Genomic DNA, 56012 nt, shown 5'->3' on the forward strand with positions numbered 1-56012 from the left:
TGACACCTCGATGAAACGGCAGACGATTTAGCAGAAGCTAGCCAAATTGCGGAGCGGTAGTTCAGTTGGTTAGAATACCGGCCTGTCACGCCGGGGGTCGCGGGTTCGAGTCCCGTCCGCTCCGCCACTAATTTGAAAGGCCTTCCCGATTGGGAAGGCCTTTTTGCTGTGCATATTCAATATCTGAGTCCAAGAAGCCCAATCTGTCGATTGGGCTTCTTTCGTTGTGCTTTGTCATTGTGCCAAGGGACTCCCCTAGTAGTAGATGCAGAGCCAGACTGTGGTCTCGGTAGGATGAGTCCACTCCACCCTGTGCTGAAGGTGCGCCGGGATGTTGATGTAGTCCCCGGGTCCAAGGTGAACGCGCTCCTGGAGCCCGGTATCCGGTGTGATGAAGACCAGAATGGCTTCGCCTTGTATCAGCGCTACCCACTCGTGTTCATCCTGATCGAACCATTCCCCCGTGGGGGTCTGTTGTCCCTGGGAGAGGATACGCTCGATGCGAAAGTGATTGGTGCTGACCAGGTCGGTGAACACCTCATTGGGCAGGGGGGAGGGGATCTGGCCAAGCAGGTTGCCTGTGTGCATGGGCTTGTCTCCGGCTGATGGGGGCTAGCTAAGAGTGTAGAAGCTGAAGGGGAGCTTCCCATGGGGAAGTTGAGGCCTCCAATGAGGCTTTAAATGGAAAAGTTCGGGAAAATGGTGGCTGATCCGCTGCAATCTCGCCAAATTCTTGCTATTTTGCGCGCCATTACGCAAACGATTTCCTTCACACATTCAGGATGAGTTATGGCAACGCAAGAAATGACGGCCCGCACCGGCAATAGCGGGTTTCTGGACTCCTATTTCTCTATCACCCAGCGCGGCAGCAGCGTGCGCCAGGAACTGTTGGCCGGGCTGACCACCTTCCTGGCCATGGTGTACAGCGTCATAGTGGTGCCCAACATGCTGGGTGTCGCGGGGTTTGAGCAGGGGCCGGTGTTCGTGGCGACCTGTTTGATCGCCGCCTTCGGATCCTTGCTGATGGGGCTCTGGGCCAAGCTGCCGATGGCCATAGGCTGCGCCATCTCACTCACCGCCTTCACCGCCTTCAGCCTGGTGCTGGGGCAGGGACTGAGCATCCCGGTGGCCCTCGGCGCCATCTTTCTGATGGGGGTGCTGTTCACCCTGATCAGCGTGACCGGCGTGCGCCAGTGGATCCTGGACAACCTCCCCTCCGGCATCGCTCACGGCACCGGTATCGGCATCGGCCTGTTCCTGCTGCTGATCGCCACCAACGGCGTCGGCATGGTGATCAAGAACGAAGGGGCCGGCCTGCCGGTTCAGCTAGGTGAGGTTACCTCTTTCCCCGTCATCATGACGGTGCTGGGTCTGGCTGCCATCTTCGGTCTGGAGCGCCGCAAGGTACCGGGCGGCATCCTGATGGTGATCATCGCCATTTCCGCACTGGGGCTGGCCTTCGATCCCAAGGTGACCTGGCAGGGCTTCTTCGCCATGCCGAGCCTGACCGGCGAGAAGGGCTCTCTGGTTGGCAGCATGGATCTGCTGGGCGCCCTCAATCCGGTGGTCATTCCGACCGTACTGGCGCTGGTGATGACCGCCGTATTTGACGCCACCGGCACCATCCGTGCCGTGGCCGGTCAGGCTGGCCTCATCAACGAGCGTGGTCACATCATCAGCGGCGGCAAGGCCCTGACTGCCGACTCCGTCAGCAGCATGGTCGCTGGCGTGGTGGGTGGTGCTCCGGCTGCCGTCTACATCGAATCCGCCGCCGGTACTGCCGCGGGTGGCAAGACCGGCTTGACTGCGGCCCTGGTCGGCGTGCTGTTCCTGCTGATGATCTTCCTCTCGCCGCTGAGCTATCTGGTGCCGGCCTACGCCACAGCTCCGGCGCTGATGTACGTCGGCCTGCTGATGCTGGGCAACGTCACCAAGCTGGACTTCAGCGATTCGGTCGATGCCCTGGCCGGCATGCTGTGCGCCGTCTTCATCGTGCTCACCTGCAACATCGTCACCGGCATCATGCTGGGCTTCGTGGCGCTGGTCGTGGGTCGCCTGTTTGCCGCCGAGTGGAAGAAACTCAACGTCGGCACCGTCATCATCGCCCTGGCACTGGTGATCTTCTATGCCGGTGGCTGGGCCATCTAACCCATCCAGATCGAGAGAAGGGCCCTGCGGGGCCCTTTTTCATGGCTGTGAGGTGGCTGGCAATTTTCCCCATGCTTGCCTCATGGGGTTTCAGATTGAAACGCCGGGCCCGTTTTTGCTGTTTCAGATCCGAACCGGAGCGACCGTCATTTTTATCCCGCGTTATCCCGTTAGACTGGCTTCATCAACCATCTGCCTACCCGTGCGGTGGCAAGCCAAGGAGTGAGCCATGAAGAAGCTGATCAATGCCGTCGATGCCGTGGTCCGTGAACAACTGATGGGGATGGCTGCCGCCCACCCCGAGCTCAAGGTACGTATCGAACCCCACTACATCACCCGCGCCGACTCCCCCGTGATGGGCAAGGTGGCGCTGGTCTCCGGCGGTGGCAGCGGCCACGAGCCGATGCACGGCGGTCTGGTGGGCAAAGGGATGCTGGATGGTGCCTGCCCCGGCGAGATCTTTACCTCCCCGACCCCGGATCAGATGTACGAGTGCGGTCAGGCCGTTGATGGTGGCGCGGGCGTGCTGTTTCTGGTGAAGAACTACACCGGCGACGTGCTCAACTTCGAGACCGCGGTCGAGCTGCTGCACGGCGACGGGGTCAAGGTGGGCTTCTCGCTGATCGATGACGATGTGGCGGTGAAAGACAGCCTCTATACCGCCGGTCGCCGTGGCGTTGCCACCACGGTGCTGTGTGAAAAACTGGTGGGGGCCGCCGCCGAGGCGGGCTATGACCTGGCGCACTGCGAGGCGCTGGCTCGCCGCATCAACAACCAGAGCCGCACCATAGGGATAGCCCTGCACGCCTGCACAGTGCCTGCGGCCGGCAAACCCTCCTTCACCCTGGCGGACAACGAGATGGAGTTCGGGGTCGGCATCCACGGCGAGCCGGGTATCGAGCGCCGCCCCTTCACCGATCTCGATACCCTGGTGGACGACATGTTCGGCGAGCTGGCGGACAACAGCCCCTATGGCCGTACTCTGCGCCACTGGGACAGAGCCTCCGGCAGCTGGCAGGAAGAGCACAGCTTCATCGAGCCGCTCAACAGAGGCGATCGCGTCATCGCCCTGGTCAACAGCCTCGGCGGCACCCCCATCTCAGAGCTCTATGGCGTCTATGGCCGGCTCGCCGTTCTGTGCGAGGAGGCGGGCATCCATCTGGTGCGCAACCTGATCGGCCCCTACTGCACCGCCCTCGACATGACCGGCATCTCCATCACCCTGCTCAAGGTGGATGACGAGTTGATGACCCTGTGGGATGCTCCCGTCAATACCCCCGCCCTGCGTCGCGGCTGCTAAGGAGCCTTTATTCTCATGCTAAGCAAACATCAGATCGTCAACTGGCTGCTCGACTGCGAGCACATCTTTGCCGAACAGCGTGACTACCTCACGGCGCTGGATACCGACATCGGTGATGGCGACCACGGCCTCAACATGCAGCGCGGCTTCACCAAGGTGGCCGAGAAGCTGCCCGCTGTGGCGGACAAAGACATAGGTCAGGTGCTGAAAACTACCGGCATGACCTTGCTCTCCTCGGTCGGCGGCGCCAGCGGCCCGCTCTACGGCACCTTCTTTATCCGGGCGGCGGCCAGTACCGACGCCTGTCAGAGCCTCAGCCTCAGCCAGCTTGGCAAGATGCTGAGTGACGGGGTCGAGGGGATAGTCTCCCGCGGCCGCGCCGAACCGGGTGACAAGACAATGTGCGACGCCTGGTGGCCGGCTCTGGCCGCCCTGCAACAGGCACAGCAGCAAGATCTCTCCCTCAACGATGCGCTGGACAAGGCCGTGGCCGCCGCTGCGGCCGGTACCGAGGCCACTATACAGATGCAGGCCCGCAAGGGGCGAGCCAGCTATCTTGGCGAGCGCAGCATAGGCCATCAGGATGCCGGGGCCACCTCGACCCTGCTGCTGCTGACCGCCCTGCGTGACAGAGCGAGGTTGTGACATGATAGGAATCGTCGTTGTCTCTCACTGCGCCATGCTGGCGGCCGGCTTGAAAGCACTGGCCGACCAGCTCGGCAGCCCGGCCAGATTGCTGCTGGCGGCCGGGGTCGATGACCCCGACCACCCCATAGGCACGGATGCCATCGCCGTGATGAGTGCGATCGAAGAAGCGGACGACGGCAGCGGTGTGCTGGTGCTGATGGACTTGGGCAGTGCCCTGCTCAGCGCCGAGACCGCCCTCGAACTGCTGCCTCCTGAGCTGAGCGCGAGGGTACGACTCTGCCCCGCCCCGCTGGTCGAGGGCACCCTGGCCGCCGTGGTGGCGGCCGGTTCCGGCATGACGCTGGATGAGGTGGCCGCCGAGGCGCTCGGTGCCCTGGGCCCGAAACAGGCGATGCTGCCCGCCAGCGTGGCGCAGACCGCCACAGAGACCGCCCCCGTTACTGACGACGGCTGGCTGCGCTGCGAGGTGGTGGTGGATAACCCCCACGGCCTGCATGTGCGCCCCGCCGCCCGACTGGTGGCCGCCCTCAAGCCCTTTGCCGCTGAACTCAAGCTGCAAAAGGGGGACAAAGAGGCCAATCCCCGCAGCCTGACCCGGCTCGCCATGCTCAATGTGCGTCAAGGCGACAGACTCACCCTGCTGGCGCGCGGGGAGGATGCCGATGCGGCTTTGAGCTGCTTCCAGCAGCTGGCAGCGGAACGCTTCGGCGACTGAGGCTCATATTGCTGTATCAAGGCCCCGCCAGTGCGGGGCCTTGTCGTTTTTTCCGCAAGGGCGTTTCTGTGCGTGACAGCTATCCGTGGTAGTCGGCGGGATCCATGCCGAGCAGTTTGAGCCGCCGCCACAGGGTGGTGCGGCTGATGCCCAGTTGCCGGGCCATCAGGCTGACCTGTCCCTTGCAGGCGTGGGCGCTGCGCAAGATGGCCTGGCGCTCCAACTCCGCCAACGTGAGCAGCGGTTGCCCCACCACCTCATTCGCCACCAGCTGATGGCCGTGACGAATGGCGGCGGGCAGCGCCTCGGGCGGGATCTGCCCCTGACTTGCGTGGAGCAGGGCATGCTCGACGGCGCTGCGCAGCTCCCCCAGATTGCCGGGCCAGGGGTAGGCGAGCAGACAATCGAGGGCCGCCGGGCTGAACTGGCGCACCGGCTCGCGCCCCTGCGCCCCTAGCTGCTGACTGATAAGGCCGGGCAGATCGGCACTGCGCTCCCGCAGCCCCGGCAGCCAGAGCTCGCACGCCTGCAGCGCATAGAGCAGCTGGCGACCGAACTGCCCCTCCTGCACCTTTTGCTCCAGCGGGGCGCTGCTGGTTGCTATGATCCGCACCTTGAGCGGCAGCACGCGGGCCGAATCGAAGCGCTGGATGCGGCCTGTCTTGAGCAGTTGCAGCAGCGCCGCCTGCATGGGGGCAGAGAGGCACTCCACCTGCTCCAGCACCAGGGTGCCGCCGTGGGCCAGCTCGAACTTGCCCGCCCGCTCCTGCCCCGCCTCGTCGGAGCCCATCAGCTCAAGCGCCATCCGCTCGCTCGGCAGCGCCTGACAGTTGAGGGTAATGAGGGGCCCGGCGGCCCGTTCACTGCCAAAGTGGATGGCCTCCGCCAGCTGGGCCTTGCCTACCTCCTCTTCGCCGCGCAGCAGGATCGGCCCCTGACTCTGGGCCGCCTGTCTGGCGTGGCGCAGCAGCTTGCGCATGGCGCTCGATTCCCCCACCAGCGCCGACAGCTCGGGCACCGTCTGGCGCAGCTGGTGAATGGCCCTCAGCCGGTCGACCGGATGGAGCAGGGCGATAAAGCTGACCCCCTCCGGCCCCGGTAGCGGCTTGAGGCTTATCAGGGCATTGATGAACTCCCCGGAATGCACCCCGAGCCGCTCCAGGGTCACCTCCACATGACTCAGTGGAGTCTGCCCCTTGATGGCCAGCTGCAAACGCTGGGGCAGCAGCAGGTGCTGCTCCAGGGGCTGGCCGAGACAGATCGCCGGATCGAGCCGCAGTCGGTTGGCCGCCAGCGCGTTGAGGTAGCGCAGCCGGCCCTGGGGATCCCAGGCCAGCACGCCGTCATCCATGCCGTCGAGCAGGGCGTAAAGCTCGCTCAGATGGTGCTGGGACTCCTGCATCAGGGTTTCCATCTGCAGCAGGTGGGCCAGCTCGCGACCGGCGCTGACGGTGAGCGCCAGATCCCCGACCGTTGCCTCCTCCACCCGGCAGACCAGGGCCATGATGGCGACCTGACGGCCATTGCTGTTGTAGACCGGGCTGGCGCAGCTGTGCCAGGGGTGCAGGGTCTGGTTGAAATGCTGGGGGCCGCTGACGCAGAGCGGCACTCCCTCCAGCGCCGCCAGATTGATGGCATTGGTGCCGATGCGCCCCTCGCTAAAAAAAGCGCCGGGGCCAAAGCCCAGCGCTTCGAGTTCTGCCAGCGTCTCGCGATGGCCGGTGCGGGCCAGCAAACAGCCGCTCTCGTCGGTGAGCAGCAGGGCGCAGGGGCGCCCCTCCATGAATTCGTAGAGATCCTCGAGGGCCATCTCGCCTGTGGTGAGCAAGTCCCGCTTGCGCTGGCGCAGGCTCTGCAAGGTCTGCCCCTTGGCACTGTGGGGCGGATGCCAGAGGGTGGCGCTGGTCTGGTGGGCGCAGCGCAGCCAGGAGGCCTGCAGATAGTCAGGGCAGGGCTGGGGTGGCAGACGGTCAGATGGCAGGGTCACGGCAGTATCCGATAAGCGCGCAGCCAGAAGGCATACCCATAGTCAGGCAAGGGTTGGAGCGGCAGGCGGTCAGATGGCAGGGTCACATGCAATATCCGGCATAGAGAGAGGCCGACCATTTAACCATGCCCGTTCGCCAGATTCAGTGACCTGCCTCAGAGGGCGGCAATGGCATCCTCATTCCCGCCCGCCGCCCCCTCGGTAAATTGCTGGCCGAGCCAGTGGCAGAAGGCGCGGCACTCCGGCATCCCTTCGCTCTCCTGGTGGATAAGCAAGCTCCACTGGGGCCCCTTGACCCTGCAAGCGGAGAGCGGCAGCAACTGCCCCTGCTCCCTGGCCGGTTGGGAGAGCCGTTCGCTCACCAGCGCCACACCGAGTCCGGCGCTGGCCGCCTCCAGCAGCAGGCCGGGGTCGGAGAAGTTGAGCCCCCGGGTCTGCAGTTGCAGATCCTCCCCCCCTTTGAGCGTCCAGTGGTGCCAGTCCAGCTCTCGCTCCCCATGGAGGGTAGTGCGCTGTGCCGCCGGTTGAGCCAGCACGGCAGGCGCGGCCACCGGCAGCAACCTGTCCGCCAGCAGCGGCTGATGGCGACACTCGGCCTGTGGCGCGAGATCCCAGCGCAGGGCGAGATCTATGGTCTGTTCGGCCAGATCGGGCACCTCGTCGCTGGTGAAGAGCCAGAGATCGATGTCGGGGTGCTGGCAATGAAACGTCCCCAGTCGGGGCAGCAGCCAGTGGCGGGCGATGGCGGTGCTGGTGTTGAGCACCAGCTGGTTCGGCTTGCGGTACTGCTCGAGGCGCTGGATCCCCACTGCCAGTTGCAGCAGCACGCTCTGGGTGGTCTCCAGCAGATCCTGCCCCGCATCGGTCAGGGCGACCGAGCGCCCCTGCCGGTGAAACAGCGGTTGGCCGAGCAGCTCCTCCAGGGAGCGGATCTGCTGGCTGATGGCGGACTGGGTGAGGTGCAGCTCCTGCGCCGCCTGATGAAAACTGCCGAGGCGAGCTGCCGCCTCGAAGCCCCGCAGCACGTTGAGCGGGGGCCAGTGTCTGAACATCATTGATTAGCTCCACTTATCACTTGTACTGAAAATCGATCGTTTGTTCGCCGTGTTATGTGGGAATAGTCTATTCCCATCGTCAGCAACCTTAATAGTATCTAATCAGAGAGGGAATATGCGGGAACAGGGAATAGTGGCAAAGGGCTGGTTCATGCCCGCCGAATGGTGCCAGCACGCCGCGACCTGGATGGTCTGGCCCCACAACAAGGCGCTGTGGGAATCCGGCTGGGGCGTCACCCTGGCCGAGGTGCAGCAGGACTTCGCCCGGGTGGTCAACGCCATTGTCCGGTTCGAACCGGTCAGGCTGGTGGTCGACCCTTCCGCGCTGGCCGAGGCGCGCGCCCTCTGTGACGGCAGGGTGACCCTGATCCCCCTCCCGATGGATGACAGCTGGTGCCGCGACTCCGGCCCCACCTTTATCTGCCACCCCGAACTGGGCAGTGCCGGGGTGAGCTGGCGCTTCAACGCCTGGGGCGGAAAGTCGGTCCATCAGCTGGACGAGGGGCTGGCTCGCCGCATCCTCAACAGCCTGGAGCTGGAGTGTATCGGCAGCTTTCTGGCCAACGAGGGGGGCGCCATCCATGTGGACGGCGAAGGCACCCTGATAACCACTGAATCCGTGCTGCTCAACAGCAACCGCAACCCGGGGATCAGCAAGGGTGAGATCGAACAGATCTTCGGTCGCCTGCTCGGTATCGAGAAGACCATCTGGCTGCCGGGGGATCCCGACCACGTCACCGGCGACATGACGGACGGCCATGTGGACGGGGTCTGCGCCTTCAGTCGCCCCGGCCAGCTGCTGGTGGATGCGACCCGGGATGCCGCCTCGACCTACGGCCTTGTGGTGCGGGAGAACCGCCGCGCCCTGACGCTGGCCACCGATGCCAGGGGGCGCGCCTTCGAGCTGAAGGATCTGTACGACGCGAGCGAGGCCATAGACAGGGAGGCCGAGGTGTTCTGCGCCTCCTACACCAACTTTTATCTCGCCAACGGCGCCGTCATCATGCCCGCCTACGGGGTGGCGAGCGACCGGGAGGCGGCGGCTGTGCTGCAAGGCGCCTTCCCGCAAAGGGCTGTGGTGCCGGTCTCGATCAACCGGCTGGCCCACGGCGGCGGCGGCATCCACTGCATCACCCAGCAGCAGCCCGCCTGGCCGCTGTTGGGCTGAGCGTTGCACGGCGGCGGCCAATCACAGGGGAGTAACCACATCATGATCAGGAAGACACTCGGGTGGATGGGCTGCCTGGCCCTGCTGCTGAGTCTTGCGGCCGAGGCCGGGGAGGCCGATGCAGCAACAGGGGAGGAGAAGGTGCTGCGGCTCTACAACTGGGCCGACTACTTCGCCCCCGATACCCTCAGCGCCTTTACCAGAGAGACAGGGATCCGGGTCATCTATGACGTCATGGACAGTAGCGAGACCCTGGAGGCCAAGCTGATGGCCGGTCGCAGCGGTTATGACCTCATCTTTCCCGGCGATACGGTGGCGGAGCGGCTGATGCGGGCGGGCAGCCTGCAACCGCTGGATCAGGGCAAGCTAGAGCACCTGGCGGAGATAGAGCCCGGCTTGCGGCGGCTGCAGCAAGCCTATCCCCATTCACGGGATGCGGTGGTGCCCTACACCTGGGGCACCATAGGGCTCACCTATAACGCAGCCATGATCCGGCAGCGGATGCCGGATGCCCCGGTGGGCAGTCTCGACCTGCTGTTCAAGCCCGAACTGGCGGCAAAATTTGCCGACTGCGGCATCTCCATCATCGACTCCCCCGACGAGGTGCTGGCTGTGGTGTTGCACTATCTGGGGCGGGATCCCCACAGCGGCAAGGCCGAGGATCTGGATGCCGCGCTGGCGCTGCTCAAGGGGATCAAGCCCCATATCCGCAAGTTCCAGTCCCAGCCGGTGACCCAGCTGGTCAACGGCGACCTCTGCCTGTCGCTGGGTTACAGCGGCGACATGACACAAGCCAGGCACGCCGCCGCCGAGGCGGGCAAGCGCAGCGACTTTGAATACCGGCTGCCGAAGGAGGGGAGCAGCATCTGGATGGATACCATGGCGATCCCGGTGGATGCGCCCCATCCTGACTATGCCTACGCCTTCATCAATTTTGTGATGCGCCCAGCCAACATGGCCGCCATCACCAACAGCACCGGCTATCCGACCGCCAGTGCCAAGGCGAGATCCATGGTGGATGCCACCATGACAGCCAACCCGGATATCTACCTGGATGAGGCCAGCTACGGGCGCCTCATTCCGGGCCAGGACATTGCACAATCCCAGATGCGTGCCCGCATGCGAGCCTGGACTCGCTTCAAGAGCAGCCTCTGAACCTCAGGAGTAGAAAGATGTTTTCCCGACGCCACGTATTGAAACAGCTGGTCGCCATGGGGGCGCTAGCCGGACTGAGCGCCCTGCCGAGGGCCCAGGCCGCCACCCCGGAGGCCAAGGCGAGGGCCGTCGGCCGCTACCATATGCCGGACGAGGCCGGGCCCCAGGCCAGGGTCTGGGTGGCCTTCGGTGCCAGCCGTGACATCTGGGGTCGCGATTACCAGGAGGTGCAGGCCACCATAGGTCGGCTGGTCAAGGCCATGGCGCCCCATACCGAGGTGAACGTGCTCTGCCGCGAAGAGGAAGAGGATCTGGCGCGTCAGCTGTGCGGCGAGCACAACACCCGCTTCATCCACGCCGAGCTGGACGACATCTGGCTGCGGGATACCGGCGGCGTCTTCGTGCGAGATGAGCAGGGTGCGCTTGGGCTGGTGGACTTCAACTTCAACGGTTGGGGCGACAAGCAGGAGCACAGCTATGACGCCAGGATCGCCGCCCTGATGGGCCGGCAGACGGATGCCCACTATTTGCAGAGCGAGCTCATCGGCGAGGGGGGTGGCATAGAGGTGGACGGCAAGGGCACCGCCATCATGACAGAGAGCAGCTGGATCAACGGCAACCGCAATCCGGGCCTCACCAAGGCGCGAGTGGAGGCGGAGCTCAAGGCCAACCTGGGGCTGCGCAAGATCATCTGGTTGCCGGGGATCAAGGGCCGTGACATCACCGATGCCCACGTGGACTTCTACGCCCGCTTCGTGCGCCCCGGGGTGGTGGTGATCAACATGGATAACGACCCCGACTCCTACGACCACAAGGTGACCCGCCAGCACCTGGCCATCTTGCAGCAGGCGACGGACGCCGATGGCAACAAGCTGGAGCTGCATCAGCTGCCGCCCCCGCTGGGTGGGCGAGACAATAAATTCAGCCGCAGCCCGGACTTTGCCGCCGGTTACATCAACTACCTGCCCATCAATGGCGCCGTCATCGCCCCCCAGTTCGGCGATGCCAAGGCCGACCGTCATTGCCGGGATCTGCTGGCCCGCCTCTATCCGGGTCGCAAGGTAGTGCAGCTAGACATAGATCCTGTGGCCGCCGGGGGCGGTGGCATTCACTGCATCACCCTGCATCAACCTGCCTGATATTTCGCCATAGTTGGCAATGACAGCGTGAAATACTGCATGGGGCGCTTCGGCGCCCCATGTCATTGCTGTCGTCAGATGGATAGCCTTGGTCAGATCCCCGTCATGCCGATCTCGTCGAGCTGGACGTGGGCGGGTTGGCGCAGGGTGTAGAGCACGGCCTCGGCCAGATCTTCGACCTGCAACCAGCCGGGCTTGCGATCACCGGCGCAGGCCGGGGGCGGCACCTGCACCAGGCCGGGGCAGAGGGTATGCACCCGTATGCCCTGATGCTGCACCTCTTCACGCAGCGCCTTGGCGAAGCCCAGCACGGCAAACTTGGCGGCGCAGTAGACATTGGCTCTGGCATAGCCGTGCTTGGCGGCCTGAGAGGCGATGTTGATGATGGTGCCATGACGCCGGGCAAGCATGTCCGGCAGGCAGGCCTGAGTCAGCAGGAAGGTCCCCTTGGCGCAGGTATCCATGACCCTGTCCCACTCGGATTCCGGCAGATCCTGCACCAGATAGTCGCTGCCGACCCCGCTGTTGTTGATCAGCAGATCGATGGGACCGAGCAGGGCGCTGGCCTGGGCGTGTTGGGCCCGCACCTGGGCGCCGTCGCACACATCCAGCACCAGGGGCAGCACTCTCACCCCGTATTGAGCGCGAAGGCGATCGGCCTCTTGCTCCAGCAGGGACTGGCGGCGGGAGGCCAGGACCAGCTCCACTCCCTGACTGGCCAGTGCCTCGGCGATGGCCAGCCCTATGCCGCTGGCGCCACCGGTGATCAGGGCGCGGGTTGCTCTCAGTTCGTTCATCTTGTGTTCCTCCTGAATGATGGAGGCATTGTGGCGGGGGGCGACCGGGGAGGGTAGAGGGGAGGCGGCGTTGGCTCGAACCCTGGTTCGGATTTGGGCCAAGGAGTTCGAACTTTGGTTCTAGGACGGCGTTGAACCCTTCAGGCTCGGGGCATCAAGCTGGGGTAGAAAACGAGACGCCGCCCAGGGGCGGCGTCTTGCATCAGGGTATCGGTTTGTCCTGAGGCGGGGCGAGCGTCGGCTCGGTAGCCGGGTGTTCGTCCTCCTTGATCCAGGCCTCCAGCAGGGTGTAAGCCACCGCCAGCACCACCGGGCCGATGAAGAGACCTATGATGCCCATGGCCAGCAGGCCGCCGATGACCCCGACCAGGATCAGGATCAGCGGCAGATCGGCCCCGCGCTTGATAAGGAAGGGGCGCAGGAAGTTGTCCATGGTGCCTGCCAGCATGGACCACACCAGCAGGAAGGTGCCCCAGGTGGTGTCGCCGCTCCAGTAGAGATAGCCGACGCTGGCCAGCAGCACCGGGAAGGGGCCTATCTGGGCGACGATCAGCAGGAACATCAGCACCACCAGAATCATGGTGTAGGGAATGCCGGCAATGAGCAGACCCAACCCGGCCACCGAGGATTGCACTAGCGCCGTGACCACCACCCCCATGGCGACGGCCCGGATGGCCTGGGAGGCCAGCACGACGGCGTTGTCACCGCGCTGGCCCGCCAGCCGGTGGGCGAAGCGACGAATGCCGTCGGCCGCCTTCTCCCCGGAGTGGTAGAGCAGGCCGCAGATGGCCACCGTCAGCAGGAAGTGGACCAGCAACAGGCCGAGATTGCCGGCCTGGGAGGCGAGCCAGCGTGCGGTCTGGCCGAAATAGGGGGTCAGCTTGGTGAACAGCACCTGACCGCCGCTCGCCAGGATCTGTTGCCAGAACTCATACAGCTTGCCGCCGACCAGCGGGAACTGTTGCAACCAGAGCAGCGCGGGGGGTGGGGAATGGCTGATGCGGGTGCCCAGCTCGATCAGCATGGGGGCCTTCTCCGCCACGTTGGCCAGCGCCATGAACAGCGGGATAACGAACATCAGCAACAGTATGCCGCTCATCAGCAGGGCGGCCAGGGCCCGTTTGCCCCACAGCAGGCGCTGGGCCATCTGCATCAGCGGCCAGGTGGCGATGGTGATCATGGTGGCCCACACCAGGGCGGGCAGGAAGGGGCGCAGCACCATGAAGCACGAGATGATGAGCAGACTGAGGAACAGCACCCCCAGGGTTATCTTGGCCAAATCCACTTTTTTCATAGGTATTGCATTCCCTTTAACGAGGGGTTGGGCCCCGGTGTGCGGAGCCGGGGTTGATGAGATCAAGGGACCACCAGAGGCCGGCGCTCAGCCAGAGCCCCAGGCTGCCGACCAGCAATCCCTGCCCCGCCAGGATCAGCAGGGAGCTGCTGGTGAGCAGCGGCAGGGCGAGCAGCAAGCCGCCGATACCCAGGCTGACCGCCAGGGCCAGCAGGGCACAACGGATGGCGGGCACAGGGTGTCGTTCGAGTGGGAACAGAGTACCCGATACCAGCCCCAGGGTGAACATGGCCAGCGCCCCCAGGGCGCTGGATTGGGTGAATCCGGCCCCCAGCAGGCTGGCGAGGATCAGGCCCCACCAGGCGAGCCGGCTGTTCGCCAGGGTGCAGAGCGGCGAGCGCAGGGTCAGCAAGAGGGCGCCGAGGCCCAGGCCAACCACTACATCCGAGATGAAGTGCACCCCGAGCCAGACCCGGGCCAGGCCGGCCAGGGCCGCCAGCAACAGGGCGAGCAGGATGCCTTGCCAGGCCCTGAGCCCCGGCAGCCAGCCCAGCAGCAGGCCCCAGAACAGCAGGGTGGAGGCGGTGTGGCCGCTCGGCATGCCGAAGCCCTGAGCGCTTCGCTGCGCCAGCGCAGGATCCAGGTGGAATGGCCTGGGCCAGCCGATCCCCTCCTTGAGCAGCTGCACCAGCAGGGTGAGCAGCACCATGGCAAACAGCAGCCGGTAGAACCTCGGCCAACCGAGCAGGGGCAAGAGCAGCAGGGCCAGCCCAAGCTGGACCGGGGCGCTGCCGAGCAGGTTGCCGGCCAGGGGCCAGCGGGCGTGCGGGCCAAGCCAGCCTTGCAGGCGCTGGATCAGCGGCAGCTCGGCCCGGTGCAGGGCGCTGCTGGCTCCGGCGTCGGTGGCGCTGAAGTCGGCCTGCCACTGCACCGGACTCTCGGGCACCTCTGCGAGCCTGGGGCCGAGCCAGTCGAGCTGCGCCGGGAAGCGACGCTGGTTGTCTGGCAGCCGGGCCGGTTCGATCTGCCTGGCATTCTGGATCTCGCCGCCGAGGTTGGGGGCCTGCAGTATTGAGACGAAGCCCGTGCCGATCTGAGCCTGGATGGGATCCTGGGTCTGGCAGGCGAACAGTTGGGCCCGCTGCCAGCGCCCGAGATCGGCGGTGATGCGGCCGTGCAGCCCTGTCTCCTCGAACAATTCCCGCAGGGCCGCCTGCTCGGGGGTCTCCCCAGCATCTATATAGCCGCCGCTCAGGCTGTAGCGCCCGGAGATCCTGTCTTGCACCAGCAACAACTGTTGCTGGTGGCGGATCACGCAGGCGGCCGCACTGGGGGCCGTTTGGGCGGCCTGGACGGCGAGCAGCGGCGACAGCAGCAACAGCAGCAACAGGAAAAAAAAGGCGCGGATCATGGCGGGTCCATGGGGTTGACGACTGGGGCAAGGGTCACAGAAATCAGATACTTGGGCAATGAATTCCTGATGAAATCCCGGCCGAAGCGGCGCAGTTCGGGCCCAAATCGAGCCACAAGGATTGCCGTCGGCCGAGGCAGTCCCTACTATTGGCGGCTATTGTTCTTCTCATTCAACACTGCTTGGGGCCTTCCATGCGACAGATTGGTTTTTTCTTGGGGATAGGCATTGGCGTCATCCTGATACTCTTTGGCAGCATCGTCATCTTTCAGGCCTTGCCCGCCGCACTGGACGTGCTGGAGATGCCGAGCCGCATCCCCTTCGTGCGTGAGGTTTACACCTGGCTGATGACCAGCGCCAGCGGCCTCACCAACCAGCTCGAGCAGAATTTCCTGGAGGCATTCCAGACGGTGCTCAAGCTGATACTGCTGATCACCTTCCTGTGGGTCTGCGTCAAGCTGGTCAACATGGGGGTGTTGATCATCCGGGCCGGCGTCGACCTCATTCGCACCGCCATCGAGCACAGCGAAGGGGCCGAGACCAAGCAGGTCGAGCAGGATCGCCATCTTTAAGGATCCACTGCCTATACGCAGATAAACAACAGGCCACCCCAGGGTGGCCTGTTTTCATGGTGGGATATTCCACCAGAAATCAGTTCAGCAGTTTCTCGAGCTCTGCCTCGGCGTCTGCCCTGGCCTGGTCGCCCGGCTCTGCGGCCTTGACGGTATCGGCCAGGGCCTTGCTGGCTTGCTGCTGCACGGTGGCGGTAGCGTTGCTGACCGCCTGCTTGGCAGTGTCGGCGACGGCCTTGCTGGCCTGCTGCTGCACGGTAGCGGTGGCGTTGCCGACCGCCTGCTTGGCGGTGTCAGCCACGGCCTTGCTGGCCTGCTGCTGCGCCGTGGTGGTGGCATTGTCGGCCGCCTGCTTGGCGGGTTCGGTCACGGCCTTGCCGGCCTGTTGCTGCGCAGTGGAGGTAGCGTTGCTGACCGCCTGCTTGGCGGGTTCGGCCGCGGCCTTGCTGGCTTGTTGCTGCACCGTGGTGGTGGCGTTGTCGACCGCCTGCCTGGCGGTGTCTGCCGCGGCCTTGCTGTCCTGCTGCTGCACAGTGGTGGTGGCATTGTCGGCCGCCTGCTTGGCGGTGTCTGCCGCGGCCTTGCTGGCCTGTTGCTGCGCCGTGGCGGTGGTGTCGCTGGCGGCCGGTTTGGCGGTGTCTGCCGCGGCCTTGCTGGCTTGTTGCTGCACCGTGGTGGTGGCGGTGTCGGCCACTGTCTTGGTCGCTTGCTGTTGGGTACTGGCAACGGCACTGCTCACCGCCAGCTTGGCGGAATCCGTCACGGCCTGGTTGGCCTGCTGCAGGGTGCCGGTGGCGCTCTTGCTCACTTGCTGCTGCACCGCGCCGGTGGCGCTGCCGACCGCTTGCCTGGCGGAGCCCGTTATCGCCTGGGCTGTGCTCTGCTGCAGGTTACCCATCATGTTGCCGAGCAGGGAACCTCCGGATCCTGTCATGGCCTGGCCGACGCCGTTGAGGGCGGTGGCCGTGGTGCCACTCTGGCTCTGCCAATCCTGCATGGCGCTCGGCCAGCTCGGGGTGGCCGCCGTCAGGTTCTCACCAAACACCTGGGTGGCGCCATCCTTCTTCTGCAGCATGACGGAGAGCTGGTTGGTCTCGGCGTTCCACACCATGCCCGCCTGCTTGGCGGCATCCGGCACCGGGGCGTAGCGAGAGACCACGTAGAACAGTGGCCCCTCCTGCTGCAACTCGTTGGCGGTCTTGAGCAGCTGCATGGTGCTGTCGTAATTGGGCCCCAGCATGGCGGTCATCCGATCCTTGATGATCGGCTGCTCGAACAGGTTGGCTTCGTTCGGATCGAAACCGACCAGGGGCTTGAGCAGTGCCCACATCAGCTGGCTGGTGGGGCTCATCATCAGCAGGGGGGCAACGCAGGCGGACAACATCAGGCTCAGGCAGGCAGCCTTGAGCAACGGCATGATACGCATCGACGACATATCCAAGTAACTATTTGATTAATATGGGGTTATGCTGTCATATCCCGACAACATCACCTGAACTGGGCCGCCCCTTCCACCATGGAAGCGACGGGCGCAGGCAGGCTACCATATTGCTTCCGGAATGCCAGACGGGCCGACATTTATTGGTCAAGTCGGCGACCCGGATGGTCGCCTTGGGAGACCCGGCTTCCGTTGTCACAGGTGTTTTCCCATGATCCGATCCTTGTTCTGTCTGCTTGCCCTGAGTGCTCTAACCCCCGCCCTTGCCGCCCCCAATACCCTGACCCAGTCGGTGGGCACGGATCTGGTGCTGCCCCTCGGCTCACTGCCCGAGCGGGTCTGCTGGTATCAGGATCAGAAATACTTCCAGGGCGCCCGCATCCAGCAGGGGGATGTCTGGCTGGAGTGTGGTCCCCAGCACGTGCTGGAGAGCAAGGGCCCCCTGGCCTGGCACGAGCCTCAGCTGCGCCGGCCCGCCGCCGAAGAGAGTGGCAACCGGGAGACGATCAGGGTGGGTCAGTGAGCCTTTTCTTGATCCAGCTACAGACATGGGCGTGACCTCTGTCGCATAATGCGGCTCTTTCTTCTCTTGGGTGGGATCTAAGCAATGGCTCGTCGCTCTTCCAATATGCAACGTCGTCGTAGTAGCTGGTGGTACAAACGCCTATTGGTACGTGAGCGGGCAGAGCGCGAAGCGCGTTCCGTTCGGGATTAATGATTAATTGGAAAACGGGGCCTTAGGGTCCCGTTTTTATATCTTGTCCGTGGGTGGCAGGAGTTCGTCGCTCTTCCACTCCTTGTTGATATCCAACGTCGTCGCAGTGCTGGTGGTACAAACGCCTATTGGTACGGGAGCGGGCAGAGCGCGAAGGCGCTGCGTTCGGGATTGATGATTAATTGGAAAACGGGGCCTTAGGGTCCCGTTTTTATATCTTGTCCGTGGGTGGCAGGAGTTCGTCGCTCTTCCACTCCTTGTTGATATCCAACGTCGTCGCAGTGCTGGTGGTATAAACGCCTGGTGGTACGGGAGCGGGCAGAGCGCGAGGGCGCTGTGTTCGGGATTGATGATTAATTGGAAAACGGGGCCTTAGGGGCCCGATTTTATATTTCGTTTAGAGCGTAAAAAGGAGGCCGATTGGCCTCCTTTTTTATTGTATGTCAGAGGGTTAGCGCTGCAAGGCGGCCAGTGCCAGCGCAACCCGCTTGGCGTATTCCGGATCCGCCTGCTCGAAGTGCTTGAGCTGGGCCTGGACGATGGCGTCGTCCTCCACATGGATGAGGGAGCGCGCCAGGTTGGCGGCGAGCCGCGAGCGCTGCCCCTCGTCCATGATACGGAACAGGTTGCCCGGCTGGCTGTAGTAGTCGTCATCGTAGTCACGAAAATCGTAGTGCAGGGCGGCTCCCTCCAGACTCAGGGCCGGCTCCTGCTGCCCGCTCGGTTGCTGGGTGCCGAAGCGGTTCGGCTGGTAGTTGGGGCTGGCGCCACCGTTGCCGTCGGAGCGCATGGCGCCATCGCGGTGGGCGCCGCTGAATGGGCAGCGGGGGGCGTTGACCGGCAGCAGGCCGTGGTTGACCCCGAGACGGTAGCGCTGGGTGTCGCCGTAGGAGAACAGTCGGCCCTGCAGCATGCGATCCGGCGAGAAGCCGATGCCGGGCACCACGTTGGCCGGGGTGAAGGCCGCCTGCTCCACGTGGGCGAAGTAGTTGTCCGGGTTCTGGTTGAGCTCGAGCACCCCGACCGGGATCAGCGGGTAATCCTTGTGCGGCCATACCTTGGTGAGATCGAAGGGGTGGATCTCGTAGCTTTGGGCCTCGGCCTCCGGCATCACCTGCACATAGACCTTCCAGCGCGGGAAGTCGCCCCGCTCGATGGCGTTGAACAGATCCGCCTGACTGCTCTCCCGATCCTGGCCGACCACGTTGGCGGCCTCCTCATCGGTGTAGAAGCTGTGGCCCTGCTCGGTCTTGAAGTGGAACTTGACCCAGAAGCGCTCATTCGCGTCGTTGATGAAGCTGAAGGTGTGGCTGCCGTAGCCGTTCATCTCCCGCAGGCTCTTGGGGATGCCGCGATCGCTGAACAGGGTGGTGATCTGGTGCAGGGATTCCGGGTGGCGTGACCAGAAGTCCCAGGCGGCGGTGGCGCTGCGCAGGTTGGTGCGGGGATCCCGCTTCTGGGTGTGGATGAAGTCCGGGAATTTCAGGGGATCGCGAATGAAGAACACCGGGGTGTTGTTGCCCACCAGATCCCAGTTGCCCTGCTCGGTGTAGAACTTCAGGGCGAAGCCGCGCACATCGCGCTCCGCATCGGCGGCGCCCTTCTCACCGGCGACCGTGGAGAAGCGCAGGAACACCGGGGTCTGCTTGCCGACGCTGTTGAACAGATCGGCCTTGCTGAACTGGCTGATGTCGTGGGTCAGGGTAAAGGTGCCGTAGGCGCCGGAGCCTTTAGCGTGAACCACTCGCTCGGGAATACGCTCACGGTCGAAGTGGGCCAGTTTTTCCATCAACCAGATGTCTTGCATCAGCACCGGGCCGCGGGGGCCGGCGGTGAGGCTGTTGTTGTTGTCGACGACGGGGGCACCGTTGGCGCTGTGCAGGGTCTTGTCAGTCATGGGGCATCTCCTTGTGATGATGGGGGTACGATACGGCAAGGGGCGCGAGCGGGGCCAATCGGTCAGCTCTAAGTGTTTGATAGGTGGCCTGAATGGAGTTGGCTACGGACACAAAGGGCGCTATTTTGGACGGACGTTCACGCATCAGGGAGGAGAGGGGATGATTGATATCAGGATTCGTCAGGCGGAGGCCGGAGATGCCCAGGGGTTGCGGGATCTCTATGCCATGCCAAAGGCTCAGGCAGGCACCCTGCAGATGCCCTATCCGACCCTGGCCATGTGGCAGCAGCGCCTCGCCGAGTACAGCGGTCATGGTCTGGTGGCGCTCGTGGACGGCCTGCTGGTGGGTAATCTCGGGCTCTCGATCGAGCCGAATCCACGTCGTCGCCATGTGGCTGGCATCGGCATGGGGGTACGGGATGACTGGGCCGGCCGCGGGGTGGGCTCGGCCCTGCTGGGGGCGGCGGTGGATCTGGCGGACAACTGGCTCAACCTGCAGCGGCTCGAGCTGACGGTCTACAGCGACAACGCGGCCGCCATCGCGCTCTACCGCAAGTTCGGCTTCGAGCAGGAAGGTTGCTCACCCGCCTATGCGTTTCGTGAAGGGCGTTTCGTCGATGCTTTGCATATGGGGCGGGTCCGCTTGCCGTGAGAGCCAGTGAGAGTGCTATGAGAGTGAAGCAGCCATGATTGACTGTCGTGCCTGTCAGAGATGCTCCCGCCATCAAGGGTCATATCACCAGTTCTACTGCGTCGATGCGCTAGAGAGTGGGACTGATCTGATTGCCATAAGAGTGAAACAGCCATGATCGATTATCGCGCCCGCCTGCGGCCCGCCATCCGGGCGCTGGAGCAGGATCCCGAGCTCTCCATCGAGGCACTGGCGGCGCTGGCCTGCCTCTCCCTCTTCCACTTCCACCGGGTATTCACCGCCGTGGTGGGGGAGGCGCCGGGGGAGATGTGCCGGCGTCTGCGCATGCAGCGGGCAGCCTGGCAGCTGTGCTACACGGATGCCAGCGTCACGGCCATTGCACTGGGGGCGGGGCTCGCCAGTTCCCAGGCCTTCGCCAAGGCATTTCGCCGCCACTACGGCTGCGCTCCTGGCGAGTTTCGCCGTGACAAGCGCAAGAATGGACACCAGGAGAGCAAGGATGGACACGCCTGGGACGGGCTGCTCCCTTATGCTGAAGGCCACTCATCAGCAAGGAGCAACAACATGAAAACCGTCGAGATGGATGCCCGCACCCTGGCCTATATCCGGGTGACAGGCCCCTATGGGGAGGGCTATGACGCGGTCTGTGGCCGCCTGCATCAATGGGCTGCCGCGCGCGGACTCGAGGGCGGGGAGTGGATCTTCATCTACCACGACAACCCCGAGGTGACGCCGCCGGCCCAGTGCCGCACCGACATCGGCATCACGGTGCCGCCCCAGACCCGGGGCGAGGGGGAGGTGGAGGCTCAGCTCATTCCCGCCGGTCGCTACGCCCAGTCCCGCTATCTCATCACGGACAGAAGCCAGTACGGACCGCGCTGGCAGGAGCACATCAATGACATCGTCGCCGCCGGGCTGGAATTTGGCAGTGGACCCTGCTTCGAGCTCTATCACAGCGTGAGCAACGATCCCCTGCGCGACGACGTCAGCTTCTGCTCCAGCGTTAAGGTCTGATAGTCAGGGCGACTGCCTCAAGATAAAAAAGCAGTGGATATACGAGATAAAACCAAGAGGAGCCAGTGATGGCTCCTCTTTGCATTTGGGCTCGCGATCCCGCTTCGGCATGGTCGGCTATCACACCTCATCCATTAGGGAGCCTGTGGGGTAGCGTGGGGTCAGGACTGGCTGGGTACCTTGTCCCGGCGGGATTTCCACCACCAGCGCAGCCGGATCTGGGAGATCAGCATACCCGCCAGCATCAGGCTGCAGCCGACGATAGCCCGTTCATCCAGGGTTTCGCCCAGCAGCAGCACGCCACCGATGGCGGCAAACACCGTCTCCAGGCTGAGGATGATGGCGGCATGGGCCGGGTGGGCGCCACGCTGGCCCACCACCTGCAGGGTGTAGCCGATGCCGACCGACACCAGCCCGGCATAGAGCAGCGCCTGCCAGCCCGCCACGGCGCCGCCGAGGGTCGGGGTCTCGATGACGAAGGCGGTGGCGAGGCTCAGCAGCCCGCATACCACGAACTGCACGCCGGCGAGGCGGATGGGCGCGACCCGGTTCGAGTAGTGATCCAGCAGCAACAGGTGAATGGCCCAGAACAGGGCGCCGACCACCTGCAGCAGATCCCCGTAGCCGATGGTGAAGTCATCGGTCACGCTGAGGTAGTAGAGGCCGGCCATGGCGATGAGGGCGCCGACCCAGGTGTTGGCCCCGGTTTTGTGGCGCAGCAACAGGCCGATGACGGGCACCAGAATGATGTAGAGGCCGGTGATGAAACCCGCCTTGGCGGCCGTGGTGTAGAGCAGCCCCACCTGTTGCAGGGAGGCGGCGCTGAACAGCACGGTACCGGCGATGAGGCCGCCGGTCAGCAGCAGCCGGCGTTCGCCGGACGATGACCCGGATGGCGCGCTGGGCTGGCGCGACTTGAGCCACCACAACAGCGGCAGCAGCGAGAGGGCGCCGAGCAGGAAGCGCAGGCCGTTGAAGGTGAAGGGCCCCATGTGATCCATGCCCAGGCGCTGGGCCACGAAGCCCAGTCCCCAGATGGCGGCGGCCATCAATAACATCATGTTCGAACGCATACGGATTCATCCCTGAAAAACAGTCATAGCGGCACTCCACGGCCTCTGTCAGTACGATACCCGTCCGCGGGGGGAGTTGTCGCCAGCCATTTTCACTCTTTGATCTGCGGGTGGGGTGGCGCGTCAGGGGTTTTCAGCCATTGGCGAGCTTGGCCAGCAGGGGGATCAGGGCGAGCAAGAGCAGGTTGCCACGCAGGATCCAGACCACCCAGAATTGCTGCTGGATGGAGACCATGGGGGCGCGCCCCTGACGCAGGGAGTGGCGCCAGCGCTGGAACAGCCGGCTGGGGTAGCCAAAACTGATGACCATGCAGAAGAACAGCAGCAGCTTGATGCGATAGCCGGGATTGGCGAGCAGGACGCTCGGTGTCAGATCGTGGTTGAACACCTGCAACACGCCGGTGATGAAGATGAGCAACAGGGCCAGCGCCACCAGGCTGTCCGCGATCAGCAGCTTGCGCACCTGTTCGATGGACATGCCGCGGCGAAACAGAAAATATTCCGACGTCACGGCGCCGGTCAGGGTGATCACGGCACAATAATGGAGCGCCGTCAGCAGGTCCTGGTTCAACATCTGGGCAAATTCCTTCTCGTCCGGCACACCACAAGCTTCCTCTTGGACGCCATTAGGCGGGGCTGATATTCTCACACTACATCGCATCTGACGATAGCCGAGGGTCTGGATTGGCCAAGCACGACACGCGGGTTGATATCACTCAACACTGGTCTCTGGTTGCCAGGATGCGACTGGGGCTGGCATTGCTTTTCCTGCCGGTGCTGATGCTGGGCAGTATCTACTACCTGCACATGGAGCGCAGCCTCCAAATCGATCTGCAGCAGCGCCTGCTCGCCACCAACAAGCAGTTGCAGCATACCTTCATCGAGCCCTACCTCAACGAGCTGGAACGCCAGTTCAATCTGATCTACGACCGGACGCTGGTCGAGGACTTCAGTGGCGGCGGGCTGCGGCACGGGGAGCGCTATCTGCAGGAGTGGGCGCTCTACAAGGGGGTCATGGCCGATCTCGACTCCGCCTATGTCGGCACCGCCAAGGGCGATTTCCTCATCTACCCCAGACCCGAGGTACCCGCCGACTACGATCCCAGAACGCGCCCCTGGTATCGGCTGGCCAGCCAGCAGGCGGGCAAGCTGGTGTGGACGGACCCCTATCAGGGCTACGGTGAGCTGCACGACCAGCTGATGATCTCCCTGGCACGGACCCTGTCCGATCGGGAGGGCAAGATACAGGCCGTGGTGGCCATCGATGTGGTACTGGCCCCCTTCTCGGCCCAGCTGAACAAGCAGCCGGAGGCGGGCTACCAGATGATCATCAACCAGTCCGGCAAGGTGCTGGCCTATCCGGACCCCGCCTGGCTGCTCAAGTCCATGCCCAGCCCCCACTGGCTCTCGCGTTTCGACAGCACAGAGGGCATCTTCCTCGACACCGAAACCCAGCAGTTTGTGGCCTATCGCCGGCTGCCCCACTGGAACTGGGTGCTGATCAGCGTGCAACCGGCGGCCAGCTTCCAGGCCGTGGTGGCGCGCGCCTCCTTCAACGTGCTGGGAGTGTTGGTGCTGGCCTGCGTGCTCTATGCGCTGCTGGCGCTGTTCTGGGCCCGTTACTTCAGGCGCATGCTGGACGAGATCTCCACCATGATCCGCGCCAGCCGTCTGCAACCCGATGATGTGCCCCAGGGCGGCATGCGCGAGCTCAGGCATGTCTATGCGGAGCTGGCGGAGGTGAGCAAGGACTATCACGAGGTGCGCCAGCAGGCCAACCTGGACAAGCTGACCGGCCTCTACAACCGGCGCTTCTTCGATGAGCGGCTGCATCATCTGTTGGTGGAGCAGCAGCCCTTCTGCCTGGCCATGCTGGATCTGGACAACTTCAAACGGGTCAATGACACCTATGGCCACCAGACCGGGGACGTGGTGCTCAAGCGGGTGGCTGCGCTCGGCAACCGGCTGCTGGGGGATCACGGCTGGGTCTTCCGCTACGGCGGTGAGGAGCTGACGGTGCTGCTGATCAACCCGGACATCCACTTCTGCCACCTGCTGCTGGAGCAGTTCCGAGTCGGGGTTGCTTCTCTGGACTGGCGCGAACCCGGCCTCGCCATCACCTTCAGCGGCGGGCTGGTGGCCAGTGCGCCGGGTCTGGATGCCAAGGCCTTGCTGGAGCTGGCGGATGCCGAGGTGTATCGCGCCAAACATGACGGCAAGAACCGTATCTACTTCGGCCAACCGCCGGGATCGGCGGGGGCGTCAGCGCTCAGGATCGCCACACTGAGCAACGAAGGGACCTGAGGGTCCCTTCTGCGTTCAGGCCGTCAGCTGCCAGGCCAGGATCGGCCAGCGCAGCGCCTCGGCCACCTGGCGCAGGCCGGGGGCGGGGTTGACCGCATAGGGATGAGTCACCGCCCGCAGCAGCGGCAGATCGTTGTGGGAGTCGCTGTAGCCGTGACTCTCCTGCCAGATCCCGGACTGTCCGGCGAACAGCTGGTTGATGCGGGCCACCTTGCCCTCGCGAAAGCTGAGAGTGCCCCTGGTCTGGCCGGTCAGCATGCCGGCCTCCTCGTCCAGCAGGATGGCGACGCAGTGATCCATCCCCAGCATGCGGGCCATGGGGGCCACCAGGTGCTCGCCGGAGGCGGAGATCAGCACCAGCACATCGCCGCGCTCCCGGTGCCACTCGATGCGGGCCAGCCCTTCCGGGTAGAGCCGCTCCCGCAGCACTCCCTCGGCAAAGTGTTGGCACTGTTGCTCGAGCCAGGCCTGTGACTTGCCCACCAGGGGTTGCAGGGTGAAGGCCATGTACTGGTGCATGTCCATCTTGCCCTGATGGTAGAGGGACATCATGGCCTGCTCCTCGGCCACCATGGTCGCCGGGGCCAGCTCCTCGGCCACCATGTACTCCAGCCAGAGGCTGGCACAGTCTCCGGCGATCAGGGTCTCGTCCAAATCAAACAGTGCCAGTGCCATGTGGGCTCCTTGCTATCAAAACGGGGGATGATGAGGGGCCGCGCTCTGGCCGCGCAACCGCTGAAAAGAGAATGCAAACCATGGGCTTATGCTACCTCACACAGCTGATCCCGGGCCACCGCCAGGGTGACCCTGGTGCCCACCGCCAGCAGATCCCTGGCCGAGCGGTTGAGCACGTCCACCGTCAGCAGCCCGGCCTCGCATTCGACCTGGTAGCGGATGACGTTGCCGAGCAACTGCTGTTGGCGAATGATGCCGGGCAGGCTGTGTTCATGGCCCTCGGTGCCCGCCGGCAGCAGGCTGATGGACTCGGGGCGCAGGGCCAGCCGGCTATGTGTTCGCGGGCCGAGCAGTGACTTGGCCTGCTCGGGATCCAGCAGGTTGTAGTGGCCGATGAAGCTCGCCACGAAGGCGTTGGCGGGCTGGGTGTAGATCTGCTCCGGGCTGCCGCTCTGCACTATGCGCCCCCTGTCCATCAGGAACACCCGATCCGACATGGTCAGTGCCTCCTCCTGATCGTGGGTGACGAACAGGGTGGTCAGCTCGAGCCGTTGCTGGATCTCGCGGATCTGCTGGCGCAGGCTACGGCGGATGCGGGCATCCAGCGCCGACAATGGCTCGTCCAGCAGCAGTATGCGCGGCCGCACCACCAAAGCGCGGGCCAGGGCCACCCGCTGGCGCTGGCCGCCGGAGAGCTCGCTCGGGTAGCGCTTCGCCAGCTCTTCGAGCTCCACCAGTGCGAGCACCTCCCGCACGCTGGCGGCCAGCTCCCGCCCCGGCTGGGGCTTCATGCGCAGGCCGAAGGCCACGTTGTCCCACACCGTCATGTTCGGGAACAGGGCATAGCTCTGGAACACCATGCCGATGCCGCGCTGCTGGGGGGCCTGCCAGGTGATGTCTTCACCGGCGACCCGGATCTGGCCGCCGTCGACCGGGGTCAGCCCGGCCAGGGCCCGCAGCAGGGTGGACTTGCCGCAGCCGGAGGGGCCGAGCAGGGTGACCAGCTCCCCCTTGCGGATGCCGAATTCGATCCCCTCGAACACCCGGGTCTCGCCGTAGGACTTGTGTAACTGATTGACTTCTAGATGAAACATCTTGGATCACCGATGGAATCTGTTCGCCGCCCAGGTGAGCAGCAGGGTCAGCAGGAAGTAGCTCATCACCAGGGCGCTGGTGAAGTGCCCCGAGGTGGCGCGCATGTTGTAGAGATAGACCTGCAGGGTCTCGTAGCGGGTGCCCACCAGCATGTTGGCGAACACAAATTCCCCGAGCAGGAAGGAGAGGGACAGGAACAGTGCCGCCAGCAAGCCCTTGCGCAGGCAGGGCAGTACCACCAGCGCGAAGGCGCGGGCGCTGCCGGCACCGAGCAGGTGGGCGGCGTCCATCAGATCCTTGAGGGGTATCCCTTGCAGGTTGTTGGCGAGCGCCCGGTACATGAAGGGCAGCACTATGGTGAACCAGGTGCCCACCAGGATCCACGGCGTGCCGATGAGGGGCAGGGGGCCGTCGGCGTAGATCTGCAGCAGGCCCACCGAGGAGACCACCGGCGGCACCGCGAAGGGCAGCAGGATCAGCAGATTCATCCAGGGATCCAGCTTGGGGAAGTAATAAGCCACTACCAGCACGGTCGGCACCAGCACGAGCGTCCCCAGCAGCAGGGTCGCGAAGCAGACCAGCAGGCTGCGGCCGAAGGCGGCCAGGAAGCGGGGATCTCCCCACAGCTTGAGATACCAGTCGAGGGTGAAGCCATCCGGCAGCAGGGTGGCGCCCCAGCGGGTGGAGATGGAGTAGATAAAGGTGGCCAGCAGGGGCAGCAGCAGGGTCGCCACCAGGGCGCCAAGCACCCACTTTGGCCAGCGGGGGTTGAGATCACGCATGCTGGTTCCCCTTGTTCACATAGCTTCTTTTCAGCAGCCACTGGTTGGCGGCTGTGACGACCCCCAGCAGCACCATCAGGATCACCGCCAGCGCCGCCGCCAGGTTCGGTTCGAGGAAGATGTCGCCGGAGACCAGGCTGGCCACCCGGATGGTCACCAGGTTGAAGTTGCCGGTGGTGAGGGCATAGGCGGAGGCGTAGGCGCCCACCGCATTGGCAAACAGGATGATCAGGGTGCCGAGCAGGGCGGGGGTGAGCACCGGCAGCGCCACGTGCCACACATACTGCCGCTTGCTGGCGCCGAGCAGGGCGGCGGCCTGGGGCCAATCATCCTGCAGGGTATCGAAGGCCGGGTAGAGCAGCAGCAGGGCGAGGGGTATCTGGAAGTAGGTGTAGATGAGGATGAGGCCGCTGCCCGAGTAGAGGTTGAAGCCGTCGATCCAGCCCCAGGACTTGAGCAGCAGGGTGATGGCGCCGTTGATGCCGAGCACGATGATGAAGGCGAAGGCCAGCGGCACGCCGCTGAAGTTGCTGGTCATGGTGACAAACGCCAGCAGCAGGCGCTTGATCCCCTCGCCGCTGTGACGCAGGGCCGCCGCCCCCAGGGTGCCGATGGCGAGCCCCGCCAGGCTGGCGATGCCGGCGATGCGAAACGAGTTGCCAAAGGATTGCAGGTAGAAGGGGGAGCTCAGGATCTCCCGGTAATGGGCCAGCCCCCAGCCGTCCGGCGTCTGGAAGCTGCCCACCAGCACCCACACCATGGGGGCGAGCTGGAACAGGATCATCAGCAGGGCGAAGGGCAGCAGCACTAGGGCGGGCAGCCAGTGGCGGCGGGTGCGGCCCTGGCGTGCGTCTTGTGTTGTCAGGGTGTCAGTGGCGGCGGGCATCATCAGTGCACCTCCCGCTGGTGGCTCGCCTTGAGCAGCTGGGGGCCGCTCGGCTTGTCGTGGGCAATCCCGAGCAGATCCGCCATCAGGGCGCAGAGCTGGGTCTGTTGCAGTGCGGGGCCGGCTGGCCACTGGGTCACGAAGGCCTCTCCAAACAGCCAGAGCGGCACGCCGCGCTCTTCGGGCAGGGTGCCGCCGTGGCTGAGATCCTCGTTCATGCCGTGATCCGCGGTGATCAGCACCTGATAGCCTTCTGCCAGCCACTGGGGCAGCAGATCGGCCAGCAGGCTGTCCATGCGCCGTGCCTGATTGCGGTACTGGCGGGAATCCAGCCCGAAGCGATGGCCCGCGTCGTCCACCCCCATGGGATGGATCAGCAGGAAGTCGGGGTCATACTGGGTGCGCAGCCATTCACCGTCCAGCAGCAGGTGGCTGTCGGGGTAGCCGTCGTCCCAGTAGAAGCAGCCGTGCTGGATCGGCAACTGTTCGTTATGGGTGAAGCGATCCCGCAGCGGCTGCCAGGGGCTGCGATTGTAGAGCTCGCTCACCCAGTGATAGGCCGCGGCCGCCGTGCCTTTGCCGCCGGCGCGGGCGAGATGGAAGATGGAGTCGTGTTGACTGAGGCGGCTGACACCGTTGTGGGTGATGCCGCTCGCCACGGGCGGCACGCCGGTCAGGATGCACTCGTAGAGCGGCCGGGAGAGGGAGGGCAGGGCGCACGTCAGGGTCGTGTAGAGCCCGCGCTCTGCCTCTACCATGCCTGTGAGGTAGCCCATGGTGTGGGCTACCTCGGCAGACAGGCCATCCACAAGTACCACTATCACCTTGTGTTGCACAGGCTGTCCTTACTGCATGTTGATCATGACGGTTTCCTGCCACTGGCGCGGCAGGGCCTTGGAGCTCTGCTCCCAGGCGGCGTGATCCTGCACCGGCTTGGCGTTGGCGTATTGCTCCGCCGGCAGCAGCTTGGCCTTGACGTCATCCGGCAGCACCACGTTGTCGCGGATGGGGCGGGCATAGCCACGAGCCAGGTTGATTTGCCCTGCGTCCGAGAGGATGTACTCCCGCGCCAGCTTGGCGGCGTTGGGGTTCTTGGCCCACTTGTTGATGATGGTGGTGTAGCCGGCGATGACGGAGCCGTCGCTCGGGATCACCACATCAAACTTCTTGGGATCGATCTGGTCGCGGTAGTTGAGGGCGTTGAAGTCCCACAGCACCCCCACCTCCACCTCGCCCTTCTCGATGTTGGCGATGGTCGGGTCGTTCAGCGACAGGCGGCCCTGCTTGGCCAGCTGGCCGAACAGCTCCAGCGCGGGCTTGAGATCCTTTTCGCTGCCGCCGGTGGCATAGGCCGCCGCCAGCACGCCGTTGTTGGCCTGGGAAGCGACGCCCACATCACCCAGGGTCACCTTGTAGTCACCGCCGAGCAGGGACTGCCAGCTGGTGGGGGCAGCCTTGACCAGATCCTTGTTGATCAGGAAGGCGATGGTGCCGGTATAGGCCAGCATCCAGTGGCCGTCCGCGTCCTTGGCCCAGTTCGGGATGTCCGCCCAGGTGGAGGGTTTGTAGGGCTGGGTGACCCCCTGCTTGACCGCGACCGGGCCGAAGGCGCCACCCACGTCGCCGATGTCGGCGGTGGCATTGCTCTTCTCGGCGGCAAACTTGGCGATCTCCTGGGCCGAGCTCATGTCGGTGTCCTGGTGCTTGATGCCATAGACACTGCCGATCTGCTGCCAGGTGTCCTTCCAGTTGGCCCAGCTGTCGGGCATGCCGATGCTGTTGAGCTGGCCTTCACCGCGGGCGGCTTTTTCCAGATCCGCGATATTGTCGGCGGCAAACAGCGGTTGACTGATGGCCGCCAGGGCCAGTGCACTTGCGATCACGCTTTTCATCATCCCATCCCTCTGGACTAGGTCAGTTAAGGTTCGAGAGGGATGCTAGAGGGGAAATATGACGGTGGCGGGGCATTTGAATGGCAGTTTGATGACAAATGAGACCCGCGGCCTCTCGAAGGGCAGAGCTGCTTCAAGGTGTGGATAGGGTGGTGGCGGGCGTGTGTGTAGATAGCCGCTTGAAGACTGATGAGCCTGTCACCTGGCTGTCATCCTGCCAGGGTACAACTCTGGGCCAACAGCGGCTGGTCTACTCCAGCCGAATGACTAACAGGGATGTGACAGTGAGAGAGCCGCGACTGAGCGAGCAGGTGGTGGCCGATGGCCGAACCCCCTCCAAGAGTGAACAGATCTGCCAGACCCTGCGCCGCTATATCGGCAGCGGCCAGCTGGGGGCGGGGCAGCAGTTGCCCGCCGAGCGCGCCCTGAGCGAGCGTTTCGCCACCACCCGCATCACCGTCAAGGAGGCGTTGTCGAGCCTCGAAGCGGACGGTCTCATCTACAGAGCCGAGCGGCGCGGCTGGTTCGTGGCGCCCCCAAGGCTCACCTATGATCCCGCCATCCACACCCACTTCCACCAGTGGATCGGCGAGCAGCAGCGCGTAGCCGAGACCCGGGTGCTGGCCCACGGCGGCGCCCTGGCCAGCAGCGAGCTGTGCCGCTGGATGGGGCTGGCTCCCTTTACCCCGCTCTACGAGATCCGCCGTCAGCGGCTGATCGACGGCCGCCCCGTGCTCCACGTCAGCCACCACCTGCTGGCGAGCCGCTTCCCCGACATCGCCAGCGCCCCCCTGGCGGGCTCACTCACCGAGCTCTACGCGCAGCGCTATGGCATAGGCCAGGGCGGCGCCAGTCTGGAGATCACCCCCTCGGCGGCGCGGGGCCCCATCGCCCGCGCCCTCAATCTGGCACCGGGGAGCGCGGTGCTGCGACTGGTGCGGGTCAACTATGACGAGGCGGGCGCGCTGGTGGATTGCGACATCGAGCACTGGCGACCGGATGCGATCCGCATCTGCCTGGACACCCGGGCGCTCTTGCCCCCGTTGGGGACGAGAGCGGGAACGCAAACGGAGAGTCAGGGGAAGATCCGAGCATGAGGAAGGGGATCCTGTCCTGATGGAGGCAAGGATCCTGTACAGAGAGAGGATCCTCGCGCCCGGCCAGGGGATCAGTTGTCGATATTGGGGATCAGATCGTCGAAGCTCTGGTAGCCGCAGTCCGCCAGTTGCAGGGACATGGTGTAGGTCTTGGTGTGCTCCCGCTGGCCGATGGCGGGGCGGTTCAGCTTGAGCTCCTGATGCCAGTACTCCTTCATCCGATCGATCAGCGCCATGGCCTCGGTCTCGTCCAGATGGAGCTGACAGAGCGCCATGTAGTTGTTGGACTTGTGCATGTTCTCCACCAGATAGTCCCCCAGCACCGCCATGGCCTGGCGCGCCTGCTGGCGGGCGAAGCGGCTGTGCTGCTCGAAGCTGATGCGCTCGCTGATGAGAAAGTGGTAGCTGTTGTCGAGGCCGAGCTGCAGTATGCCGAGCCGCTCCAGCTTGCGCAGGTAGAGGTAGCAGGACGCATCGGTCAGGCCGTACTCCCGCTTCAGATCCACCAGGGCCTTGTCGCGCCAGAAGATGTTGGCGAGGAAGGCGTAGAGGCCAGGCTCCTTGTGGAATGCCTCGTCCTGCTCCTGGGTGAAGACGGCGCGCCGGCTCTGGGCATCCTGGGTGCGGTCCAGCAGCTCCTCGAACGACAGCCCCACCAAGTGACAGAGCTCCAGCAGGGTATCGAACGGCAGGGAGGGCTTGTTCATCATCCGCTTGATGGTGGCGATGGAGACGCCCATGGCCTCCGCCAGGGTCTGGTAGCGGATCCCCTTGTCGGTCAGGGCCTTCTTCAGGGTGTCGAGAATCTGGTTGGCCAGGGTCTGGCTGTAGGTCATGCAACTAATCCTTTATCTGCATCTTGTGTCGTGTCAGAGAGTGAGTTCTTTTTTTGTTTTGGGCTCAAGTTTTGACACCTGTCTAGCTTGAGCAAGATAAACCCGCCGGCAGAGACCGGCGTGGCCCGACCAGGAAGGAGGCCGGTGGCAGATAATGACACCTTGCGGTGCATATCCTTCAACCTTTCAACATTTTGCTGGTGATGCACGGCACATCGCACATAATCCGAACCGGATCGGATTCACGGCCCCAGCGGCCTGGAAAACGATTGTTTGCTTCCAAATTAAGGGTTTTTAAACCGCAAGGTTTTTTTTCTTTCCTGGCATTGAGCGGAACTCGCGAGAGATCCGCTTTTTCTTTTCTCCAAATCTGAGCCCGCCGTCAAGGCTGAGGCGCATCTTTCGATACTTCTCGCTGTCGGCCCTCAGTCGGCGGCCTCATTCCCCCTTGCAGGGGAACAGCTTGGGGATCTCCCGCACCAGCCAGCTCTTGGCCTTGCCCATGGTATCCCGTCGCCAGGCCAGCGCGACCTGGATCTGGTGTCGATACTCGGGCCCTATCACCTTGAGGCGTCCCGCCTTGATGTCCTCCTCGATCCAGCTCTGCGGCATGGTGCCGACGCCGATGCCCGCCAGCAGGGCATCACGCTTCTCGCTCATGGTGCTGACGGTGAGGCGCGGCTGCTTGTCCAGCAGGCGGTAGGTGAGCACCGGCTTGCGCAGGGCGGTGTCGGCGATGGCGATGGCGCGGTAGCGGCGCAGGGTATCGTCCGCCAGGGGCTCGGCCTCCTGATGCAGCGGGTGATCCGGGTGGGCGACGTAGAGCATCACCTCCTCCTGCAACAGCTGATGCTTGATACCGGTCAGCGTCAGATCGGGGTTGAGGGAGGAGATGAGCAGGTCGGCGCGGCCATCCTCCAGACACTCCCAGCTGCCCGCCAGCACCTCGGCGCGAAACCGCAGACGGGTGTCGGTGAGCTCGGCCAGCCGCTCCACCAGCGGGTAGAGCGCCTGCACCGGCACCAGGGCATCGACGGCCACCGTGATGTCGGTCTCCCAACCGCGGGCCAGCGCCCGGGTCTCGCCCACCAGATGCTCGGCAGCCTCCAGCAGCACCCGGCCCTGCTCCAGCAGCATGCGCCCGGCCGGGGTGAACTTGGTGCGATGGCCGCTGCGATCGAACAGCATGGCGTCCAGCTCGTCCTCCAGCTTCTGCACCGTGTAGCTCAGCGCCGAGGGCACCTTGCCGAGTTCATCGGCGGCGGCCGCGAAGCTGCCACGACGGTCGATGGCATCCAGCACCCGGATGGCTTCCAGGGTCAGCGCCCGTTCCTTGTTGGTCTCCTTGGCCATATTTACCCTTCAATTTTTTTGAACATGTTTGCCAGATTATCTCGCTAACAACTTAGGGCAAGTGACCTTAATATTCAACCAACGCTTCGGCAGGAAGGCCGAGCGGCCAAATAAGCGATAGTTCAGGACTGTGACACCCAAGATGAGATGTCTGATGTCAGTAAAAGAACAACACTATATTTGAATAACCTCTTGCATGGATGCATTGATTCGGGCCGACCCGGCCTTGGCAATGACATATAAAACAAGAGAGTGAAACATGAAAAACGTAATCAAGATGCTGGCCGTTGCAGGCCTGATGACCGCCGGTGTAGCTCAGGCTGCCGTTCCCGCCAACTTCAGCGCCGCCCCTGGTGTGCTGGTGGTCAACTGGCAGGCGGACGCCGCCATCGACGGCAAGGCCAACCCCATGCTGGAGGTGCGTGACGAGTCCGGTGATGTGCTGGCATCCGTCCATGCGAACCTGACGGGCACCCAGCTGGTACAGATCCCGAGCCGCACCCAGGGCAACCTGACGGTCAGCCTGGGCAACGAGAACAGCAGCTACCGCATCCCGTACGGGGTGGGTGGCGGTCGCCAGCGTTAATCAACCGTATCGATATTTGAGGAGCACACCATGATGAAATTGAGAGCCGCAGAAGCGCGAGGCAAGGCCAACTTTGGCTGGCTGGATGCACGTCACAGCTTCTCGTTCGGTCATTACTATGACCCGGACTGGATGGGACACTCTGTCCTGCGGGTCATCAACCAGGATCTGGTGTCGCCGGGTGGCGGTTTTGCCACCCACCCTCACGCCAACATGGAGATCCTGACCTGCGTGCTGAAAGGCACCATAGAGCACAGGGACAGCCTCGGCCATGCCGAGCAGATCCCGGCGGGGGATTTCCAGCTGATGAGCGCAGGGTCCGGTATCCGGCACAGCGAGTACAACCCCTCGCAGACCGAGCCGCTCTCCCTGTTGCAGATCTGGATCGAGCCGAACGAAGTCGGCACGACACCGGGCTATCAGCAGAAGAAGATTGAAAACCAGCCCGGACTGACGCTGGTGGCGTCACCGGATGGTGAGGGGGGATCCTTCAGGATCCGCCAGCAGGCGAAGGTGTGGCGGTTGCAGCTCGCCGAGGGGGAGACCCTCGAATGGGCATTGCAAGGACGGCACGGATACCTGCAAATGATTTCAGGGGAGCTGACTGGCAACGGTCTGGCTGCCCGACCCGGCGATGGCCTGCTCAGTCGTGACGAGCAGCGCTGGTCGCTCAGGGCCTCCCAAGGGAGTGAGGCTCTGCTGTTTGATCTGCCCTGATAAATAAATCTCGGCAAAATGAATGAGTTAACAATTCGGTCTTACACTATTAACGAGTTACTGGTAATCAAAGGAATCTGAAAATGGAAAAGATGAAAGACGTGGCACTGCTGGTGGGTCGTGTATTGCTGGCGCTGATGTTCGTGATTGCAGGCTGGGGCAAGATCAGCGGCTATGCCGGTACCCAGGGTTACATGGAAGCCATGGGGGTGCCCGGCGCCATACTGCCGCTGGTGATCCTGCTGGAGCTGGGGGGTGGCCTCGCCATCATGCTGGGCCTGTTTACCCGTAGCATCGCCGTGTTGATGGGTGGTTTCACCCTGATGGCCGCCTTTATTTTCCACTATCAGCCTGCCGAGCAGATGCAGATGCTGATGTTCATGAAGAACCTCTCCATTGCCGGTGGCTTCCTGGCCCTGGCGGCGGCCGGTGCCGGTGCCTTCAGCCTGGACGCCCGTCTCGGCAAGAACTGGTAAGTCTCTGCAAGTTTAAGTTTTCCAACGCCTTTTGGCCGGTGCAGCTGCACCGGCCTTTTTATTGGCTGCCTTTTGCCGCCCTCAGGCTCCGTCCTTGATGAGGCTGTGATCCCCGCCGACAAGCGCCTTTTGCATCTTCCCCCCCGATCCCTGACAATCCCATTTCGTGCGACGTGACGGCGGTCATTGCTGTTTGCCCCCTCACCTCATCCCTTGCATCGTTGAATTGGCGGGACTTGCCCATGTTTACCCTCTGCCACCCCATCTTTTGAATCGGCGGGAGTTGATTATGTTTACCCTCTACCACTCCAATCAGCTGGATCTGCTCAAAGAGTTGCTGGTGGATCGCATCCGGCAGGCGCCGCTTGCCCACCCCTTCGAGCGGGAACAGATCCTGGTGCAGAGCCCGGGCATGGCCCAGTGGCTCAAGCTGGAGCTGGCCAAGGCATTCGGCATCGCCGCCAACATCGACTTTCCCCTGCCCGCCAGCTTCATTTGGGAGATGTTTACCCAGGTGCTGGCGGATGTGCCTTGCATAAGCCCCTACAACAAGGGGGCCATGAGCTGGCAGCTGATGACCATATTGCCGGCCCTGCTGGACAGACCTGCCTTCGCACCCCTGGCCGCCTATCTGGGGGGCGCCGATCGGCGAGCAGAAGATCAGCCGTCCGAACCGGACCAGGTGCGGCTCTGGCAGCTGTGCCAGAAGGTCGCGGATCTGTTCGACCAGTATCTGGTCTACCGGCCGGACTGGATCGCCCGTTGGGAAGAGGGAGAGGGTCTGGTCGGCACCGGCCGCCAGGAGCTGGCGGAGGTGAGCGGCCAGGACTGGCAGCCGGAGCTGTGGCGCGAGCTGGTGGCCCGCACCCTGGCGCTCGCGCCCAGCGGCTATCACAGAGCCAATCTCTACGAGGAATTTATCCACGAGCTGGCGCGCACCCGGGATCTGCCGGGCAAGCTGCCCCGGCGGGTGTTCGTGTTCGGCATCTCGGCGCTGCCGCCGCGCTACGTGGAGGCACTGCTGGCCCTCGGCAGTCGGGACGAGGTGGAGGTGCACCTGTTCGTCACCAACCCCTGCCGCTACTACTGGGGGGATCTGCTCGATCGCAAGACGCTGGCGCGACTCGCCAACAAACTCAAGCCCGGCACCGACATAGAGGCGTTGCAGGGCCCGGCCAACCCGCTGCTCGCCTCCATGGGCAAGCTGGGGCGGGACTATCTGCACCAGCTGATGGAGCTGGAGGTGCCGCAGATAGAGGCCTTCGTCGATATCGACGAAACCAGCTTGCTGCATTGCATCCAGAAGGACGTGCTGGAGCTGGGATCCCGAGGGGAGGGTCAGTTCGAACTGGACAGCAGCCATCACAAGAGCCCCATCAATCCGGCGGATGGATCCCTGCAGATCCACGCCTGCCACGGCCCCATGCGCGAGCTGGAGGTGCTGCACGATCGGCTGCTGGCGCTGTTCGAGCAAGACTCCAGCCTCACCCCGAAAGACGTGGTGGTGATGATGCCGGACGTGAACAGCTACGGCCCCTATATCCAGGCGGTCTTCGGCAAGGAGAAACCGGGGGCGCGCGGGCACATCCCCTTCGCCGTGTCGGACAGGGCCGCCAGCCAGGAGAGCCCGTTGCTGCAAAGCTTTCTCGCTCTGCTCGGGCTGCCGAACGCCCGCTTCGGTGCGGGGGAGCTGCTCGCCATCCTGGAGGTGCCCGCCGTGCTACGCCGCTTCGAGCTCGATGACGACGAGTTCAACCAGCTGCGGCGCTGGGTGCAGGAGACCGGCATCCGCTGGGGGCTGGACGATGCCTATCCCACCCGCTTCGCGCTGCCGCCGCTGTCCGGCAACAGCTGGCTGTTCGGCCTGCGTCGCATGTTGCTCGGCTTCGCCATGGGAGACGGGGAGCCGGTGGACGGCATACTGCCTTACGCTGACATCGAGGGTCAGCAGGGCCTGGCCCTCGGCAAGCTGGCCTGGTTTGTGGATTCCCTCGCCGAATTCCTGCCGCGGCTGCAACAGGCGCAGCGTCTGGGGGACTGGGTCGCCTGTCTCAACGCGCTGCTCGAGCGCTTCTACCTCGCCGATGAGGACGAAGAGCGGCTGCTGCAGCTCATCCGCACTGCCCTTGCGGACTGGCAAGGGGGGCTGGCCGAGGCGCGTTTCGAACAGCCCATCAGCCCCGAGCTGCTACGGGATTACCTCGGCAGCGTGCTGGGGGAGTCGCGCTCCAGCCAGCGCTTCCTCGCCGGTCAGGTGAACTTCTGCACCCTGATGCCGATGCGCTCCATCCCCTTCCGTCAGGTCTGCCTGCTCGGCATGAACGACGGCGTCTACCCGCGCACTCTGGCCCCCATGGGCTTCGATCTGATGGCGGTGGCCTCCAGGCGCGGCGATCGATCCCGGCGGGACGATGACCGCTACCTCTTCCTCGAGGCGCTGCTCAGCGCCCAGCAGGGGCTCTATATCAGCTATCAGGGGTTCAGCGCCGAGGACAACAGCGACAAGGTGCCCTCCGTGTTGCTGGCGGAGCTCATCGACTATGTGCGCCAGGGCTTCGTGCTGGCGGGGGACGAGGCGCTCGATGACGAGACCTCGGGGGAGCGGCTGCTCAAACACCTGATCATCGAACACCCGCTCACCCCTTACAGCCACAGCTACTTCTATCCCGAACCGGGGTCGCGGCTGTTCACCTATGCCGCCGACTGGCTGCCGGCCCTCAATCCCGTGCCGGGGGCGAGCAACTTCCAGAGCGGCGAGCTCCCGTTACCGCCCGAATGGGGCAAGGAGCAGGGGCTGGAGCTGGCCGAGCTGCTGCGCTTCTATCGTCAGCCCGCCAGGTACTTCCTCAATCGCCGCCTCAAGGTGTGGTTCGAACTCAACGAGGCGAACATCGAGGACAGCGAGCCGTTCGAACTGGACGGCCTGCAACATTATCAGCTCAAAGCCCTGCTGCTGGATGCCCACCTCGACGAGGGCAGCAGTGACGTGCGGCGCGAGCGGTTGCGGCTCAGCGGCCAGCTGCCACAAGGCTGGTTCGGCAACCTGCTGCTGGACGATCTGGACGAGCAGATGGGCGGCCTGGCCGCGCGGCTGCGACCCTGGATTGCCGGTGAGGGGGAGGATGAAAAACGGGCGGTGGAGATCGACATCGCCCTGGCCCAGGGTCAGCTGCAGGGCTGGATTGATACCCAGAAGGGCCGGGCTCTGGTGATCAAACCCGGCAGCTTCAACGGCAAGGATCTGCTGCTGGGCTGGGTGCAACACCTCTGCCTCTGCCTGAGCGATTCCCCCGGCGACACCCTGCTGTTCGATGCCAAGCAGAGCTGGCGGCTGCCGGTGCTGCCCGCCGACGAGGCACGTCCCAGACTGGCGGCGCTGGTGGCGCTCTGGCAGCAGGGGATGAAGCGGCCGCTGCCCTTCTTCCCCAACACCGCCTGGGAGTGGCTCAAGGCGATGGAGAAGGATCCCGACAAGCCGGAGGCCGCCGACAAGGTGGCCCTTGCCCGTTTCAACGGCGGCTACATGGTCACAGGGGAAGGGGAGGACGTCTACGTCGCCCGCTGCTTCCCCGAGCTCAACGATGAGGTGCTGACCCAGCTGCGGGCCCTGGCCCGCGAACACCTGACTGCGCTGCACGACACCCTGGAGGCGCTCCCATAATGGCCAACCCGCTCAATACCCTGCGCTTTCCGCTCCACGGCGAGCGCCTGATCGAAGCCTCTGCCGGTACTGGCAAGACCTACACCATCGCCGGCCTCTATCTGCGCCTGCTGCTGGGCCACGGCCCGCAGATCGAAGAGGGAGAGGACGCGGGCCAGCCCAGCGCCCACGAGCGGCCGCTGTCGGTGACCGAGATCCTGGTGGTGACCTTCACCGAGGCGGCCACCGCCGAGCTGCGGGGGCGGATCCGCGCCCGTATCCACGAGGCTCGGCTCGCCTTCCTGCGTGGCAGCATCGCCGATCCAGACAAGGATCCTTTGCTGGCGGGTCTGCTGGCAGAGGTCGAGGATCATGTCCTGGCGGCCAGCCGGTTGCTCGCCGCCGAGCGGCAGATGGACGAGGCGGCGGTCTTCACCATCCACGGTTTCTGCCAGCGGATGCTCAAGCAGAACGCCTTCGAATCCGGCGCCCTGTTCGAAACGGAATTTCTGACCGACGACAGCCAGCTCAGGCTGCAGGCGGTGAGTGACTACTGGCGCGCCGAGTTCTATCCGGTGGACGAGGCGCTGGCCCGCGCCGTGCGCAAACTCTGGCCCAGCCCCGCCGCCCTGCTGCGGGAGATGAACGGCTGGCTCGACAACGGCGAGCTGGCGATCCGCCCCCAGCTGGGGGAGGAGACGCTCATCGAACGTCATCGGGAGGCCATGGCGCGCATCGAGGCCATCAAGGGGCAGTGGCTGGCGCAAACCGACGAGATCCGCCGCCAGACCGAGGGCCAGATCAAACTCTACACCGGCAAGAACTACGAAGGCTGGCTCGCCAAGGTAGGCGACTGGGCGCAGGATCCCGCCAGCGGCTACGCCATCCCCAAGGAGCTGGAACGCTTCGGTCAGGCGATGCTGGAAGCCAAGCTGAGCAAGGGAAAGGCGCTGCCGACCCTGCCGCTGTTCACTCAAATAGACGCGCTGCTGGCCAGCCGCCCCGGCATCCGGGATCTGGTGCTGCAGCGGGCGGCGCGGGTGGTGCGTGAGCGGATGCAGGCCAGCAAGCGGCAGGCCCATCAGCTGTCGTTCGACGATCTGCTCAAGGATCTCGACGGGGCGCTTGGCTCTTCGCTGGGGGAGCGGCTGTGCGAGCGCATCCGGGCGAGCTACAGAGTCGCCATGATCGATGAGTTCCAGGACACGGACCCCCAGCAGTACCGCATCTTCCACCGCCTCTATGGCGGAAAACAGGATACCGCGCTGCTGATGATCGGCGACCCCAAGCAGGCCATCTACGGTTTTCGCGGCGCCGATATCTTCACCTACATCCAGGCGCGCCGAAATGTGAGCGCCCACTACAGCCTCGGCCGTAACTACCGCTCCAGCGCGGCGCTGGTAGCGGCGGTCAACGGCCTGTTCGAGCGGGCGAAAGATCCCTTCATCTATGAGGCGGATATTCCCTTCCTGCCGGTCGAGGCGCAGGGCAAGGGTCGTGCGCTGATGCTGGAGGGGCAGGCCGCCCCCGTGCTGCACTGCTGGCAGCTTGGCGGTCAACCCACCTTCAACCGGGGGGAGTACCAGAGCCTGATGGCCCGCGCCACGGCGGCGGAGATCCACCGCCTGCTGAGTCTGGCCCGGGAGGGCAAGGCCCTGCTGGGGGACCAGCCGGTCAAGGCGGGGGACGTCGCCGTGCTGGTGCGCACCGGCGCCGAGGGGCGGCTGGTGCAGCAGGAGCTGGCACGGCTCGCCATCGCCTCCGTCTATCTGTCGAATCGCGAGAGCGTGCTGGCCCAGGTGGAGGCGCGGGAGATCCTGCTGATCCTGCACGCCTGCCAGAACCCGAGCGAGGAGCGCAGCCTGCGGGCGGCACTCGCCACCGGCCTGTTCGATCTCGACGCCAGGGCGCTGGAGGCGCTTGCCTCGGACGAGCGCGCCTGGGAGAGCGCGGTGCAGGAGTTCATGGAGTACCGCAAGATCTGGCATCGCGGCGGTGTGCTGACTATGCTGCGGGCCCTGCTGCAGCGGCGCAACCTGGCCGCCTCCCTGCTGGCGAGCCCCTATGGGGAGCGGCGACTGACCAACTTCCTTCATCTGGCGGAGCTGCTGCAACAGGCGAGCTGCGAGCTGGACGGGGAATACGCCCTGCTGCGCTGGCTGGGGGAGGCGGTGAGCCACCCCAACGGCCAGGTGGCGGAGCAGGTGCTGCGCCTCGAATCCGAGCGCAAGCTGGTGCAGATAGTCACCATCCACAAATCCAAGGGGCTGGAGTACCCGCTGGTGTTCCTGCCCTTCATCTGCAGCCACCGCGCCGCCGAGACCCCGCTGTTCCACGAGGAAGTGGAGGGCCAGAACCGCAGCGTCCTGGATCTCACCGGGGCCGACGGCTCCCTGGCGCAGGCGGACAAGGAGCGCCTCGCCGAAGACCTGCGACTGCTCTATGTGGCCCTGACCCGGGGCGTCTATGCCACCTGGCTCGGGCTGGCGCCGGTGCGATCCGGCAATGGCAAGTCGGAGCAGACCGACTTGCACCATACCGCCATCGGTTACCTGCTGCAGAAGGGAGAGGAAGGGGATGCCTCAACCCTGAACACGGCCCTCGGCGAGCTTGCCCAGGGGCTGCCCGGGGTGGCGGTCGGTGAGCCCTCGCTGACCCGGCCGGCCCCGCTGCCGCCGGAGCTGGAGCAGCTGGGTGAGCCCCAGGTGCGCCGCGTTGAGGGAACGCTTGAGCGAGACTGGTGGATCAGCTCCTACTCCGGGCTCGCGGCCCAGGGGCAGGGCCACAGCAAGGGGGTGCTGGCCAATCCCGGCTTCGATGATGAGGTGGTGACCGAATCCGCCGCCGGCGTGACCCCGGAGGAGGCTCCCGATGCATCCATCTTTACCTTCCCGAAAGGGGCCCGTCCCGGCACCCTGCTGCACAGCCTGTTCGAGACCATCGATTTCCAGAGTGCAGGGGGCGAGGCACTGTGCACCCATATCGCCGAGCTGCTGGTGCGGGACGGCTTCGACGCGCACTGGGCTCCCCTGCTGCAACAGCAGGTGGAGGCGGTACTGGACACCCCGCTGGAAACCGGTTTTGGGGCGCCGGTGCGGCTGCGGGATCTCGCGGCCGATCGCAAGCAGGTGGAGCTGGAGTTCTTCCTGCCCATGGGGCGGGTGACGGCTCCGGCCCTCACCGCCCTGTGCCAGCGCTTCGATCCGCTGTCGGCCGGCAACAAACCGTTAAGTTTCAGCACGGTACAGGGGATGCTCAAGGGCTTTATCGATCTGGTGTTCGAGTGGCAGGGGCGCTGGTATCTGCTCGACTACAAGTCCAATCACCTCGGCATGAGCGCGGCGGACTACGGCCGTCCGGCGCTGGAGCGCGCCATGTGTGATCATCGCTACGACCTGCAATATCAGCTCTACTCTCTCGCGCTGCATCGGCTGCTCTCCCTGCGGCTGCCGGGCTACGACTTCGACCAACACTTTGGTGGCGTCTTTTATCTGTTCCTGCGCGGCATGCCGGAGGGGGGCGTCTTCCATACCCGCCCGAGCCGGGATCTGGTGCTGGGGCTCGACAAGTTGTTTAGCCAAGGTGTGATGCCCGAGGGTTATCGTTTAGAAGAATCGAACAAGGTGGACGCATGACGGGCACAGACATGATCGCGCGCTTGAAACAATTGGCCCTGGCGAGCCGCATTCGCCAGCTGGATCTGCAATTTTCCAAACTGGTGTCGGATCTCGGTGGCAGTCCCGAGCTGGTGCTGGGGGCGGCGCTCGCCTGCTTCGAGCTGGGCCGCGGCCACGTCTGCCTGCCGCTGGTACTGCTGGCACACGACGGCCGGGACAAGGGATCCTGGCGCCCCTTCGGGCTGGATCCGGATCAGAGCCGGGATCTGCTGGGGGATCTGGAAGCTCCAGCCCGCTGGCCCGCCCTCTTTGCGGCAAGTCCCCTCGTTGGCAGCGAGCAGCATGAGGGGGAGGCCCCCCGCTGGCCGCTGCGACTGTGGCACGGGCGGCTCTACCTCACCCGCTACCACGACTTTGAGCTGGGGGTGGCCCGCCATCTGCGCTTCTTGAGCGAAAAGGCCGAATGGCCCGAGATAACCCCGGCCCTGTCGCGCCTCTTTGCCCGCGACTATGGTCTCGTCTTCGGTGCCCTGCTGGACGCTCGCCTCTCCTCCGATTTTTCGGCTCGCCACTTCGTCGAGAAGTATCTGGATCTGGTGTCACCGGCCGAGGTGGACTGGCCTCGGGTCGAAGCCCTGTTGGCCAGCGCCCAGGCGGCGAGCGAGCTGAGCGCGCTGGATGCCCTGGTGCCCGAGGCGCTCTGTTGCAACGGCCAGAAGCTGGCGGCGGCCACGGCGGCGGCGCGCCCCTTCGCGGTGATCTCCGGCGGTCCCGGCACCGGCAAGACCACCACGGTCGCCAAGCTGCTCGCCATCCTGGTGGAGACCGGCCTGCAGCAAGGCAAGGCAACCGCCATCCGGCTGGTGGCCCCCACCGGCAAGGCGGCGGCGCGGCTCACCGAGAGTATCGGCAGCGCCCTGCAGGGGCTGGATCTGGCCCCCGAGGTGGTGGCCACCATCCCCACCGAGGCGGGCACCCTGCACCGGCTGCTCGGGGTCATCCCCGGCCGCAGCCAGTTCCGCCATCACGCAGGTAACCCCCTGCATCTGGACCTGCTGGTGGTGGATGAGGCCTCCATGGTGGATCTCCCCATGATGGCGCGCTTGCTGGACGCCCTGCCCAGGCACGCCCGCCTGATCCTGCTCGGCGACAAGGATCAGCTCGCCTCGGTAGAGGCCGGGGCCGTGCTCGGCGATATCTGCAGCTTCACCGCTCAGGGGATGAGCCCCGAGCAGGCGGATTGGCTCTCCCGCCAGACCGGCTACCGGCTGCAGGGCACGCCAGCAGGGGCTCCGGTGCGCGACAGCCTCTGCCTGCTCACCAAGAGCTGGCGCTTCGACCAGCATTCCGGCATAGGCCAGCTGGCGCGGGCCTGCAACGGCGGCGATGCCGCCGCGGTGGAATCGGTCTGGAGTGCGGGATTCAAGGACATCAGCCTGCACCCCTGGGTGGGAGAGGCCTACGAGGCGCTGATCGCCCAGGGGGTGGAAGGTTACGGCGCCTATCTCAAGGCTGCCCGCGAGGGCATGGATCCCGCCGCCGTGTTCAAGGCGTTCAATGGCTTCCAGCTGCTCTGCGCCCTGCGGGACGGCCCCTTCGGGGTGGAGGGGTTGAATCAACGGCTCGAACTGGCTCTGTCCAGGGCCGGGCTGATCCAGCGGGACGGCGACTGGTATGCGGGCCGCCCCGTGATGGTGGTGCGCAACGATCACGGCATCGGCCTCTACAACGGCGACATGGGGCTCTGCCTGCCCGATGAAACCGGTCGACTGAAGGTGTGGTTCGAGCAGCCGGACGGCTCCCTGCGCGCCCTGTTGCCAAGCCGGCTGCCACCTCACGAGACCGTCTACGCCATGACCATCCACAAATCCCAGGGCTCGGAATTTGCCCATACAGTGCTGGTGCTGCCCGACAACCCCAGCCCCTTGCTGACCCGCGAGCTGGTCTATACCGGCATCACCCGCGCCAAGGCGCGGCTCGATCTCTACGGCGACCGCGCCCTATTGGCACAGGCGGTACGGAAAAAGACCGAGCGATATTCCGGATTGGCGGAGAGATTGGGGGAGTGATTGATTGGACTGTGGCAAAGGGAGTGGCTGCATCTTGTTCAATTGTTTAATCGAGACACTGTTTTATATTATGAGAGCGCGTGATTATGAGTAAAGATCAAGTATTTTATAGATATAAATATGTAGAGTTTAGTCAGAATAGTCTCAAAATAATCACGGATGGAACTATTAAGTTCACATGTCCACTCGATTTTAACGATCCATTTGATTGTCGTCCATATCTTCTTGTTGATGATGACGTTGTGACATCTAATTCTTTTAAAATGGCGCAAAAATATAAAAAGCTGTCACCAGCTGAAAAAATAAAACAAAAACCCCAAATGCTTAATAATCTTAAAAATGTCATTAATAGTGGGGAGTACATAAAGGTATTTTTACAAGGCTTAGGCGTATTATCATTGAGTAGAACTGCTAACAATATACTCATGTGGTCTCATTATGCAGATAATCACCGAGGTTTTGTTGTGGAGTTTAAATATGACATGGATATCTTATCGTCAAAGGCGCACAGATTGGAAAGTTTATTTCCTATCCCTGTAGAATATGAAACAAGTCGGCCTATCCATAAGATGTCAGAGCAGTTTGATCCAATAAAGCACTTTCTGACAAAAAGTATTGACTGGCAATATGAACAAGAAGAGAGGGTTATTACAACTAATGAAGGCCATGGGATCCATCCATATAATAGAAAAGAAACTCTTAATGCTGTTGTTGCTGGTGCGAAAATGAGTGATAAAGATTTTGAATCTTTACGGAATGCGGTTGAAATAGCATCTTGTGAAATTGGTCGGGAAATAAAAATTAAGAAAGCAATAGTTTCTGATGACCGCTATGAGGTAATAATTTAGTTCCTATTTTATCTCATATGTTGGGCTTCGCAGGCTCAGCACCAACCTACCGATTGTGTAGGTTGTGGCTGAGCGTAGCGAAGCCCAACGTTTACCGCGTAATCTTTTTTTTCCTCCCCTCATCCCCAGCCCTTCTCCCGCAAGGGGAGAAGGGAGATTTGGCTCCCTTTGAGTTGGTTTGCACCACAGGTTTATCGGATATTTGTAGGTTCGATTAGCGAAGCGTAATCGGACGATCGCGTAATCAAACATCATGCAATCGAATATTGCATCATCGAAAATTCGTGCAATCCGCCACTCCCGAACTGTCCCCGATTGCCAACGCTATATCCTCGATGCCGGATGATCCCCTCTCCCTTTGGGAGAGGGGATGGTGAGGGGAACGGGTTGGCACAATGCAACAAATCGTAGGGTGCAATGAACGAAGTGAATTGCACCGCCAAGTATTATCTGTCAAAACGGTGCATTGCTGCACCCAACATACTCACGACTGGATGTCATTCATTGCGACTTGAATTTAACACCATCGATCCGGATCGGGATTACGAACGCTGTGTTCAGGCGCGCAGGGATGCCTATTTTTGCAGCTTTCATACCTATGATGGCTTTGCCGAGTTTATCTGCGGCTATCGGGAGCGGATTCATGAAAGGTTGGGGCAAGTGCAATGGCATTACCTGCATGTCTGGGCTGGCGAGCAGTTGGTGGGCCAGTTGGAGTTTCGCAGCTTTTCCGATGAGCCCGAGACCGGCTATGTGCAACTTATCTATCTGTTTCCCGAGTATCGTGGCACCAGCCTGGCCGCCGAGTTGCAGGCATATATCCGCCAGCAGTTGCTGGGGGCGGGCTGTAAATGGGCCATTCTCTCCGTGAGTCGCACCAATTTGCGGGCGCTGAACCATTACCGGCGTTCGGGCTGGACATTTTTGCGTTCCAATCCAAAACACGAAGAGACGGATTTTTATCGACTTGAACTGGCAAAATAATCTCGTATGTTGGGCTTCGCAGGCTCAGCACCAACCTACCGATTGGGTAGGTTGTGGTTGAGCGAAGCCCAACGTTTACTGCGTGCTCTCTTTTTTCCGGCCCCTCATCCCCAGCCCTTCTCCTCCTTTTTTAATAAACGGGAGAAGGGAGCAATACCGTTACCGCTGTCCGATTACGCTTCGCTAGTCGAACCTACGTGGCTGGCGATCATATCCTCGGTGCCGCTTTATCCCCTCTCCCGTTGGGAGAGGGCAGGGTGAGGGGATCATTCAGGTATTAGATGGTCAATTCCAGCCGGTTGCCTTCCGGATCCAGGAAGGTGCTTTCGTAATAGCCGTCGCCGGTCCAGCGGGGGCCGTCCAGGTGTTTCACCTCGGCCCCCTTCAGCAGCTTGAGACGGGCTGTCATCTTGTCCACCGCCTCCGCGCTGCCGAGGGCGAAGGCGATATGGGCCAGCCCTTGCAGCGGGTGCGGCAGGTGCAGATCTGCCGGAAACAGAGTGGGGGTATGCATCAGCTCCAGACTGGCGCCCCCCTCGAAGCGCACGAAGTAGGACGAGAACTGCTTGGCCGGGTTGTGGTAGCGTTCATTCGCCTGCCCGCCAAACAGGGTGCAGTAGAAGCTCTTGAGGTCGTCCAGATCCTGGGCCCAGATGGCAACGTGATGGATGTGCATGGCCTGTCTCCTTTGAGTTGATGCCCTTGATGTTATGCTCTGGCCTAATCCTTCGACATGGCTGAGCCCGTCCTGATGATGTCTAAAACTGCCAATCTGGAAGTGATCGAAGTCTCCCCCGACTGCCGCGAGCAGATCTGCTGCGACAGCCTGTTGCCCGCGCTCGCACAAGAGCGGGTGTGGCTGGCGGGCCACTCCCACCTGCAAACCCACTATCGGATCGAACGCCGCTTCGCGGACGTGCACTGTTTCTTGATCACCCTGGGCGGTGAGGGGGAGGTGCTGATCGGTGAGCGCTATGAGCGGCTTGTAAGCGGAGAGTGGGCGCTGATCCCGGCGGGCCAGCCGCTCTGCTACCGGTTAGCAGAGACGCAGTTGCCGGAGCCGCAACTGCCCACTGGCGGTCAGTGGGCGCTGATCCCGGCGGGCCAGCCGCTCTGCTACCGGTTAGCAGAGGCGCAGTTGCCGGAGCCGCAACTGCCCACTGGCGGTCAGTGGGAGCTGGTGTGGCTGCTGCTGCACAAGGGCTCCCCCTGGGATGCCTTCGCCAGTCACTCCAGACTGGGTTGCACCTCCCAGCAGGCCAGTCTGCTGCATACCCTGGAGAACCTCTATGCGGAGCAGGAGCGCCATCAGGACCCGTTGCTCAGCGCACTCCTGGTGGAGCAACTCGGCTTCTATCTGCGCCGCCTGCTGCAAAAGGGGGAGGGGCAGAGTCGCGGCGAGCGGCTGGCACTGCGGCTGGAACTGTTATTGAAAGAGGCGCCGACCGAATGCTGGGACATAGGGCGGATGGCCGGGGCGCTGCACCTCTCCGAGCGCCAGCTCTATCGGCTCTGCCAGCAGCATTTTTCACTGGCCCCCATGGCGCTGCTGCAACGGCTGCGGTTGCAACGGGCCGCCCTGCTGCTGGCCAGTCGAGGCGATCCGGTCAAGGAAGTGGCGAGGCTGTGTGGCTTCAAGAACGAGTACCACTTCTCCACCGCCTTCAAGCGCCAGCACGGGCTGGCCCCCAGCCATTACCGCAACTTGCACCATCCCGGCTTTAAAACCGGACAGGGCTGAGCGTTGCTGGCTGAATTTTGCTCACATGGATCTGGGTTTGGCCGATAACGATCACGACGGATCCCGGGGGATGTCACGAACAAGATGGGCTGGAGAAGATGCCTCGGGCTTCTACACTCAATGTTTGGATCTTCGCGTCGGCGGAGATTAAGAGGAAAAGGATGATCTCGCATGGAGCTGGAAACGGACAGGATAAGGATTTCTGACGTCAGCGAGGGGGTGGTGCATGGCATCCTCGAGGTGATCAGTGAAGGCATCTGGGACTGGAATGCCAACACCGGCTTCGTCTACCGCAACCCCGGCTGGTACCGGATGCTGGGGTATGAGCCGCATTCGCTCAACAACACCGTATTCACCTGGGAGAACGTGATCCATCCCGAGGATCTGGCGCGGGTGATGGCCTGCTTCGACGCCTACCTGAGCGGTGAGGCGGCCACTTACAAGGTCGAGTACCGTTGCCGCTGTCAGGGGGGCGACTTCGTCTGGATCGAGGATTACGGCCGGGTCATCACGCGCAACCCCGATGGATCTGTGGCCCGCATGATAGGGGCACACCGCGATATTCATGCCCAGAAGCAGCTCTATGCAAGGCTGGAGCTGCACAACCGCTCGCTGGAGCAGCAAGTGGTGGAGCGCACCGCCGAGCTGGAGCGGCTCAACCGGGAGTTGCAACGCCAGGTGGAGGAGAATCGCCGTCTGGCGGAAACGGATTCCCTGACCGGGGCCGCCAGCCGTTATCGGCTGGAGCAGACCATACGGCTGGAATATGAGCGGGCCAGGCGCTTCAAGGAGCCTTTCTCCGTCGTCGCCATGGATGTGGACAATTTCAAGCAGATCAACGATCGCTACGGCCACGGCGTCGGCGACCTGACCCTGATCGACATAGTGCGGCTGACGAGGGGCTGCATCCGCGAGATCGACTTGCTGGCCCGTTGGGGGGGCGACGAGTTCATGCTGGTCCTGCCCAATACCCGTCTGGTGGATGCCCATGTGGTTGCCGAGAAGCTGCGCCAGCAGCTGGGTCATGCCAGGGTCAAGGGGCAGGAGCCGATCACCATGAGCTTCGGTCTGGTCGAGTCTCAGCCGGAGGAGGCCCTGAGTCAGCTGATGGCGAGGGTAGACAGGGCGCTCTATCAGGCCAAGCTGGCGGGCAAGGATCAGCTCTGCGGTTAGGTTCTGTCTTTTGCCGCCATCAAGATGCACCCTTCCCCCCCGAATGCGGCTTGACCTTGGGTTCAACTTGACTCCGACCCGGCTCACTGGTCTGATGCGCGCTCTTTCATTCCTGTGAGATGTATCTTAATGAAGAAGTGCCTCCTGATTGCCCTGACCGCCCTGCCTCTGGTTGCCCACGCCGGCCTGATGGATTCCCTGACCGATACCGTTACCAGCAGTGTCACCAGCAGCGCCAAGACGATGGCTGGCACCGCCATGGACAGCGCCTCCAACGAAGCGATCAAGAAAGCGCTGGATATCAAGGAAGGCGGCTCCAACAAGCAGGCCATCAAGGACAAGCTGGGCGCCCCGGCCAGCACCCAGACCGAAGCCGGCCTGGAAGTGTGGACCTATGATCTGGGTGCCCTGAACAAGGTTTCCCCCATGTTGGCCGAGACCACCAAGACCCTGTTCAAGGATACCGAAGCCGCTCAGAAGAACGTCCTCATCAAGTTCGAAGGCGAGACCGTCAAGACCCTGAATCTGGCTGACAAAACCAAGGCCTGAGTCTGAACGACGTGCATGAGAAAGGGGCCAAGAGGCCCCTTTTTGCTGGTCGATGCTTACCGCTACCGCTGTTCGGTCTGCAACGGATGGGGGTCAGAAACGACAGAGGGTGGCCTTGGCCACCCTCTCTGGTATCCGGAGCTGCTTACTGGTTTGCTTCGGCGAACTGCTTCATCACTTCGGCGTGCTTGGTCATGCCATCGGCACGCAGGCCCAGGTTCTTGATGAACTCGGCCTTCTTGGCCGGATCCTCGATCTTGTCATAGCGCTGCTGCAGGTGAGTCTGGATTTGCTCCGGGGTCATGTTCTGCATGCGGGCCATCTTGTCGTGGCGGCCCCCATGGTGTTTGCCGCCCATCATGCCGGAGCCATCCATGGGGCAACCCTCTGGTTTGGCCGTGGCGGCAGCTGCGGGCTGGGCCGTGGTCACGGCTTCGCTGGCGGCATAGGCGCCAAGGGGCAGGCCGAGGATCAGGGTGGCGGTCAGCAGGGTCTTGGTCAGATTTTTCATGGGTAACTCCTGTCGGATGAATACGGGTAGAGGCTCTTTCGCCTTGGTATCCAGTAAACACCGTGGAAGTGTCTGAATTTTGCCAGTTGGAGCCTATTTTGTAGCAGAGTGTGGCATCCTGCCGCTCTGGCACAGTTTGACATAATACGCCCGGTTGATTTTCGTATAATCGCTCCAGCTCGAACACGGGAGAGACAGTGATGAACCAAGGTAGCCCTCATATTCTGGTGGTCGATGACCACAGCGAGATCCGCGATCTGCTGAAACGCTTTCTGGAACAACACGGGATGCGGGTCAGCTGTGCCCGCGATGGCAAGGAGATGAAGCGGCTGCTGGACGAGCGGGAATTCGATCTGCTGGTGCTGGATCTGATGATGCCAGGGGAAGATGGCCTGACCCTGTGCCGCGAGCTGCGGGTGAAATCCCGTCTGCCCATCATTATGCTCACCGCCATGGGAGAGGAGACGGATCGCATCATAGGGCTGGAGATGGGGGCCGATGACTATCTCGCCAAGCCGTTCAATCCCCGTGAGTTGCTGGCCCGGATCAAGGCAGTGATGCGCCGCACTCAGGCTGAGCCCCAGCCTGCACCGGACACCCTGACCCGGGATCTGCGTTTCGATCGCTGGTTGCTCGATATCAATCGCCGGGAACTGGTGGATGAGGACGGTGTGGGAATGAGCCTCTCCACCGCCGAGTTCGATCTGCTGAAGGTGTTCCTCGAGCGGCCCCAGCGGGTGCTGAGCCGGGATCAGTTGCTGGACTTAGCCCGTGGCCGTGAGGCGGTGGCCTTCGATCGCGCCGTCGATACCCTGGTGAGCCGGCTGCGGCGCAAGCTGGAGCGGGATCCCAAGAATCCCGAGCTCATCAAGACCATCTGGGGTGGCGGTTACCTGTTTGCCGCCGACGTGACGCAGGAGTGAGCCGGTGGCCATGATCAAGCAACTCTGCTCCAGAGTCTTGCCAAAGGGGCTGACCGGCCAGATCGTGCTGGTTGCCCTGGTGGGGCTGGTGTTGATCCAACTGCTCAGCATCCAGATCTACCGCTCGGATCGGGAAGAGGCGCTCGGCTACGTCAACAGTCGCAATGCCATGCAACGGATCGTCTCTGTGGTGCGGCTGCTCACCCTTTCGCCCCCCTCGCTCTATCACGAGATCCTGAAGGCGAGCCGCAGCGAAACCTTGCTGCTGCGCCTCGCCGACGAGCCGTTGCAGCCGGATAACCGTAGCCCCCGTTTCGAGAAGCTGGTGCGGGCCAAGCTCGACTATCCGCCGCAGCTGGCGGTGGAGATCAGTGCCGAGCTGAAGCAGGAGTTCCAGCGCAGCCAGGCCTGGCGGCATCATAACCGCATGATGAAGGATCGCGGCGGCATGCCGCCACCTCAGGACATGCGGCTCTATGGCTCCATCCAGTTGCCAAACGGCGGCTGGCTGCAATTCAGCTCTTTGGTGGACAAGGAGTCGGCGAGCTGGTCCTGGCAGACCACCCTCAACCTGCTGTTGGTGGCGAGCCTGGTGATAGGCCTGATGATCTGGCTGTTCCGCCGGGCCACCCTGCCGCTCAAGCTGCTGGCCGCCAATGCGGATCGGCTGGGGCGCGGGGAGGACATAGAACCATTGCGCGAGGAGGGGCCGACCGAGATCCGCGAATCCATTCAGGCCTTCAACCGCATGCACACCCGACTCGCTCGCTTCGTGCAGGACAGGACCCGCATGCTGGCCGCCATCTCCCACGATCTGCGTACCCCCATCACCAGCCTGCGGCTGCGCACCGAATTCCTGAACGACGGGGAGGACAAGGAGCGGATCCAGCAGACCCTGCAGCAGATGGAGCAGATGCTGGCGGCCACCCTGAGCTTTGCCCGGGAAGAGGGGCAACAGGAGGCGACCCGTGAGCTGGATCTGGTCAGCCTGTTGGAGAGCCTGTGTGACGACTACGCCGATACCGGTCAGCCAGTCACCTGCCTGGCCGAGGGCAAGCAGGTCTATGCCTGCCGTGCCAATACCCTGCGGCGGGTGCTGCAAAACCTCATCGGCAATGCCATCAAGTACGCGGGCAGTGCCGAGGTGTCGCTGGAGCGCGGTGAGGATGAACTGCTGATCCGGGTTTGTGACAGGGGACCGGGCATAGCTGAAAGCCAGCTGGACGAGGTGTTCAAGCCCTTCGTGCGGCTCGATGAGGCCCGTAATACCGAGTCCGGCAGCGTGGGGCTAGGGCTCGCCATCGCCCGCACCCTGGTGCATCAGCATGGCGGGGAGCTCAGCCTGCACAACCGATCTCAGGGTGGACTGGAGGCGAGGATCCGCCTGCCGCTGTGAACACTGGCCTCAGCAATCGAGAGGGTGCCCATCTGGGTGCCCTTTTTTGTATCCGCGTCCTGCCCCTGGATGGCTGAGGCTGGCGATCTGGGGTGTAGTCTTCTGGGCGGCTGACTGTGGGAGCTAGCTGGCTGCGAAGCAACGGTCGATGCGAGCTATTTCGTATCTGGATGGGTAAGGCGGGCAAGCTTGGGCATAGTCACCCGGTGGCTGATCATGCGGTGTCACTGGTCGCGACATTGTGGCTGCCGGGAGGGGACGTGAGGAGAGTGCGCCGAAAATCGGGCAACAAAAAACCCGCCTAGGCGGGTTTTTTCAATTCTTGCAGAAGGTCTTTCCGATGAACGGGAAGGCTTCCTGGCTTGAATTACAGACCAACTACGTTGGCAGCAGCCGGGCCTTTCTGGCCTTGCTCGATGGTGAACTCAACGCGCTGACCTTCGTCCAGAGTTTTGAAGCTGGTGGACTGGATAGCGGAGAAGTGTACGAACACGTCTTTGCCACCGTCAGCAGGGGAGATGAAACCGAAGCCTTTCTCAGCGTTGAAGAACTTTACGGTACCAGTCATTTTGTTAGACATAATAATTTCCTTAATAGTGATATTGAAACGCCACGGTTGCGGCAATCCATGATTTTTCGTCAGCAATACGTATGAGGAGCACTAAAGAAGGAAATTATTTGGCAAGAATCATCTGGGACAACTCTATACACAAATCACTGCTTTAAAATGACTGCCTAACATAATCAGGTCTGAACTACCGAACCATCGAGAGTGATTAAAACACGCTCTCCTCGTCATGGCAATCTTTATCTTGGTGTTAATTACCTCCACCCAGAGTGTTTGAAGGTGTTTGTTTTGTAAAAGTTGTTTTTCACCAGATAGTTATAGATGTGTTCAGGACGAAAATAGCGAGGATGGGTTGCCATGTCCGGACGGCAGGATAAGCGCCCGGACATGGGCATGAAGGGACTATCGTTTGCTGCGGTACTTGTTGCTGACGGAGTCGGCCCAGCTGAAGGTATCGGGTAATACCTGATTCTTGGCGCGCTCCTTGGCCTTTTCTCGTGCCAGTGCGGAGGCCACCTTGGCGACCTTTGCACGATCCGCTGCGATTTTCAGGCGCCCCTCTTCACGGATCTTGTTGCGTTCCCCATTGGTCAGGGTGTGATCGGCATTGGCCTGTGCCTTCTGCAGCAACAGGGTGATCTCGGCCTTCTCTGCCTCGGTGAGGTCTTTCATTTCCAGCTTTTTCATGGCGCGCTCCTGCGGCAGGTGATGGTCCACCCTAGCACACTCCGGGGGCCGACTCTTATGCAATCGTCGACTTGCGATCAAAAGTGCAGGTTGAGTGCTATTTCTAGTCTGTTTTTACCCTGTTCCAGGCAACATCCGGTGGCTTGTGGTGCATGGACTTTGTGTTTCGCGAATGAGGGCATGGCCTGTGCAGCCCGAGCCAGGCCCATCCAGGAGCAAGTAAGGAGAGGGGCCCGGTCACCATTCTTGGCAGAACGAGAGATTGAGCCGCTTGACGCTATCCAGGTTTGGACTCGATTTAGTCGACTGTGGCTGCTGTGGGAGAGTTCCCTGAGGTTCATTCCATGGGGTCGATGCAGCCTCTGGCCGCTGATCTGCCGTTATCCTGAGAGGCTGGATCCGGGTAGGAGGTTAGGGGTATGCTGGTATCAGTGCGATCCCAGATCGTCACTGCAAGCGTACTGTGACCTATGATTCGGCTGACACGCTGGAACCCCGGTTCCAACTGTCTGGGTAACATTTTGGAGTCTGATGATGAGCAACAAAGAACAGCATCACGGCAAAGATGCCAAGAAAAAACCGCAGATGTCACTGAAAGAGAAGCGCGATGCTAAACGGCAGAAAGCCGACCTGAAAAATGGCAGCGCGATAAAGTAACGCTCCCCATGCTGTAGTTCCTTCGGAGCCAGTATCAAGCCAGCCTGTCATGGGCTGGCTTTTATGTTTTTGGTCGATGAAGTCGTGCCGTAGGCGGCAAAGATCCGCTCATAGCGTCCGTCCTTTTTCATCCGGGTCAGCTCGCGATCGAACCACTGTTGCTGCGTCGCCTGGCGGAAGGCGAAGTGATAGTGGGTGGGGGCGAACAGCTCGAATTGCCTTACCTGGTTGGGGTTATAGCGGCCGGAGTAGGGCTCACTGCCGCTCAGCTGCGCAAGGTAGTAATGGAACACCCTCTGTTCCAGGATCACGGCATCCGTGCGCCCCAGCAGCAACCGCTGCACCTGTCCTTCTTGTCTTGCGACCTCCTCATAGCGAGGATTCTGATCGACCACGCCAGCGAAATCCTCTCCCAGGATCTGCCGTGCCCGTTGGAAGGCGCTGACACGCAATGACTTCAGATCCGCCAGGCTGCGGATCTGGGTCTGGTCGAGGGTAAAGATCCGGTTGTGGAAGGTGATCACCGGTTGTGACAGATAGGCATGGTTCAGCATGCCGGGCTTCACGTTGATGATGGCGTCCAGCTTGCCGCTCTCCAGCATGCGGAAGGTACGCTCCAGCGGCAGGTATTCGAATCGGATCTCGTCGCTACTGCCGGCAAATGCCTCCGTCAGCAGATCGAGTTCGATGCCGCGGCCTTGGTGCTTTATCACATAAGGAGGGATGGCAAAACTGACACCAACTCGCAGTGGCTCGGCGATCAGGGGGCCGATATGCAGCAGCAGGATGGCGCTTAGCAGGCGGTTGAAGGATCCCATGCATATTCTCAGGCGGATGACTCTCCCTGATGATAACCACAGCCGAAGGCGGGGGAGACGAGACGGGAGGGATAGTCGCAATAACATGATGTGAGAGCGGGTGGCTGCGTCAGAAGTAGGCAAAAAAAGGCCCTGAACAGTCAGGGCCTGGCAGTGATTTTGTCGGATTAGAACGGAATGTCGTCGTCGAAATCCATCGGCGGTTCGTTGTAAACCGGCGGGGCAGACTGAGGTTGCTGCTGTTGCTGAGGACGGCTGTAGCCACCCTGTTGCTGCATGTTTTGTTGAGGAGCGGCGGCAGGGCGCTGCATGTTTTGCTGTGGCGCCGCCTGTTGTGGCTGGCCCCAGTTGCCCTGAGACTGTTGACCACCCATGCCCTGGCCAGCGCCGCCTTGCGGACGGCCACCCAGCATTTGCATCACGCCGGTGAAGCTATCGACCAGCACTTCGGTGGTGTAACGCTCCTGGCCACCCTGATCCTGCCACTTGCGGGTCTGCAGCTTGCCTTCGACATAGACCTGGGAGCCCTTCTTCAGGTACTCACCGGCGACTTCGGCCAGCTTGCCCATGAACACAACACGGTGCCATTCGGTGCGCTCTTTCTGCTCACCGGTCTGCTTGTCGCGCCAGGATTCGGAGGTGGCCAGGGTGATGTTAGTCACGGCACCGCCGCTCGGCATGTAGCGCACTTCCGGGTCTTGCCCCAGGTTACCGATCAGAATGACTTTATTGATGCCTCGACTGGCCATAATCTCTCTTCCACCTTTATATACCGGCCAGGCCTGATGCCCGGACCATTCAACATTCGTTTGCTGTCGGTGAGTGGCGCCCACTGTGGTGAGGCGCATCTTCACTCATGTCATGACGGTGTCCGATACAGAGTAGTGACTGGCCGTCCGTCGCAGCGTTGGCCCGCAATAGTATCAGTTGGCGGGCATAATCGCACACCTTCCC

The 56012-nt window shown here is 62.9% G+C and carries 51 protein-coding genes and 1 tRNA gene; 28 read left to right on the forward strand and 24 right to left on the reverse strand.

From position 1 onward, the window contains the following. Positions 1-50: 50 nt before the first annotated feature. Positions 51-127 (forward strand) — tRNA-Asp (locus MM194_RS16990). Positions 128-255: 128 nt separating this feature from the next. Here the strand turns inward: MM194_RS16990 and MM194_RS16995 are convergent. Beyond that, positions 256-588: a cupin domain-containing protein gene (locus MM194_RS16995; protein WP_033130088.1), complete on the reverse strand. Its 333-nt coding sequence runs from the start codon at positions 586-588 to the stop codon at positions 256-258. A 201-nt stretch (positions 589-789) separates the two neighbouring features. Between MM194_RS16995 and MM194_RS17000 the strand changes: the two genes are divergently transcribed. The 4 genes from MM194_RS17000 to dhaM all read left to right on the forward strand — a co-directional run bounded on the left by MM194_RS17000 (position 790) and on the right by dhaM (position 4811). Continuing rightward, positions 790-2148: an NCS2 family permease gene (locus tag MM194_RS17000; RefSeq protein WP_241344221.1), complete on the forward strand. Its 1359-nt coding sequence runs from the start codon at positions 790-792 to the stop codon at positions 2146-2148. Between the two features lie 229 nt (positions 2149-2377). After that, a complete protein-coding gene (dhaK, locus tag MM194_RS17005; RefSeq protein WP_241344222.1) occupies positions 2378-3448 on the forward strand; it encodes a dihydroxyacetone kinase subunit DhaK in 1071 nt (356 codons plus the stop codon). Between the two features lie 15 nt (positions 3449-3463). After that, complete coding sequence (gene dhaL, locus MM194_RS17010; RefSeq protein ID WP_106885576.1) at positions 3464-4093, forward strand: dihydroxyacetone kinase subunit DhaL; 630 nt, start codon at positions 3464-3466, stop codon at positions 4091-4093. Between the two features lies 1 nt (position 4094). Continuing rightward, positions 4095-4811, forward strand: a complete 717-nt coding sequence (gene dhaM / locus MM194_RS17015) for a dihydroxyacetone kinase phosphoryl donor subunit DhaM (protein WP_241344223.1) — start codon at positions 4095-4097, stop codon at positions 4809-4811. A gap of 79 nt (positions 4812-4890) precedes the next feature. On the opposite strand, the gene dhaR is transcribed toward dhaM, so the two are convergent. Together dhaR and MM194_RS17025 are read right to left on the reverse strand one after the other, a co-directional pair. Beyond that, positions 4891-6792: a dihydroxyacetone kinase operon transcriptional regulator DhaR gene (gene dhaR / locus MM194_RS17020; protein WP_241344251.1), complete on the reverse strand. Its 1902-nt coding sequence runs from the start codon at positions 6790-6792 to the stop codon at positions 4891-4893. 161 nt (positions 6793-6953) lie between these two features. Then, on the reverse strand, positions 6954-7853 hold the full coding sequence (locus MM194_RS17025; protein ID WP_241344224.1) for a LysR substrate-binding domain-containing protein: 900 nt from the start codon (positions 7851-7853) through the stop codon (positions 6954-6956). A gap of 115 nt (positions 7854-7968) precedes the next feature. On the opposite strand from MM194_RS17025, the gene MM194_RS17030 reads away from it, so the two are divergent. The 3 genes from MM194_RS17030 to MM194_RS17040 are packed head-to-tail and all read left to right on the forward strand — an operon-like array spanning position 7969 to position 11315. Continuing rightward, positions 7969-9021, forward strand: coding sequence for an agmatine deiminase family protein (locus MM194_RS17030; protein WP_241344225.1), 1053 nt, complete (start codon positions 7969-7971; stop codon positions 9019-9021). 42 nt (positions 9022-9063) lie between these two features. Then, positions 9064-10176 (forward strand): extracellular solute-binding protein, encoded by a 1113-nt coding sequence (locus tag MM194_RS17035; RefSeq protein WP_241344226.1) that lies wholly within the window; start codon positions 9064-9066, stop codon positions 10174-10176. A 17-nt stretch (positions 10177-10193) separates the two neighbouring features. Next, positions 10194-11315, forward strand: a complete 1122-nt coding sequence (locus tag MM194_RS17040) for an agmatine deiminase family protein (protein ID WP_241344227.1) — start codon at positions 10194-10196, stop codon at positions 11313-11315. A 92-nt stretch (positions 11316-11407) separates the two neighbouring features. Here MM194_RS17040 and MM194_RS17045 read toward each other — a convergent pair whose 3' ends face one another. The 3 genes from MM194_RS17045 to MM194_RS17055 all read right to left on the reverse strand — a co-directional run bounded on the left by MM194_RS17045 (position 11408) and on the right by MM194_RS17055 (position 14817). Beyond that, positions 11408-12112, reverse strand: a complete 705-nt coding sequence (locus tag MM194_RS17045) for an SDR family oxidoreductase (RefSeq protein ID WP_241344228.1) — start codon at positions 12110-12112, stop codon at positions 11408-11410. 202 nt (positions 12113-12314) lie between these two features. Further along, entirely contained in the window at positions 12315-13412 is a 1098-nt protein-coding gene (gene ydiK / locus MM194_RS17050; protein ID WP_241344252.1) for an AI-2E family transporter YdiK, read from the reverse strand. Positions 13413-13422: 10 nt separating this feature from the next. Next, on the reverse strand, positions 13423-14817 hold the full coding sequence (locus MM194_RS17055; protein ID WP_241344229.1) for a phosphatase PAP2 family protein: 1395 nt from the start codon (positions 14815-14817) through the stop codon (positions 13423-13425). A gap of 194 nt (positions 14818-15011) precedes the next feature. Between MM194_RS17055 and MM194_RS17060 the strand changes: the two genes are divergently transcribed. Beyond that, complete coding sequence (locus MM194_RS17060) at positions 15012-15389, forward strand: hypothetical protein (RefSeq protein WP_033129748.1); 378 nt, start codon at positions 15012-15014, stop codon at positions 15387-15389. Between the two features lie 79 nt (positions 15390-15468). Here MM194_RS17060 and MM194_RS17065 read toward each other — a convergent pair whose 3' ends face one another. Next, complete coding sequence (locus tag MM194_RS17065; RefSeq protein WP_241344230.1) at positions 15469-16815, reverse strand: hypothetical protein; 1347 nt, start codon at positions 16813-16815, stop codon at positions 15469-15471. Positions 16816-17038: 223 nt separating this feature from the next. Between MM194_RS17065 and MM194_RS17070 the strand changes: the two genes are divergently transcribed. Further along, entirely contained in the window at positions 17039-17350 is a 312-nt protein-coding gene (locus MM194_RS17070; RefSeq protein WP_241344231.1) for a DUF1496 domain-containing protein, read from the forward strand. A 643-nt stretch (positions 17351-17993) separates the two neighbouring features. Here MM194_RS17070 and MM194_RS17075 read toward each other — a convergent pair. Further along, positions 17994-19439: a catalase gene (locus tag MM194_RS17075; RefSeq protein ID WP_241344232.1), complete on the reverse strand. Its 1446-nt coding sequence runs from the start codon at positions 19437-19439 to the stop codon at positions 17994-17996. 163 nt (positions 19440-19602) lie between these two features. On the opposite strand from MM194_RS17075, the gene MM194_RS17080 reads away from it, so the two are divergent. Continuing rightward, positions 19603-20091 (forward strand): GNAT family N-acetyltransferase, encoded by a 489-nt coding sequence (locus tag MM194_RS17080; protein WP_241344253.1) that lies wholly within the window; start codon positions 19603-19605, stop codon positions 20089-20091. A 153-nt stretch (positions 20092-20244) separates the two neighbouring features. Continuing rightward, complete coding sequence (locus tag MM194_RS17085) at positions 20245-21105, forward strand: GyrI-like domain-containing protein (RefSeq protein WP_241344233.1); 861 nt, start codon at positions 20245-20247, stop codon at positions 21103-21105. A gap of 161 nt (positions 21106-21266) precedes the next feature. Here MM194_RS17085 and MM194_RS17090 read toward each other — a convergent pair whose 3' ends face one another. Both MM194_RS17090 and MM194_RS17095 read right to left on the reverse strand, forming a co-directional pair. Beyond that, a complete protein-coding gene (locus tag MM194_RS17090) occupies positions 21267-22178 on the reverse strand; it encodes a DMT family transporter (RefSeq protein WP_241344234.1) in 912 nt (303 codons plus the stop codon). Positions 22179-22311: 133 nt separating this feature from the next. After that, entirely contained in the window at positions 22312-22752 is a 441-nt protein-coding gene (locus MM194_RS17095) for a DUF2214 family protein (protein ID WP_033129791.1), read from the reverse strand. A 167-nt stretch (positions 22753-22919) separates the two neighbouring features. On the opposite strand from MM194_RS17095, the gene MM194_RS17100 reads away from it, so the two are divergent. After that, on the forward strand, positions 22920-24482 hold the full coding sequence (locus MM194_RS17100) for a sensor domain-containing diguanylate cyclase (RefSeq protein WP_052100864.1): 1563 nt from the start codon (positions 22920-22922) through the stop codon (positions 24480-24482). Between the two features lie 15 nt (positions 24483-24497). Here MM194_RS17100 and MM194_RS17105 read toward each other — a convergent pair whose 3' ends face one another. From MM194_RS17105 to MM194_RS17130, 6 genes are all read right to left on the reverse strand, one after another. After that, on the reverse strand, positions 24498-25157 hold the full coding sequence (locus tag MM194_RS17105) for an HAD family hydrolase (protein WP_241344235.1): 660 nt from the start codon (positions 25155-25157) through the stop codon (positions 24498-24500). A gap of 86 nt (positions 25158-25243) precedes the next feature. Continuing rightward, positions 25244-26251, reverse strand: a complete 1008-nt coding sequence (locus tag MM194_RS17110) for an ABC transporter ATP-binding protein (RefSeq protein WP_241344236.1) — start codon at positions 26249-26251, stop codon at positions 25244-25246. Between the two features lie 6 nt (positions 26252-26257). Next, a complete protein-coding gene (locus MM194_RS17115) occupies positions 26258-27034 on the reverse strand; it encodes an ABC transporter permease subunit (RefSeq protein ID WP_241344237.1) in 777 nt (258 codons plus the stop codon). Then, positions 27027-27923, reverse strand: a complete 897-nt coding sequence (locus MM194_RS17120) for an ABC transporter permease subunit (protein WP_241344238.1) — start codon at positions 27921-27923, stop codon at positions 27027-27029. The genes MM194_RS17115 and MM194_RS17120 overlap by 8 nt, the downstream gene beginning before the upstream one ends. Next, positions 27923-28756, reverse strand: a complete 834-nt coding sequence (locus MM194_RS17125; RefSeq protein WP_241344239.1) for an alkaline phosphatase family protein — start codon at positions 28754-28756, stop codon at positions 27923-27925. Before MM194_RS17125 ends, MM194_RS17120 begins: the two co-directional genes overlap by 1 nt. Positions 28757-28765: 9 nt before the next feature. Beyond that, positions 28766-29812: an ABC transporter substrate-binding protein gene (locus tag MM194_RS17130; RefSeq protein WP_241344240.1), complete on the reverse strand. Its 1047-nt coding sequence runs from the start codon at positions 29810-29812 to the stop codon at positions 28766-28768. A 263-nt stretch (positions 29813-30075) separates the two neighbouring features. Between MM194_RS17130 and MM194_RS17135 the strand changes: the two genes are divergently transcribed. Continuing rightward, positions 30076-30909, forward strand: a complete 834-nt coding sequence (locus MM194_RS17135) for a UTRA domain-containing protein (RefSeq protein ID WP_241344241.1) — start codon at positions 30076-30078, stop codon at positions 30907-30909. 71 nt (positions 30910-30980) lie between these two features. On the opposite strand, the gene MM194_RS17140 is transcribed toward MM194_RS17135, so the two are convergent. Continuing rightward, positions 30981-31745, reverse strand: coding sequence for a helix-turn-helix transcriptional regulator (locus tag MM194_RS17140; RefSeq protein ID WP_042643443.1), 765 nt, complete (start codon positions 31743-31745; stop codon positions 30981-30983). A gap of 438 nt (positions 31746-32183) precedes the next feature. Beyond that, positions 32184-33098: a LysR family transcriptional regulator gene (locus MM194_RS17145; RefSeq protein ID WP_033129761.1), complete on the reverse strand. Its 915-nt coding sequence runs from the start codon at positions 33096-33098 to the stop codon at positions 32184-32186. A gap of 259 nt (positions 33099-33357) precedes the next feature. Here MM194_RS17145 and MM194_RS17150 point away from each other — a divergent pair, with 259 nt between their 5' ends. From MM194_RS17150 to MM194_RS17185, 8 genes are all read left to right on the forward strand, one after another. Beyond that, positions 33358-33684 (forward strand): hypothetical protein, encoded by a 327-nt coding sequence (locus MM194_RS17150; protein WP_241344242.1) that lies wholly within the window; start codon positions 33358-33360, stop codon positions 33682-33684. Positions 33685-33714: 30 nt separating this feature from the next. Further along, entirely contained in the window at positions 33715-34401 is a 687-nt protein-coding gene (locus MM194_RS17155; protein ID WP_241344243.1) for a pirin family protein, read from the forward strand. Positions 34402-34484: 83 nt separating this feature from the next. Then, entirely contained in the window at positions 34485-34877 is a 393-nt protein-coding gene (locus MM194_RS17160; protein ID WP_033129764.1) for a DoxX family protein, read from the forward strand. 289 nt (positions 34878-35166) lie between these two features. Then, positions 35167-38538, forward strand: a complete 3372-nt coding sequence (gene recC, locus MM194_RS17165) for an exodeoxyribonuclease V subunit gamma (RefSeq protein ID WP_241344244.1) — start codon at positions 35167-35169, stop codon at positions 38536-38538. Beyond that, positions 38538-42152 (forward strand): exodeoxyribonuclease V subunit beta, encoded by a 3615-nt coding sequence (gene recB / locus MM194_RS17170; RefSeq protein ID WP_241344245.1) that lies wholly within the window; start codon positions 38538-38540, stop codon positions 42150-42152. The genes recC and recB overlap by 1 nt, the downstream gene beginning before the upstream one ends. Next, positions 42149-44203: an exodeoxyribonuclease V subunit alpha gene (gene recD / locus MM194_RS17175; RefSeq protein WP_241344246.1), complete on the forward strand. Its 2055-nt coding sequence runs from the start codon at positions 42149-42151 to the stop codon at positions 44201-44203. The genes recB and recD overlap by 4 nt, the downstream gene beginning before the upstream one ends. A gap of 86 nt (positions 44204-44289) precedes the next feature. Further along, entirely contained in the window at positions 44290-45051 is a 762-nt protein-coding gene (locus MM194_RS17180; RefSeq protein ID WP_241344247.1) for a DUF2971 domain-containing protein, read from the forward strand. Between the two features lie 504 nt (positions 45052-45555). Then, positions 45556-46035 carry a GNAT family N-acetyltransferase gene (locus MM194_RS17185; protein ID WP_241344254.1) on the forward strand — a complete coding sequence of 160 codons (480 nt, stop codon included), beginning with the start codon at positions 45556-45558 and terminating at the stop codon, positions 46033-46035. Positions 46036-46312: 277 nt separating this feature from the next. On the opposite strand, the gene MM194_RS17190 is transcribed toward MM194_RS17185, so the two are convergent. Continuing rightward, the gene (locus tag MM194_RS17190; protein ID WP_241344248.1) at positions 46313-46711 is read right to left on the reverse strand and encodes a VOC family protein; all 399 of its coding nucleotides are present in this window, start codon (positions 46709-46711) and stop codon (positions 46313-46315) included. 75 nt (positions 46712-46786) lie between these two features. On the opposite strand from MM194_RS17190, the gene MM194_RS17195 reads away from it, so the two are divergent. The 3 genes from MM194_RS17195 (at position 46787) to MM194_RS17205 (ending at position 49498) form a co-directional block, all read left to right on the forward strand. Then, positions 46787-47776 (forward strand): helix-turn-helix transcriptional regulator, encoded by a 990-nt coding sequence (locus tag MM194_RS17195; protein ID WP_241344249.1) that lies wholly within the window; start codon positions 46787-46789, stop codon positions 47774-47776. 171 nt (positions 47777-47947) lie between these two features. Continuing rightward, a complete protein-coding gene (locus MM194_RS17200; RefSeq protein ID WP_033129770.1) occupies positions 47948-48949 on the forward strand; it encodes a sensor domain-containing diguanylate cyclase in 1002 nt (333 codons plus the stop codon). A 129-nt stretch (positions 48950-49078) separates the two neighbouring features. Next, on the forward strand, positions 49079-49498 hold the full coding sequence (locus MM194_RS17205; protein ID WP_033129771.1) for a hypothetical protein: 420 nt from the start codon (positions 49079-49081) through the stop codon (positions 49496-49498). 145 nt (positions 49499-49643) lie between these two features. Here MM194_RS17205 and MM194_RS17210 read toward each other — a convergent pair whose 3' ends face one another. Continuing rightward, entirely contained in the window at positions 49644-50009 is a 366-nt protein-coding gene (locus tag MM194_RS17210) for a hypothetical protein (protein ID WP_033129772.1), read from the reverse strand. A gap of 200 nt (positions 50010-50209) precedes the next feature. On the opposite strand from MM194_RS17210, the gene MM194_RS17215 reads away from it, so the two are divergent. Together MM194_RS17215 and MM194_RS17220 are read left to right on the forward strand one after the other, a co-directional pair. Then, entirely contained in the window at positions 50210-50932 is a 723-nt protein-coding gene (locus MM194_RS17215) for a response regulator (protein ID WP_033129773.1), read from the forward strand. Between the two features lie 10 nt (positions 50933-50942). Beyond that, complete coding sequence (locus MM194_RS17220; protein WP_033129795.1) at positions 50943-52328, forward strand: ATP-binding protein; 1386 nt, start codon at positions 50943-50945, stop codon at positions 52326-52328. Positions 52329-52695: 367 nt separating this feature from the next. Here the strand turns inward: MM194_RS17220 and cspA are convergent, their stop codons facing one another. Together cspA and yjbD are read right to left on the reverse strand one after the other, a co-directional pair. Further along, positions 52696-52908 (reverse strand): RNA chaperone/antiterminator CspA, encoded by a 213-nt coding sequence (cspA, locus tag MM194_RS17225; RefSeq protein WP_025328559.1) that lies wholly within the window; start codon positions 52906-52908, stop codon positions 52696-52698. A gap of 390 nt (positions 52909-53298) precedes the next feature. Further along, entirely contained in the window at positions 53299-53583 is a 285-nt protein-coding gene (gene yjbD, locus MM194_RS17230; RefSeq protein WP_033129774.1) for a DUF3811 domain-containing protein, read from the reverse strand. A 534-nt stretch (positions 53584-54117) separates the two neighbouring features. Here yjbD and MM194_RS21975 point away from each other — a divergent pair. Beyond that, positions 54118-54240, forward strand: coding sequence for a hypothetical protein (locus MM194_RS21975; protein ID WP_100860060.1), 123 nt, complete (start codon positions 54118-54120; stop codon positions 54238-54240). A 47-nt stretch (positions 54241-54287) separates the two neighbouring features. Here MM194_RS21975 and MM194_RS17235 read toward each other — a convergent pair whose 3' ends face one another. Both MM194_RS17235 and MM194_RS17240 read right to left on the reverse strand, forming a co-directional pair. Beyond that, the gene (locus tag MM194_RS17235; RefSeq protein WP_241344250.1) at positions 54288-55058 is read right to left on the reverse strand and encodes a transporter substrate-binding domain-containing protein; all 771 of its coding nucleotides are present in this window, start codon (positions 55056-55058) and stop codon (positions 54288-54290) included. A 167-nt stretch (positions 55059-55225) separates the two neighbouring features. Next, complete coding sequence (locus MM194_RS17240; protein WP_033129776.1) at positions 55226-55807, reverse strand: single-stranded DNA-binding protein; 582 nt, start codon at positions 55805-55807, stop codon at positions 55226-55228. Positions 55808-56012: the final 205 nt, after the last annotated feature.

Origin of the sequence: Aeromonas sp. MR16 (assembly GCF_022549315.1) — a bacterium.
Taxonomy (GTDB): domain Bacteria; phylum Pseudomonadota; class Gammaproteobacteria; order Enterobacterales; family Aeromonadaceae; genus Aeromonas; species Aeromonas aquatica.

What these genes read in the sequence shown, in the direction of transcription:
- MM194_RS16995 (WP_033130088.1), bottom strand. Translation starts at nt 588, where the DNA reads ATGCACACAGGCAACCTGCTTGGCCAGATCCCCTCCCCCCTGCCCAAT.
- MM194_RS17000 (WP_241344221.1), top strand. Translation starts at nt 790, where the DNA reads ATGGCAACGCAAGAAATGACGGCCCGCACCGGCAATAGCGGGTTTCTG.
- dhaK (WP_241344222.1), top strand. Translation starts at nt 2,378, where the DNA reads ATGAAGAAGCTGATCAATGCCGTCGATGCCGTGGTCCGTGAACAACTG.
- dhaL (WP_106885576.1), top strand. Translation starts at nt 3,464, where the DNA reads ATGCTAAGCAAACATCAGATCGTCAACTGGCTGCTCGACTGCGAGCAC.
- dhaM (WP_241344223.1), top strand. Translation starts at nt 4,095, where the DNA reads ATGATAGGAATCGTCGTTGTCTCTCACTGCGCCATGCTGGCGGCCGGC.
- MM194_RS17025 (WP_241344224.1), bottom strand. Translation starts at nt 7,853, where the DNA reads ATGATGTTCAGACACTGGCCCCCGCTCAACGTGCTGCGGGGCTTCGAG.
- MM194_RS17030 (WP_241344225.1), top strand. Translation starts at nt 7,969, where the DNA reads ATGCGGGAACAGGGAATAGTGGCAAAGGGCTGGTTCATGCCCGCCGAA.
- MM194_RS17035 (WP_241344226.1), top strand. Translation starts at nt 9,064, where the DNA reads ATGATCAGGAAGACACTCGGGTGGATGGGCTGCCTGGCCCTGCTGCTG.
- MM194_RS17040 (WP_241344227.1), top strand. Translation starts at nt 10,194, where the DNA reads ATGTTTTCCCGACGCCACGTATTGAAACAGCTGGTCGCCATGGGGGCG.
- MM194_RS17045 (WP_241344228.1), bottom strand. Translation starts at nt 12,112, where the DNA reads ATGAACGAACTGAGAGCAACCCGCGCCCTGATCACCGGTGGCGCCAGC.
- MM194_RS17055 (WP_241344229.1), bottom strand. Translation starts at nt 14,817, where the DNA reads ATGATCCGCGCCTTTTTTTTCCTGTTGCTGCTGTTGCTGCTGTCGCCG.
- MM194_RS17060 (WP_033129748.1), top strand. Translation starts at nt 15,012, where the DNA reads ATGCGACAGATTGGTTTTTTCTTGGGGATAGGCATTGGCGTCATCCTG.
- MM194_RS17065 (WP_241344230.1), bottom strand. Translation starts at nt 16,815, where the DNA reads ATGCGTATCATGCCGTTGCTCAAGGCTGCCTGCCTGAGCCTGATGTTG.
- MM194_RS17070 (WP_241344231.1), top strand. Translation starts at nt 17,039, where the DNA reads ATGATCCGATCCTTGTTCTGTCTGCTTGCCCTGAGTGCTCTAACCCCC.
- MM194_RS17075 (WP_241344232.1), bottom strand. Translation starts at nt 19,439, where the DNA reads ATGACTGACAAGACCCTGCACAGCGCCAACGGTGCCCCCGTCGTCGAC.
- MM194_RS17085 (WP_241344233.1), top strand. Translation starts at nt 20,245, where the DNA reads ATGATCGATTATCGCGCCCGCCTGCGGCCCGCCATCCGGGCGCTGGAG.
- MM194_RS17090 (WP_241344234.1), bottom strand. Translation starts at nt 22,178, where the DNA reads ATGCGTTCGAACATGATGTTATTGATGGCCGCCGCCATCTGGGGACTG.
- MM194_RS17095 (WP_033129791.1), bottom strand. Translation starts at nt 22,752, where the DNA reads ATGTTGAACCAGGACCTGCTGACGGCGCTCCATTATTGTGCCGTGATC.
- MM194_RS17100 (WP_052100864.1), top strand. Translation starts at nt 22,920, where the DNA reads ATGCGACTGGGGCTGGCATTGCTTTTCCTGCCGGTGCTGATGCTGGGC.
- MM194_RS17105 (WP_241344235.1), bottom strand. Translation starts at nt 25,157, where the DNA reads ATGGCACTGGCACTGTTTGATTTGGACGAGACCCTGATCGCCGGAGAC.
- MM194_RS17110 (WP_241344236.1), bottom strand. Translation starts at nt 26,251, where the DNA reads ATGTTTCATCTAGAAGTCAATCAGTTACACAAGTCCTACGGCGAGACC.
- MM194_RS17115 (WP_241344237.1), bottom strand. Translation starts at nt 27,034, where the DNA reads ATGCGTGATCTCAACCCCCGCTGGCCAAAGTGGGTGCTTGGCGCCCTG.
- MM194_RS17120 (WP_241344238.1), bottom strand. Translation starts at nt 27,923, where the DNA reads ATGATGCCCGCCGCCACTGACACCCTGACAACACAAGACGCACGCCAG.
- MM194_RS17130 (WP_241344240.1), bottom strand. Translation starts at nt 29,812, where the DNA reads ATGAAAAGCGTGATCGCAAGTGCACTGGCCCTGGCGGCCATCAGTCAA.
- MM194_RS17135 (WP_241344241.1), top strand. Translation starts at nt 30,076, where the DNA reads ATGACTAACAGGGATGTGACAGTGAGAGAGCCGCGACTGAGCGAGCAG.
- MM194_RS17140 (WP_042643443.1), bottom strand. Translation starts at nt 31,745, where the DNA reads ATGACCTACAGCCAGACCCTGGCCAACCAGATTCTCGACACCCTGAAG.
- MM194_RS17145 (WP_033129761.1), bottom strand. Translation starts at nt 33,098, where the DNA reads ATGGCCAAGGAGACCAACAAGGAACGGGCGCTGACCCTGGAAGCCATC.
- MM194_RS17150 (WP_241344242.1), top strand. Translation starts at nt 33,358, where the DNA reads ATGAAAAACGTAATCAAGATGCTGGCCGTTGCAGGCCTGATGACCGCC.
- MM194_RS17155 (WP_241344243.1), top strand. Translation starts at nt 33,715, where the DNA reads ATGATGAAATTGAGAGCCGCAGAAGCGCGAGGCAAGGCCAACTTTGGC.
- MM194_RS17160 (WP_033129764.1), top strand. Translation starts at nt 34,485, where the DNA reads ATGGAAAAGATGAAAGACGTGGCACTGCTGGTGGGTCGTGTATTGCTG.
- recC (WP_241344244.1), top strand. Translation starts at nt 35,167, where the DNA reads ATGTTTACCCTCTACCACTCCAATCAGCTGGATCTGCTCAAAGAGTTG.
- recB (WP_241344245.1), top strand. Translation starts at nt 38,538, where the DNA reads ATGGCCAACCCGCTCAATACCCTGCGCTTTCCGCTCCACGGCGAGCGC.
- recD (WP_241344246.1), top strand. Translation starts at nt 42,149, where the DNA reads ATGACGGGCACAGACATGATCGCGCGCTTGAAACAATTGGCCCTGGCG.
- MM194_RS17180 (WP_241344247.1), top strand. Translation starts at nt 44,290, where the DNA reads ATGAGTAAAGATCAAGTATTTTATAGATATAAATATGTAGAGTTTAGT.
- MM194_RS17190 (WP_241344248.1), bottom strand. Translation starts at nt 46,711, where the DNA reads ATGCACATCCATCACGTTGCCATCTGGGCCCAGGATCTGGACGACCTC.
- MM194_RS17195 (WP_241344249.1), top strand. Translation starts at nt 46,787, where the DNA reads ATGATGTCTAAAACTGCCAATCTGGAAGTGATCGAAGTCTCCCCCGAC.
- MM194_RS17200 (WP_033129770.1), top strand. Translation starts at nt 47,948, where the DNA reads ATGGAGCTGGAAACGGACAGGATAAGGATTTCTGACGTCAGCGAGGGG.
- MM194_RS17205 (WP_033129771.1), top strand. Translation starts at nt 49,079, where the DNA reads ATGAAGAAGTGCCTCCTGATTGCCCTGACCGCCCTGCCTCTGGTTGCC.
- MM194_RS17210 (WP_033129772.1), bottom strand. Translation starts at nt 50,009, where the DNA reads ATGAAAAATCTGACCAAGACCCTGCTGACCGCCACCCTGATCCTCGGC.
- MM194_RS17215 (WP_033129773.1), top strand. Translation starts at nt 50,210, where the DNA reads ATGAACCAAGGTAGCCCTCATATTCTGGTGGTCGATGACCACAGCGAG.
- MM194_RS17220 (WP_033129795.1), top strand. Translation starts at nt 50,943, where the DNA reads ATGATCAAGCAACTCTGCTCCAGAGTCTTGCCAAAGGGGCTGACCGGC.
- cspA (WP_025328559.1), bottom strand. Translation starts at nt 52,908, where the DNA reads ATGTCTAACAAAATGACTGGTACCGTAAAGTTCTTCAACGCTGAGAAA.
- yjbD (WP_033129774.1), bottom strand. Translation starts at nt 53,583, where the DNA reads ATGAAAAAGCTGGAAATGAAAGACCTCACCGAGGCAGAGAAGGCCGAG.
- MM194_RS21975 (WP_100860060.1), top strand. Translation starts at nt 54,118, where the DNA reads ATGAGCAACAAAGAACAGCATCACGGCAAAGATGCCAAGAAAAAACCG.
- MM194_RS17235 (WP_241344250.1), bottom strand. Translation starts at nt 55,058, where the DNA reads ATGGGATCCTTCAACCGCCTGCTAAGCGCCATCCTGCTGCTGCATATC.
- MM194_RS17240 (WP_033129776.1), bottom strand. Translation starts at nt 55,807, where the DNA reads ATGGCCAGTCGAGGCATCAATAAAGTCATTCTGATCGGTAACCTGGGG.